The 57,458-nt window shown below is 57.6% G+C and carries 48 protein-coding genes and 1 riboswitch (1 of these 49 running past the window's edge); of the genes, 18 read left to right on the plus strand and 30 right to left on the minus strand.

The features are described from left to right. The 4 genes in view from ileS to ispH are tightly spaced (at most 1 nt apart) and all read left to right on the plus strand, a layout consistent with a single transcriptional unit that may run on beyond the window. A protein-coding gene (ileS, locus tag ACGS9J_RS18145) for an isoleucine--tRNA ligase (RefSeq protein ID WP_442232212.1) crosses the window boundary here: on the plus strand, positions 1-1,778 show its 3' portion. The gene continues 1,039 nt to the left of window position 1, outside the view; only the last 1,778 of its 2,817 coding nucleotides appear in the window; the start codon falls outside the window, past its left edge; the stop codon is at positions 1,776-1,778. Further along, positions 1,778-2,287 carry a signal peptidase II gene (gene lspA, locus ACGS9J_RS18150; protein WP_442232213.1) on the plus strand — a complete coding sequence of 170 codons (510 nt, stop codon included), beginning with the start codon at positions 1,778-1,780 and terminating at the stop codon, positions 2,285-2,287. The genes ileS and lspA overlap by 1 nt, the downstream gene beginning before the upstream one ends. A gap of 1 nt (position 2,288) precedes the next feature. Continuing rightward, positions 2,289-2,759 (plus strand): FKBP-type peptidyl-prolyl cis-trans isomerase, encoded by a 471-nt coding sequence (gene fkpB, locus ACGS9J_RS18155; protein WP_442232214.1) that lies wholly within the window; start codon positions 2,289-2,291, stop codon positions 2,757-2,759. Beyond that, entirely contained in the window at positions 2,740-3,693 is a 954-nt protein-coding gene (gene ispH / locus ACGS9J_RS18160) for a 4-hydroxy-3-methylbut-2-enyl diphosphate reductase (RefSeq protein ID WP_442232215.1), read from the plus strand. Before fkpB ends, ispH begins: the two co-directional genes overlap by 20 nt. A 53-nt stretch (positions 3,694-3,746) precedes the next feature. On the opposite strand, the gene ACGS9J_RS18165 is transcribed toward ispH, so the two are convergent. From ACGS9J_RS18165 to ACGS9J_RS18200, 8 genes are all read right to left on the minus strand, one after another. Further along, on the minus strand, positions 3,747-4,529 hold the full coding sequence (locus ACGS9J_RS18165; RefSeq protein WP_442232216.1) for an SDR family NAD(P)-dependent oxidoreductase: 783 nt from the start codon (positions 4,527-4,529) through the stop codon (positions 3,747-3,749). 39 nt (positions 4,530-4,568) lie between these two features. After that, a complete protein-coding gene (locus tag ACGS9J_RS18170; RefSeq protein WP_442232217.1) occupies positions 4,569-5,471 on the minus strand; it encodes a dihydrodipicolinate synthase family protein in 903 nt (300 codons plus the stop codon). Then, positions 5,471-7,183 carry a dihydroxy-acid dehydratase gene (gene ilvD, locus ACGS9J_RS18175; RefSeq protein ID WP_442232218.1) on the minus strand — a complete coding sequence of 571 codons (1,713 nt, stop codon included), beginning with the start codon at positions 7,181-7,183 and terminating at the stop codon, positions 5,471-5,473. Before ilvD ends, ACGS9J_RS18170 begins: the two co-directional genes overlap by 1 nt. A gap of 2 nt (positions 7,184-7,185) precedes the next feature. Further along, entirely contained in the window at positions 7,186-8,586 is a 1,401-nt protein-coding gene (locus ACGS9J_RS18180; RefSeq protein WP_442232219.1) for an MFS transporter, read from the minus strand. Positions 8,587-8,620: 34 nt separating this feature from the next. After that, positions 8,621-10,051 carry a sugar porter family MFS transporter gene (locus ACGS9J_RS18185; protein ID WP_442232220.1) on the minus strand — a complete coding sequence of 477 codons (1,431 nt, stop codon included), beginning with the start codon at positions 10,049-10,051 and terminating at the stop codon, positions 8,621-8,623. Between the two features lie 73 nt (positions 10,052-10,124). After that, complete coding sequence (locus tag ACGS9J_RS18190) at positions 10,125-10,772, minus strand: 2-dehydro-3-deoxy-6-phosphogalactonate aldolase (RefSeq protein WP_442232221.1); 648 nt, start codon at positions 10,770-10,772, stop codon at positions 10,125-10,127. Beyond that, positions 10,769-11,671, minus strand: a complete 903-nt coding sequence (locus ACGS9J_RS18195; RefSeq protein WP_442232222.1) for a 2-dehydro-3-deoxygalactonokinase — start codon at positions 11,669-11,671, stop codon at positions 10,769-10,771. The genes ACGS9J_RS18190 and ACGS9J_RS18195 overlap by 4 nt, the downstream gene beginning before the upstream one ends. A gap of 100 nt (positions 11,672-11,771) precedes the next feature. Continuing rightward, a complete protein-coding gene (locus ACGS9J_RS18200; RefSeq protein WP_442232223.1) occupies positions 11,772-12,503 on the minus strand; it encodes a FadR/GntR family transcriptional regulator in 732 nt (243 codons plus the stop codon). 388 nt (positions 12,504-12,891) lie between these two features. Between ACGS9J_RS18200 and dapB the strand changes: the two genes are divergently transcribed. The 5 genes from dapB (at position 12,892) to kefC (ending at position 21,157) form a co-directional block, all read left to right on the plus strand. Then, a complete protein-coding gene (dapB, locus tag ACGS9J_RS18205) occupies positions 12,892-13,713 on the plus strand; it encodes a 4-hydroxy-tetrahydrodipicolinate reductase (protein ID WP_442232224.1) in 822 nt (273 codons plus the stop codon). Positions 13,714-14,183: 470 nt separating this feature from the next. After that, positions 14,184-15,332 carry a glutamine-hydrolyzing carbamoyl-phosphate synthase small subunit gene (gene carA, locus ACGS9J_RS18210; protein WP_442232225.1) on the plus strand — a complete coding sequence of 383 codons (1,149 nt, stop codon included), beginning with the start codon at positions 14,184-14,186 and terminating at the stop codon, positions 15,330-15,332. 16 nt (positions 15,333-15,348) lie between these two features. Further along, a complete protein-coding gene (gene carB, locus ACGS9J_RS18215) occupies positions 15,349-18,573 on the plus strand; it encodes a carbamoyl-phosphate synthase large subunit (protein WP_442232226.1) in 3,225 nt (1,074 codons plus the stop codon). Positions 18,574-18,753: 180 nt separating this feature from the next. After that, complete coding sequence (gene kefF, locus ACGS9J_RS18220; protein WP_442232227.1) at positions 18,754-19,311, plus strand: glutathione-regulated potassium-efflux system oxidoreductase KefF; 558 nt, start codon at positions 18,754-18,756, stop codon at positions 19,309-19,311. Then, positions 19,304-21,157, plus strand: a complete 1,854-nt coding sequence (gene kefC, locus ACGS9J_RS18225) for a glutathione-regulated potassium-efflux system protein KefC (RefSeq protein WP_442232228.1) — start codon at positions 19,304-19,306, stop codon at positions 21,155-21,157. Before kefF ends, kefC begins: the two co-directional genes overlap by 8 nt. Positions 21,158-21,200: 43 nt before the next feature. Here kefC and ACGS9J_RS18230 read toward each other — a convergent pair whose 3' ends face one another. Beyond that, positions 21,201-21,815 carry a LysE family translocator gene (locus ACGS9J_RS18230; protein ID WP_261427618.1) on the minus strand — a complete coding sequence of 205 codons (615 nt, stop codon included), beginning with the start codon at positions 21,813-21,815 and terminating at the stop codon, positions 21,201-21,203. A gap of 129 nt (positions 21,816-21,944) precedes the next feature. On the opposite strand from ACGS9J_RS18230, the gene ACGS9J_RS18235 reads away from it, so the two are divergent. The 4 genes from ACGS9J_RS18235 (at position 21,945) to ACGS9J_RS18250 (ending at position 25,916) form a co-directional block, all read left to right on the plus strand. Then, positions 21,945-22,745, plus strand: a complete 801-nt coding sequence (locus ACGS9J_RS18235) for a threonine/serine ThrE exporter family protein (protein ID WP_442232229.1) — start codon at positions 21,945-21,947, stop codon at positions 22,743-22,745. Beyond that, entirely contained in the window at positions 22,742-23,206 is a 465-nt protein-coding gene (locus ACGS9J_RS18240; RefSeq protein ID WP_020825172.1) for a threonine/serine exporter, read from the plus strand. Before ACGS9J_RS18235 ends, ACGS9J_RS18240 begins: the two co-directional genes overlap by 4 nt. A 142-nt stretch (positions 23,207-23,348) precedes the next feature. Continuing rightward, complete coding sequence (gene folA, locus ACGS9J_RS18245; protein WP_442232230.1) at positions 23,349-23,831, plus strand: type 3 dihydrofolate reductase; 483 nt, start codon at positions 23,349-23,351, stop codon at positions 23,829-23,831. A 195-nt stretch (positions 23,832-24,026) separates the two neighbouring features. Then, positions 24,027-25,916: a PhoX family protein gene (locus ACGS9J_RS18250; protein ID WP_442232231.1), complete on the plus strand. Its 1,890-nt coding sequence runs from the start codon at positions 24,027-24,029 to the stop codon at positions 25,914-25,916. Positions 25,917-25,956: 40 nt separating this feature from the next. Here the strand turns inward: ACGS9J_RS18250 and apaH are convergent, their stop codons facing one another. From apaH to lptD, 6 genes are all read right to left on the minus strand, one after another. After that, positions 25,957-26,808 (minus strand): bis(5'-nucleosyl)-tetraphosphatase (symmetrical) ApaH, encoded by an 852-nt coding sequence (apaH, locus tag ACGS9J_RS18255; RefSeq protein ID WP_442232232.1) that lies wholly within the window; start codon positions 26,806-26,808, stop codon positions 25,957-25,959. A gap of 2 nt (positions 26,809-26,810) precedes the next feature. Further along, positions 26,811-27,188: a Co2+/Mg2+ efflux protein ApaG gene (apaG, locus tag ACGS9J_RS18260; RefSeq protein ID WP_012005174.1), complete on the minus strand. Its 378-nt coding sequence runs from the start codon at positions 27,186-27,188 to the stop codon at positions 26,811-26,813. A gap of 10 nt (positions 27,189-27,198) precedes the next feature. Next, complete coding sequence (gene rsmA, locus ACGS9J_RS18265; RefSeq protein WP_262240587.1) at positions 27,199-28,017, minus strand: 16S rRNA (adenine(1518)-N(6)/adenine(1519)-N(6))-dimethyltransferase RsmA; 819 nt, start codon at positions 28,015-28,017, stop codon at positions 27,199-27,201. Then, positions 28,010-29,002, minus strand: coding sequence for a 4-hydroxythreonine-4-phosphate dehydrogenase PdxA (pdxA, locus tag ACGS9J_RS18270; RefSeq protein WP_442232233.1), 993 nt, complete (start codon positions 29,000-29,002; stop codon positions 28,010-28,012). Before pdxA ends, rsmA begins: the two co-directional genes overlap by 8 nt. Further along, positions 28,989-30,287 (minus strand): peptidylprolyl isomerase SurA, encoded by a 1,299-nt coding sequence (surA, locus tag ACGS9J_RS18275; protein WP_442232234.1) that lies wholly within the window; start codon positions 30,285-30,287, stop codon positions 28,989-28,991. The genes pdxA and surA overlap by 14 nt, the downstream gene beginning before the upstream one ends. A 65-nt stretch (positions 30,288-30,352) precedes the next feature. Continuing rightward, positions 30,353-32,716: an LPS assembly protein LptD gene (gene lptD / locus ACGS9J_RS18280; RefSeq protein ID WP_442232235.1), complete on the minus strand. Its 2,364-nt coding sequence runs from the start codon at positions 32,714-32,716 to the stop codon at positions 30,353-30,355. A 228-nt stretch (positions 32,717-32,944) separates the two neighbouring features. On the opposite strand from lptD, the gene djlA reads away from it, so the two are divergent. After that, the gene (gene djlA / locus ACGS9J_RS18285) at positions 32,945-33,766 is read left to right on the plus strand and encodes a co-chaperone DjlA (RefSeq protein ID WP_442232236.1); all 822 of its coding nucleotides are present in this window, start codon (positions 32,945-32,947) and stop codon (positions 33,764-33,766) included. A 57-nt stretch (positions 33,767-33,823) separates the two neighbouring features. On the opposite strand, the gene rluA is transcribed toward djlA, so the two are convergent. From rluA to ACGS9J_RS18300, 3 genes are all read right to left on the minus strand, one after another. After that, positions 33,824-34,474, minus strand: a complete 651-nt coding sequence (rluA, locus tag ACGS9J_RS18290; RefSeq protein WP_442232237.1) for a bifunctional tRNA pseudouridine(32) synthase/23S rRNA pseudouridine(746) synthase RluA — start codon at positions 34,472-34,474, stop codon at positions 33,824-33,826. Between the two features lie 56 nt (positions 34,475-34,530). Further along, on the minus strand, positions 34,531-37,437 hold the full coding sequence (gene rapA, locus ACGS9J_RS18295) for an RNA polymerase-associated protein RapA (RefSeq protein WP_442232238.1): 2,907 nt from the start codon (positions 37,435-37,437) through the stop codon (positions 34,531-34,533). A gap of 268 nt (positions 37,438-37,705) precedes the next feature. Then, positions 37,706-40,069 (minus strand): DNA polymerase II, encoded by a 2,364-nt coding sequence (locus ACGS9J_RS18300; RefSeq protein WP_442232239.1) that lies wholly within the window; start codon positions 40,067-40,069, stop codon positions 37,706-37,708. 184 nt (positions 40,070-40,253) lie between these two features. Here ACGS9J_RS18300 and ACGS9J_RS18305 point away from each other — a divergent pair, with 184 nt between their 5' ends. Continuing rightward, positions 40,254-41,024 (plus strand): DedA family protein, encoded by a 771-nt coding sequence (locus ACGS9J_RS18305; protein WP_442232240.1) that lies wholly within the window; start codon positions 40,254-40,256, stop codon positions 41,022-41,024. A 26-nt stretch (positions 41,025-41,050) separates the two neighbouring features. Here ACGS9J_RS18305 and ilvN read toward each other — a convergent pair whose 3' ends face one another. From ilvN to sgrR, 7 genes are all read right to left on the minus strand, one after another. Then, complete coding sequence (gene ilvN, locus ACGS9J_RS18310) at positions 41,051-41,344, minus strand: acetolactate synthase small subunit (protein WP_442232241.1); 294 nt, start codon at positions 41,342-41,344, stop codon at positions 41,051-41,053. 3 nt (positions 41,345-41,347) lie between these two features. Then, the gene (gene ilvB, locus ACGS9J_RS18315; RefSeq protein ID WP_442232242.1) at positions 41,348-43,042 is read right to left on the minus strand and encodes an acetolactate synthase large subunit; all 1,695 of its coding nucleotides are present in this window, start codon (positions 43,040-43,042) and stop codon (positions 41,348-41,350) included. 111 nt (positions 43,043-43,153) lie between these two features. Next, positions 43,154-43,267, minus strand: coding sequence for an ilvB operon leader peptide IvbL (gene ivbL, locus ACGS9J_RS18320; protein ID WP_301286184.1), 114 nt, complete (start codon positions 43,265-43,267; stop codon positions 43,154-43,156). A gap of 87 nt (positions 43,268-43,354) precedes the next feature. After that, positions 43,355-44,059, minus strand: coding sequence for a thiamine ABC transporter ATP-binding protein ThiQ (gene thiQ / locus ACGS9J_RS18325; RefSeq protein ID WP_442232243.1), 705 nt, complete (start codon positions 44,057-44,059; stop codon positions 43,355-43,357). Further along, a complete protein-coding gene (gene thiP, locus ACGS9J_RS18330; RefSeq protein WP_442232244.1) occupies positions 44,046-45,653 on the minus strand; it encodes a thiamine/thiamine pyrophosphate ABC transporter permease ThiP in 1,608 nt (535 codons plus the stop codon). Before thiP ends, thiQ begins: the two co-directional genes overlap by 14 nt. Continuing rightward, on the minus strand, positions 45,629-46,615 hold the full coding sequence (thiB, locus tag ACGS9J_RS18335) for a thiamine ABC transporter substrate binding subunit (RefSeq protein WP_442232245.1): 987 nt from the start codon (positions 46,613-46,615) through the stop codon (positions 45,629-45,631). The genes thiP and thiB overlap by 25 nt, the downstream gene beginning before the upstream one ends. A 58-nt stretch (positions 46,616-46,673) precedes the next feature. After that, a riboswitch (TPP riboswitch) is annotated at positions 46,674-46,799 on the minus strand. Positions 46,800-46,836: 37 nt separating this feature from the next. Next, positions 46,837-48,498, minus strand: a complete 1,662-nt coding sequence (gene sgrR, locus ACGS9J_RS18340) for an HTH-type transcriptional regulator SgrR (RefSeq protein WP_442232246.1) — start codon at positions 48,496-48,498, stop codon at positions 46,837-46,839. Positions 48,499-48,588: 90 nt separating this feature from the next. Here sgrR and sgrT point away from each other — a divergent pair, with 90 nt between their 5' ends. The 3 genes from sgrT to ACGS9J_RS18355 all read left to right on the plus strand — a co-directional run bounded on the left by sgrT (position 48,589) and on the right by ACGS9J_RS18355 (position 51,740). Further along, complete coding sequence (gene sgrT / locus ACGS9J_RS18345; protein WP_442232247.1) at positions 48,589-48,762, plus strand: glucose uptake inhibitor SgrT; 174 nt, start codon at positions 48,589-48,591, stop codon at positions 48,760-48,762. Between the two features lie 159 nt (positions 48,763-48,921). Beyond that, positions 48,922-50,127, plus strand: coding sequence for a sugar efflux transporter (locus ACGS9J_RS18350; RefSeq protein ID WP_442232248.1), 1,206 nt, complete (start codon positions 48,922-48,924; stop codon positions 50,125-50,127). A 140-nt stretch (positions 50,128-50,267) separates the two neighbouring features. Continuing rightward, complete coding sequence (locus tag ACGS9J_RS18355) at positions 50,268-51,740, plus strand: DASS family sodium-coupled anion symporter (RefSeq protein ID WP_442232249.1); 1,473 nt, start codon at positions 50,268-50,270, stop codon at positions 51,738-51,740. A 276-nt stretch (positions 51,741-52,016) separates the two neighbouring features. Here ACGS9J_RS18355 and leuD read toward each other — a convergent pair whose 3' ends face one another. From leuD to leuL, 5 genes are all read right to left on the minus strand, one after another. After that, on the minus strand, positions 52,017-52,619 hold the full coding sequence (gene leuD / locus ACGS9J_RS18360; protein WP_442232250.1) for a 3-isopropylmalate dehydratase small subunit: 603 nt from the start codon (positions 52,617-52,619) through the stop codon (positions 52,017-52,019). A 9-nt stretch (positions 52,620-52,628) separates the two neighbouring features. Further along, positions 52,629-54,029, minus strand: a complete 1,401-nt coding sequence (gene leuC, locus ACGS9J_RS18365) for a 3-isopropylmalate dehydratase large subunit (RefSeq protein WP_442232251.1) — start codon at positions 54,027-54,029, stop codon at positions 52,629-52,631. Positions 54,030-54,032: 3 nt separating this feature from the next. Further along, positions 54,033-55,124, minus strand: coding sequence for a 3-isopropylmalate dehydrogenase (gene leuB, locus ACGS9J_RS18370; RefSeq protein WP_442232252.1), 1,092 nt, complete (start codon positions 55,122-55,124; stop codon positions 54,033-54,035). Between the two features lie 2 nt (positions 55,125-55,126). After that, positions 55,127-56,701, minus strand: a complete 1,575-nt coding sequence (leuA, locus tag ACGS9J_RS18375) for a 2-isopropylmalate synthase (protein WP_442232253.1) — start codon at positions 56,699-56,701, stop codon at positions 55,127-55,129. 89 nt (positions 56,702-56,790) lie between these two features. Then, complete coding sequence (gene leuL, locus ACGS9J_RS18380; RefSeq protein ID WP_156033875.1) at positions 56,791-56,874, minus strand: leu operon leader peptide; 84 nt, start codon at positions 56,872-56,874, stop codon at positions 56,791-56,793. Positions 56,875-57,458: the final 584 nt, after the last annotated feature.

A 57,458-nucleotide genomic window follows, 5' to 3' on the forward strand; every position in this document is an offset into this window, starting at 1 on the left:
AGAAATACGGTCTGGAAATTGCCAACCCGGTGGGGCCGAATGGCTGCTACCTGACCGGCACCCATCCGCTGCTGGACGGTAAATTTGTCTTCAAGGCCAACGATCTGATCGTTGAGCTGCTGCGTGAGAAAGGCGCACTGCTGCACGTGGAAAAACTGGTTCACAGCTACCCATGTTGCTGGCGTCACAAAACGCCAATCATCTTCCGCGCGACGCCACAGTGGTTCATCAGCATGGATCAGAAAGGCCTGCGTCAGCAGTCGCTGGAAGAGATCAAAGGCGTGCAGTGGATCCCTGAATGGGGTCAGGCACGTATCGAAACCATGGTGGCCAACCGCCCTGACTGGTGTATTTCTCGCCAGCGTACCTGGGGCGTGCCGATGGCGCTGTTCGTGCACAAAGACACCGAACAACTGCATCCGCGCAGCGTTGAGCTGATGGAAGAAGTGGCGAAACGCGTTGAACAAGACGGCATTCAAGCCTGGTGGGATCTGGACGCGGCCGATATTCTCGGCGCGGATGCCGCCGACTACGTCAAAGTGCCAGACACCCTGGACGTGTGGTTCGACTCCGGTTCTACCCACTCTTCCGTGGTCGACGTGCGTCCTGAGTTCCAGGGCCACGGCGCCGACATGTATCTGGAAGGTTCCGATCAGCACCGCGGCTGGTTCATGTCATCGCTGATGATTTCCACTGCGATGAAAGGCAAGGCACCGTACAAGGAAGTGCTGACTCACGGCTTCACCGTTGATGGTCAGGGCCGCAAGATGTCCAAGTCCATCGGCAACACCATCAGTCCACAAGACGTGATGAACAAGCTGGGTGGCGACATCCTGCGCCTGTGGGTAGCCTCTACGGATTACACCGGTGAGATTGCGGTGTCCGACGAGATCCTCAAACGCTCCGCCGATTCGTACCGCCGCATCCGTAATACCGCGCGCTTCCTGCTGGCCAACCTGAACGGGTTTGAGCCGAGCACCGATTGCGTGGCACCGGAAGATATGGTGGTGCTGGATCGCTGGGCCGTGGGTCGTGCGCTGGCGGCGCAGAAGGATATCGAACAGGCTTACGCCAATTACGATTTCCATGAAGTAGTGCAGCGCCTGATGCAGTTCTGTTCGGTCGAGATGGGCTCCTTCTATCTGGATATCATCAAGGATCGCCAGTACACCGCGAAAAGCGACAGCGTCGCCCGCCGCAGCTGCCAGACCGCATTGTTCCACATTGCAGAAGCGCTGGTGCGCTGGATGGCGCCGATCATGTCGTTCACTGCCGATGAAATCTGGGGCTTCCTGCCGGGCAAACGCGCGCAGTACGTGTTCACTGAAGAGTGGTACGACGGCCTGTTCGGTCTGGCTGAAGGCGAAGGCATGAACGACGCCTTCTGGGCCGAGCTGCTGAAAGTGCGTGGCGAAGTGAATAAGGTGTTGGAACAGGCCCGTGCCGACAAACGCCTTGGCGGCTCCCTGGAAGCGGCGGTCACGCTGTATGCCGACAGTGAACTGGCTGAACGCCTCAACAGCCTGCAGGATGAACTGCGCTTTGTGCTTCTGACGTCAGCGGCGCGCGTTGCTCCTCTGGCCGATGCGCCGGCAGATGCACAAACGTCAGAATTGGTGAAAGGTCTGAAAATTGCCTTCAGCACCGCAGAAGGTGAGAAGTGCCCGCGCTGCTGGCATTACACCACCGATATCGGCCTGGTGGCGGAGCATGCAGATCTTTGCGGCCGCTGTGTGATCAACGTAGCCGGCGACGGCGAAAAGCGTAAGTTTGCCTAATGAGTAAACCCATTTGTTCGACCGGTCTGCGCTGGCTGTGGCTGGTGGTGGTAGTGCTGGTGCTGGATTTTGCCAGCAAGCAGTGGATCCTCGGTAACTTTGTGCTGGGCCAGTCCCAGCCACTGATCCCGTCGTTCAATCTGTTTTATGCGCGTAACTACGGTGCCGCGTTCAGCTTCCTCGCCGACCACGGCGGCTGGCAGCGCTGGTTCTTTGCCGGCATCGCCGTCGCTATCGTGGCGGTGCTGCTGGTGATGATGTACCGCGGCCAGGCGCAGCAAAAGCTGAACAATATCGCCTATGCTTTTATCATCGGCGGCGCGCTCGGCAATCTGTTCGATCGCCTGTGGCACGGTTTTGTGGTCGATTTTATCGACTTTTACGTAGGTGACTGGCACTACCCGACCTTCAACCTGGCGGATAGCTTTATCTGCGTAGGGGCGGCGATGATCGTGCTGGAAGGCTTCTTGTCACCGGCGAGCAAAAGCGCAAAGAGTAAAGGTGAGTAATATGACGGCTCAGGTTAAGGGTAACAGCGCAGTGCTGGTTCACTTCACGCTGAAACTGGAAGACGGTTCGACCGCTGAATCGACCCGCAGCAGCGGCAAACCGGCGTTGTTCCGTCTGGGTGACGGCAGCCTTTCGGCGCCGCTGGAAGCTCAGTTGGTTGGGCTGCGTGCGGGCGACAAGTGCGCCTTTACTTTGCAGCCGGAAGCGGCCTTCGGCGCAGAGAACCCGGACTTGGTCCAGTACTTCTCGCGCCGTGACTTCGCAGAAACCGGGGTGCCGGATGTGGGCACCATCATGCTGTTTACCGCCGTCGACGGCAGTGAAATGCCGGGCGTGGTACGTGAAGTGGCGGAAGATTCGATTACCGTTGATTTCAACCATCCGCTGGCGGGTCATCCGGTGACCTTCGATATCGAAGTGCTGGAGATCGACCCCGTGCAGGAGGAGACGCATGCAAATATTGCTGGCTAACCCACGTGGCTTCTGTGCCGGGGTTGATCGTGCGATCAGTATCGTAGAGCGCGCGCTGGAAATTTACGGCGCGCCGATCTACGTGCGCCACGAAGTGGTGCATAACCGCTATGTGGTCGACAGCCTGCGTGAACGCGGGGCGGTGTTTATTGAGGAAATCGCTGAAGTGCCGGATGGCTCGATTCTGATCTTCTCGGCCCACGGCGTTTCCCAAGCGGTACGGGCTGAAGCCAAAGCGCGCGATTTGACCATGCTGTTTGACGCCACCTGCCCGCTGGTCACCAAGGTGCATATGGAGGTGGCGCGAGCCAGCCGCCGTGGCACCGAGGCGATCCTGATTGGTCATGCGGGTCATCCGGAAGTGGAAGGCACCATGGGCCAGTACAGCAATCCGAAAGGGGGCATGTACCTGGTCGAGTCGCCGGACGATGTGTGGAAGCTGCAGGTGAAGGATGAAAGCAACCTGTGCTTTATGACGCAGACCACGCTGTCGGTGGATGACACCTCTGACGTGATTGATGCCCTGCGCAAGCGTTTCCCGAGCATTATCGGGCCGCGTAAGGACGACATCTGCTACGCCACCACCAACCGTCAGGAAGCGGTACGTAACCTGGCCGGGGATGCGGACGTCGTGCTAGTGGTGGGATCGAAGAACTCCTCCAACTCCAACCGTTTGGCAGAATTGGCTCAGCGTGTCGGCAAGCCGGCTTACCTGATCGATTCCGCTGCGGATATTCAGGAGGCCTGGCTGAAGAACGCGAGCAACATCGGCGTTACCGCCGGTGCGTCGGCCCCTGATGTGCTGGTGCAGGATGTGATTGCTCGTCTGAAAGCCCTGGGCGGCCTTAACGTCCATGAAGTCAGCGGCCGTGAAGAGAATATCGTGTTCGAAGTGCCGAAAGAGCTGCGGGTAGATATCCGGCAGGTTGAATAAGCTGCAGGGTGAATAAGAAAACGGGGAGCCTGGGCTCCCCGTTTTGCATTCGACTATTCTTCGTCGCCATCTTGCATAATGGCGCTGCGTCCTCCGTCCATCACAATGGTGGTGCCGGCGATAAACCCGGCGCGATCGCTGGCAAGAAACAGGCATAAATCACCGATTTCCTCGGGGCGTCCGAGGCGACCGACCGGGTGTTTTTTGACGGTCTTCTCCCGCGCCCGTTGGGCATCGGCATGGGTGTCGAACCAGGCCTGATTGCCTTCGGTATCGATAAAGCCAGGGGCAATGCCCACTGTGCGGATCGTCGGCCCCCACTCGATAGCCAGACTTTGCACCAGCGACAACAGTGCCCGCTTGCTGATGTTGTAGGGCGCACAACCCGGCATAGTGGAGAACGCATGGTTGGAGGTGATCACCAGGATCACGCCATGGCTTTTGGTCAGTGCCGGGCGGGCGCATTTCGCCAGATACCAGTGCGAGCGCAGGTTGAGATCGAAATTATGAGCCCAGTCTTCTTCATCGCAATCAATGCCTTTGAAGACGTTTTTACCGGCGTTGGACACCAGAACGTCGATGCGCCCGCACTGCTGTTCAGCATCGGTGACAAAGCGTTTAATCTCGGCGGTCTGGGTGACGTCGACCGAAGAATAGAAAAAATGCTGTGGGTAGTCGGTCAACAATTGTCGGGCCTGCGGCGCGTTCTCCAGGCTGGGATAGGCACATCCCATCACGGTATCGCCGTTCGCGAGAAAGGATTTGGTGATGGCCAACCCGATACCCTGGCTAGCACCGGTGACGATCGCTACGCGTGTCGATTTGTGGGTTAGCATATCAACCTCCAAAAGGCCGCGATGAGGCGGCCATCCTGGTTACAGAGAGAACTGGCTTAAAAAGCGATCGATCATCTGGTGATCTTCAGCGGTCAGTTGCCAACCGGGGTGGCGGCAGTGATCGGTGGCTATAATGTTGCGTCGATGCAGGATCGTCTTTTCGACCTGAATAATGTATTCGCAGTGGCTCATCCAGCGTTGAATGTAAGGCAATAATGCCTGGTGCAGCTCGTGCGCCTGTTCCGTTTCCCCGGCTTGCCAGTGACGATAAATGCGCAGGTAAACCTCGCTGAACGAGCAACCCGGCATCACGCCTTTGCCGCCCGCCGCCAACATCTGCAACATGTAAAGCCCGGCATAGCCGTTCAGCACGTTGGCCCGGGGGACCAGTTGCAGAAATTCTTTGGTGTAATCCACCGGCGGATTGCATTCAATCTTGAATACCGCATGGGGATAGCGGGCTGCCACGTCAGCCAACTGTTGCGGGGTGATCGGCAACCCGGTTTCCCCCGGCGCGTATTGCACCATCACCGGGATGTCTACGGCTTCCAGAACGGCGAAAATGTGCTGCTGGATCGCCTGCGCACTGGGTTGCAGGAAAAACGGCGGCAGTAGCATCAACGCGTCTGCGCCCAGTTCCTGATAATAACGGGCGCGCTTTACGGCGACTTCGCTACTGTGGTCGGTGACCGAGATAGCACGATACAGCGGGGCACCCGCCAGCTCGCTGATAAATATTTCCGCCAGATGCTCGCGTTCCCGATCCTCGAGTTTCGGGAATTCGCTGGCGATGCCAAACAGCGTCATTCCCTGAACGCCGGTGGCGGCCAGATGCTTTAGCAACTGCGTAAAACTCGGTGGGTCGATCTCGCCATTGGCCTTGAACGGCATGGCGACGATAGGGTTGACCCCTTCAATGTCTATGGCTTGGTAACGGCCCATTATTCCTCCTCCTGATCGGCCAATACGGCACCCTGCGCGGCGGGCAAAGCCCAACGGCGATATAAACGCAGGAAACCACGCGGCACTTCTTTGTCCACTGGCTGCCAGTTTTGACGCCGTTGCGCCAAAAGCGTCTCGCTGACGTGCAGCGTCAGGGTACGTGCGGGAATATCGATCGAGATTTCATCGCCATCCTGCACTAACGCCAGTTCGCCGCCGTCCACTGCCTCAGGCGAGATATGGCCGACAAACAGCCCGCGGTTGGAGCCGGAAAATCGGCCGTCGGTAATCAGGGCGCAGCTGTCGGCCAACCCCATCCCCTCCAGCGATTTCATCGGCTTATACATTTCCGGCATGCCGGGGCCGCCTTTGGGCCCTTCATAGCGCAGGACCAAGGCGCTACCCGGCTTAATTTGACCGGACATGATCGCCTCGACCGACTCCTGCTCGCTGTTGAACACCACGGCAGGGCCCCGAAAGCGCATCAAATTTTCCGGCACGGCCGCAGGCTTCACGACGCAGCCGAGCGGCGACAGATTACCGTGCAGCACGGCGACACCGGCTTCATTGCGCACCGGGATGGCCAGGGTGTGGATGACTTCCGGACGGCGGCTTGGCGGGGTGGTCGCCAGCAGTTCCGCTTTGGTTTTACCGGTGACGGTTAACGCGTTGAGATCGAGCAGTTTGGCAATCTCGACTTCGACTGCCGGTACGCCCCCCGCTTCCCAAAAATCGATCATGTCATGTTCACTGGCCGGGTAGAGTGAGGCGACCAGCGGTACCTGATGGCTCAGCTCATCGAAGACGGACAGCGGCAGGTGACCCAATTCCGCTTCGTAATGAATGGCTTGCAGATGCAGGATGGCATTGGTGGATCCACCGGTTGCCAGCAGGTAGATCACCGCATTGCGGATCGACTCGGCGGTGATGATCTGGCGGGCATTGACGCCGTTCAATACCAGTTCGACTGCGGTGCGCCCGGTTTCAATCGCGCATTCACGCCGCTCGGCTGAAACCGCCGGCAACGTGCTGCTGCCCGGCAGGCTCATGCCGAGCACTTCGCCGATACAGCACATGGTGTTGGCCGTGCCGTACATGGTGCATGAGCCCGGGCCGGGTTCGGCGATATTTTCGATATGGGCAAATTCCGCTTCATCGATTTCGCCGCGCATCTTCCAGCCGATGGCCTCGGTGACGATGTTGCCGTCCCAGTGTTTACCTTTATATTCAGCCGGATACATCGGCCCACCGTTGACCATGATGGCCGGAATATCCAGCCGTGCCGCCGCCATCAGCATGGCGGGAACAATTTTGTCGCAAGAGCCAAGCAACACCATGCCGTCGAAACGATGGGCGCGCATCATGACTTCGATGGAGGCGGTGATCACTTCGCGAGCGGCCAGAATGTAGCGCATGCCGAGATGCCCCTCGGCGATCCCGTCGCAGGGGGCAATGGTGCCGAACACCATGCCGACGCCGCCGGCCTCTTCAATGCCTTGCAATACCTTGGCCGTCAGTTCGTTCAGATTGGCGTGCCCGGCGGTGGCATTGGTATAGCTGTTGACCACGGCGATCACCGGGCGGCGCAGCTGTTCGTCACTGTGCCCCATGGATTTGTATAACGCCCGTTTCAGTGCGCCGTCATCGCCTTCCAGAATAGGGTTGAAATGCGAGCCGCAACCGCCGCTGCCACAGGTTCCACATCCGCTCATAATCAAAATCTCTCAGTGATATTTAAAGGGTCGTCAGCGTCTGGCCGATCAACGTGATGGTGTTGCGTTTCATCGGTCTTTTTAGGGGAGACCAGTTTGGCCGGCAGCATGAAAATCAACGGCGCGCAGAGCAGCAGGAAGCCCGCCAGTATGTACAGGCCGCTGTCGGTTTGGCCGGTTTGGTCTTTCAGCCAGCCGAGCACCGTGGGGCCGAAGAAGCCCGCGAGGTTGCCGAATGAGTTCACCAGCGCGATGCCCGCAGCGGCGGCGGTGCCGGAAAGCAGGGTGCCGGGCAGGCTGATGTAAGTGGGGATCAGCGCCAGGGTGCCGGACATCGCCACGCAAATCCATGTCATCATCCAGAAAGTGGAGCCGCTGCAGTAGGCGCTCAACGTCAGACCGATACAGCCAATCACCGCCGGAATGGCGATGTGCCAGCGACGTTCCTGCTTCAAATCGGAATGGCGGCTGTTCCAGATCATAAAGAGAGCGCCAAAGACGTAAGGCAGGGCTGCCAGCAGGCCGATTTGAACATCGTCGCTGATGCCCGAGGTTTTGATGATGGAAGGCAGCCAGAAACTGACGCCGTAATAACCGACGTTGAAACTGAAGAAAATCAGCGCCAGCAACCAGACATAGCGGTTAGCCAGCATCTCTTTCAGGCTGTGGGCCGCTTTGCCGTTTGCTGCGCTATCCCGGTTGGCACGGTCTTTGGCCAGATCGGTCTGCACGATCTTTTTCTCTTCGGCGGTGAGCCATTTGGCTTCGGCCACGTTGTTATCCAGGTAACGCAGTACCACAAAGGCCAATACGAAAGAGGGGATTGCCTCGACCAGGAACAGCCACTGCCAGTTATGCAAACCGCCGACATTTTCAAACAGCTTGAGGATCAAACCTGACAGCGGGCTGCCGATAATCACCGACAGCGGCGTGACCAGAATAAACAGGCCCAGCGTGCGGGCGGAGCGCCATGAAGGGAACCACAGCGTTAAATAGAACACGATGCCGGGGAAGAAACCGGCTTCGGCCACGCCGAGCAGAAAGCGCAGTACATAGAAGGTGGTTGGCGTGGTGACAAACATCATGGCCGCGGACAGCACCGCCCAGGTGGCCATGATGCGGGCAATCCAAAAGCGCGGCCCGAAGCGTTGCATCAGCAGGTTGCTGGGCAGCTCGAAAATAAAATAGCCAATGAAGAAAATGCCGGCGCCCAGGCCATAGACGGTGTCGCTGAAGCTCAGGGCATCTTGCATATGCAGCTTGGCGAATCCGACGTTAACGCGGTCCAGATAAGCGAAGAAATAGCACAAAATCAGGAAAGGGATCAGACGGCGCGTAATTTTGCCGTACACCCGTGATTCAGCCGCTTGCTCCGCCGTGGGGGTTTCCGTGGTCAGCTTCATGATAGTTTCCTCTGATTTGTTTTTATTCGCCGGGTTATACCGGCGTATTCAAGGAAGGGTTGGCCGTCTTGGGTTGCGGCGGCCTGCCGATGTGGCGCAGGGCAGCACCCTGCATCAGGTTTTTTTCGATGCGTTCAAGGGAGATGTTTTTGGTTTCCGGTACGAAACAGAGCGTCAGAATGATGCAGAGCAGATTGAGCCCCGCGTAAAGCCAGAAGGTACCGGCACTGCCGAGGGTGTCGATCAGCGTCAGGAAGGTGGCGCCGATGATCATGTTGGCAATCCAGTTGGCCATGGTGGAGCAGGTGACGCCAAAATCTCGTCCGGCCAGCGGTTGGATCTCGGAGCACAGCACCCAAATCAGGGGGCCGGCGCTCATGGCAAAACCTATGATAAAGATCAGCAGCACCGTCACTGCGGCGTATTGTTCCGTGGGGTTGCTGATGCCGATATAAAACATATAACCGAGCGTCGCCATGCAGATTGCCATCAGGCTGAAACCGAGTTTCAGGATCGGTTTGCGGCCCCAGCGATCGACCAGCGCGATAGCGATAAAGGTGGCCAGCACGTTGGTCAGGCCGGCCATCACGGTGCACCACATTTGCTCGCGGGTGGTGGCGAAACCGGCGATTTCAAAGATTTTGGGGGCGTAGTACATGATGATCGTCATGCCGGTGAACTGCTGCATAAATTGCAGCAGAACGCCCAGGTAGGTGGAGCGGCGGAAGTGGGGGTTGTGGCGAAACAGCTGCCAGCCGCGTTGCTTCATTTGCAGGCTTTCACGGATTTGGTTGAGTTCGTCGCGAGCCTCGTCATCCGTATTGCGCAACAGTTGCAAGACTTTGCCGGCCAGTTCGCCGCGGCCTTTCATCGCCAGCCAGCGCGGGCTTTCCGGCAGTGTCAGTACGCCGATAAACAACACCAGTGCCGGGAAGGTGATGATACCCAGCATCCAGCGCCAGTGGCCGCCGGCGCTAAAAGCGGTATCGGACAGGAAGGCCGCCAAAATACCGATGGTGATCATCAACTGATAAAGAGAGATCATGCTGCCGCGAATGCGTTCCGGGGCGATTTCCGACAGATACAGAGGCGCCGTGAACGAGGCAATGCCCACGGCCAACCCCAGGATAAAGCGGGAAATCACCAGCACTTCCAGGTTATGGGCCACGGCGCAGCCGACAGAGCCGACGACGAACAATACTGCGCCCAGCAATAAGCTTTTCTTGCGGCCCAGGTGAGAGGACATGGGGCCGCTGCTCAGTGCGCCCAGTGCGGCACCGAACATCATGATGCTGACGACGATTTCTTGCTGCTGGCTGGACAGGCTGAATTCGTGTGCCAGGAACGGCAACGCACCGGCGATCACCCCCATATCCAGGCCGAACAGCAACCCCGCCAACGCGGCAAGGAAGCAAACCTGCAGGGTTTGGCGGTTCGTTTTTGCGGGAATAGATGAATTTTTCATAGCAACACCTTTTTATTCAATGTGTTACATCTATGCTGCGACAGGCGATGGTAAAGTCGCCGTGGGCGAACGGCTATTCCACGCAGTGCTGCCAGGCGGCCTGATAGGCCAGCGCCCGTTGGCGTAACACCGTCAGGCTGATGCCGGGGTGATAGAGCCCACCCCCCAACCCAAAACCGTTGCTGCCCGCCTGGATATAGGCGCGCATCTGCAGGGGATCCGGTTGTATTCCCCCTACCGGCAAGCAAACCAGCTTTTGGGGAAGGACGGCGCGCAGTGCTTTGATGACGGCGGGAGGGATGTTTTCTGCGGGGAAGAATTTCAATCCGCTGGCCCCGGCCGCAAGGGCACTGAAGGCTTCGGTGGGCGTCGCCACACCGGGCAGACTGATCAGATTCAAATAACGAGAATGGCCGATCACTGCGGCGTCGGCATTGGGCGAAATAATCAGTTGCCCACCGGCTTTGGCCACCTCTTCAACCTGCTGGACGTTCAGTACGGTGCCGGCGCCGACATAACCCCTGTCGCCGACCGTTGTTCTGATCAAGCGGATGGAGTCGTAAGGAGTAGGGCTGTTAAGCGGCACTTCCAGGTAGCGGAAGCCGCAGTCGAGCAGGATTTCGGCGACGGGCTGCGCCTCATCAGGGGTGATGCCACGTAAAATGGCCACCAGGGGGAGCGGCTGTTGCTGCCATTGCTGGATGAAAATCTCTGGGCTCATTGTGCGGTTCCTTGCAGTAGGGGATAAAGTTGACTTAATCCGTTGATAAAGCAGCTATCGCCATCCGTGGCGTTCAATGACAGGCCCAACCGCTTCGCCGCCATTTGGTAGCGGGCCACCAGGGCCGGGTTGGCGACCACCCAGAGGGGCTGGTGCGTGGGCAGCGCCTGCAGCTCATAGCCGATGAGCAGGCCGGAAAGGTAGCTGTGTATATTCGCCGGTGCTATTTCACCGCTCAGGCGGCGGGTACGTGCCGAGAAGATCAGATGGCTGAAGGGGGCTCCGGTGCCTGCCGTATCGACCCCGAGCATGAACACCTGAGGGGCCTCCTGTTGCTCCGGCAGAGCGTTACCCAAAATTGAATGTTGGCTGAGCAACGAGAACAGTTCACCGGTCATAAAGGTGGAGAAGTGGCCGATTTCCCCATGATTCAACTGAACGTGCTTGCTGTGGGTGCCGGGCAGGATCGCGAGGCACTGCGCGGCCGGATGTAACCTGGCCAAACCGAGCAATTGCACTTCCTCTCCCCGCATCACTTCGGGCTGCTGGGCCAGCCCCACACCCCGAACGCCGGGAATAATCCACGCGGGGCTACCCCAGGCGGTGGTGAACTTCAGCGCACCGGCCGCCAGCCCATTCGGGCCGCACGGCGGGGTGATATAGGCCACCTCGTGCCAGCCTTGCTGCGAACCCACCATGCCGGCCATGACCAGAGGCAAGGCACCCTGTTCGGCTAACCAGGGTTGCAATAAGGCTTGCAGGGTTTCGGCAAACCGGTTTTTTTCCACCGCAAGCAGCCCGCAGGGTTGGCTGACGCAGGCCAGGCGTTGCTCCCCGCACATTAAAAAAGCGCGGAAGTTAGTGGTGCCCCAATCAATAGCAATCCAGTTATTATTCATTCAAGTAATACAAATCATTCAATCTTGTAATACAAGAATGCTAGAGCGAAAATCGCTCAGGATCTGTGAGGGCGATCGAAATTACAGCAAAGAGGGGTTTTTAGAGGATGTGGTCGAACATTTCCGGCTGCTGGTGCCAGTTGTTCTTTTTGGCCGCGTTGAGCAGAATGACACGCATACGCTGACGCGCATTTTCTACCTGTTTGAAGCGAATGGCCTCCAGTAATTGTTGGTGCTCTTCTACCGCACTCTTGGTCAGCTGGATATCCTTCTCCAGTGTTTGCTGAAACGAGAGCGCCATGGCGGCGGAAAGCGCACTGCCTAATGAATGCAAAAAGGGATTGTGGCTGGCGCCCAGCAACGCGAGATGGAACGCCATATCGCCCTGTTCGAACAGTGTGCGGCTGGCTTGCTGCTGTCCTTGCGACATGAGTTTGCAGGCATCTTCCAGCGCCGCCAGGTCATGGCCGGTGGCGTTAACGGCAGCCAATGCGGCGATATTCGGTTCAAAGATCAGGCGGGTGACCATTAATTGCTCCACCAGTTGTGGGTCGAGACTGCCTTCCGCCAACCAACTCAATACGTCGGGATCCAAAAAGCTCCACTGCTCGCGCGTATTGACCGTGCTGCGTTTCTTGGCCTGAATGGAGATCAGCCCTTTTGCCGCCAGCACTTGCAACGCATTGCGTACCGAAGTGCGTGAAACCGCATACTGCAGCGCCAGTTCGTTTTCCCCCGGTAGCGATAGCCCGGGTGGCAGATCGCCATTGATGATGCGGCGGGCCAAATCTTGCGTCAGGGTTTCCGATATGGTGGTTTGCGCGGTTTTCATCAGTGACTCTCAGGCAATTAAAGCGGCAGTTGCGCCCTATACTAAGCTAAGCCGCGGGTTGGCGGTACCTGCGCCGGTTTGAATGCGGGAAATGCGTGCTTTTTCATGCAAATTTTACCGGTTGAAATTGCATGATTATGTACAATCGCCAATCGGCCCTGATCGGCCTGAATGTTAACCCATTGACAGCATTACTGATGAAAAGTGGGGGATATCATAATTTTCTAATTATGAAATGAATCCTCTGGCGATGATAGGGCGAGCCAGTTACCCTGAACCGATATACCCGTCATACTTGAAGCTGTATCTGTGTTGACTGCGTTCCCTTGCCGCCTTGATACAGCTCCAATTATTTAGGGTAATGAAATCAATTAACAAGAGAGCAAGTATGACTGATTCACCCATCCGCATTGCGATTGCGGGTTCCGGCGGCCGTATGGGCCGTCAATTGATCCAGGCGGTACATCAGGCGCAGGGCGTGGTTTTGGGGGCGGCAGTCTCGCGCCCCGGCTCAAGCCTGATCGGGACCGATGCCGGTGAACTGGCGGGCATTGGCGCGCTGGGCGTGACCGTCAGCGACAGCCTGGAAAAAGTGGCCGGCGATTTCGATATTCTGATCGACTTCACCCGCCCGGAAAGCACTCTGGCATACCTGGCTTTCTGCGTTGAGCATAAAAAAGCCCTGGTGATCGGCACCACCGGTTTTGACGATGCGGGCAAAGACGCGATCCGCGCTGCCGCCCAGCAGATTGGCATCGTCTTCGCCGCTAACTTCAGCGTGGGCGTTAATCTGGTGCTGAAACTGTTGGAAAAGGCCGCGCAGGTGATGGGCGACTATACCGATATTGAGATTGTTGAAGCGCATCATCGGCACAAAGTCGATGCCCCTTCGGGCACGGCTCTGGCGATGGGCGAGGCGATTGCCAGCGCGCTGGGACGCGATCTGAAAGAGTGCGCGGTGTATGCGCGTGAAGGTTATACCGGCGAACGCGATCCGAAGAGCATTGGCTTTGCCACTATTCGCGCCGGCGATATCGTCGGTGAGCACACCGCCATGTTTGCCGACATCGGTGAGCGAGTGGAAATTACGCATAAGGCTTCCAGCCGCATGACTTTTGCCAATGGCGCGGTTAAGGCTGTATTGTGGCTTGTTGGGCACGATAAAGGCCTGTTTGATATGCGTGATGTGCTCAGTCTGGACCAGTTATAATTGATTTATATACCATCGTGATGTGGTTGTATTAATCATAATGCTATGATTAACGGACAATAATTTTATTGTCCTTTTTTTTAACATTGAAAACGTGGTTCTGGTTAGATTATTCCTGTGTAACTGATGTTTGTTGTGGTTAATGCCCGATTATTTGCCCTTTATTCCTGCCAAAGGCAATACCCGCCCTGAAAAACACCTGCACAATTGCGATTTTTTGTCTTTCTGGCTCGCAACCGTTTACTCACCCGAGTTTAGGCATGTTTTTATGGTTGCTGACCCTATTAAACGCCGAGAAGTGCAAAAATAAGAGAAAAAATGGCGCTTTGGGTAGACAAGCGGAGCACTCATCATTAAAATGCGCCCAATTTGCCAAAAATTGACCCTGAGGGCGGTTTTTGCATTGATTTAGATCGCGATATCTGAATTAATATGCAAATATTGTGATTGATTATTCCTTGGAGGGTGTTTTGATTAAGTCAGCGCTATTGGTTCTCGAAGACGGAACCCAATTCCACGGTCGGGCCATCGGGGCAGAGGGTACGGCAGTGGGGGAAGTGGTCTTCAATACGTCGATGACCGGTTATCAAGAAATCCTCACTGATCCTTCCTACTCCCGCCAGATCGTTACTCTTACTTATCCTCATATCGGCAATGTCGGCACCAATGCTTCCGACGAAGAATCCTCCGCTGTACACGCCCAAGGCCTCGTCATTCGCGACCTCCCACTGATTGCCAGCAACTACCGCAACGAAGAAGGCCTGTCTGACTACCTGAAGCGTCACAACATCGTGGCGATTGCCGATATCGATACCCGCAAGCTGACCCGTCTGCTGCGCGAGAAGGGTGCACAGAACGGCTGCATCATCGCCGCCGATACGCCGGACGCCGCATTGGCGTTAGCGAAGGCCAAAGCCTTCCCGGGCCTGAAAGGCATGGATCTGGCGAAAGAAGTCACCACCCAAGAGGCCTACAGCTGGCAGCAGGGCAGTTGGACGCTTGAAGGCGAGATGCCGGAAGCCAAACCGGCCTCTGAGCTGCCGTTCCACGTGGTGGCTTACGACTACGGCGCCAAGCGCAACATCCTGCGCATGCTGGTGGATCGCGGCTGCCGCCTGACGGTAGTGCCGGCACAGACCCCGGCGGACGAAGTGTTGAAGATGGATCCGGACGGCATTTTCCTGTCCAACGGCCCGGGTGACCCGGAGCCATGCGATTACGCCATCACCGCCATCAAGCAATTCCTGGAAACCGACATTCCGGTGTTCGGCATCTGCCTCGGCCACCAGTTGTTGGCTCTGGCCAGCGGCGCGAAAACCGTGAAGATGAAGCTTGGCCACCACGGCGGCAACCACCCGGTAAAAGATCTGGATAACGACTGCGTAATGATCACCGCGCAGAACCACGGTTTTGCGGTGGACGAAAATAACCTGCCGGCCGAACTGCGCGTCACGCACAAATCCTTGTTCGACCACACGGTGCAGGGCATTCACCGTACCGACAAAGCCGCGTTCAGCTTCCAGGGCCACCCGGAAGCCAGCCCGGGTCCACACGACGCCGCGCCGCTGTTCGATCACTTTATCGAACTGATCGAGACTTACCGTTCTAACGCCAAATAATCAGGAGCAGTAAAAAATGCCAAAACGTACAGACATAAAAAGCATCCTGATCCTCGGCGCTGGCCCGATTGTTATCGGCCAGGCGTGTGAGTTCGACTACTCGGGTGCTCAGGCGTGTAAAGCGCTGCGCGAGGAGGGTTACCGCGTCATTCTGGTGAACTCCAACCCGGCGACCATCATGACCGACCCGGAAATGGCGGATGCGACCTACATCGAGCCGATCCACTGGGAAGTGGTGCGCAAAATCATCGAAAAAGAGCGCCCGGATGCCGTACTGCCGACCATGGGCGGCCAGACCGCACTGAACTGCGCGCTGGAGCTGGAACGTCAGGGCGTGCTGGCCGAGTTCGGCGTGACCATGATTGGTGCCACCGCTGACGCGATCGACAAAGCAGAAGACCGTCGTCGCTTCGACGTGGCGATGAAGAAAATCGGCCTGGACACCGCGCGCTCCGGTATTGCACACAATATGGAAGAAGCGCTGGCGGTGGCCGCTGACGTTGGCTTCCCTTGCATCATCCGCCCTTCCTTTACCATGGGCGGCACCGGCGGCGGTATCGCCTATAACCGCGAAGAGTTTGAAGAGATCTGCGAGCGTGGTCTGGACCTGTCTCCAACCAAAGAGCTGCTGATTGACGAGTCGCTGATCGGCTGGAAAGAGTACGAAATGGAGGTGGTGCGCGATAAGAACGATAACTGCATCATCGTCTGCTCGATCGAAAACTTCGACGCCATGGGCATTCATACCGGTGACTCCATCACCGTGGCACCGGCGCAAACCCTGACCGACAAAGAATACCAAATCATGCGTAATGCCTCGATGGCGGTACTGCGTGAAATCGGCGTGGAAACCGGCGGTTCCAACGTGCAGTTCTCGGTCAACCCGAAAACCGGCCGTTTGATCGTTATCGAAATGAACCCACGCGTATCCCGCTCCTCGGCGCTGGCGTCAAAAGCCACCGGTTTCCCGATTGCCAAAATCGCCGCCAAGCTGGCCGTGGGTTATACCCTCGACGAGCTGATGAACGACATCACCGGCGGCCGCACTCCGGCTTCGTTTGAACCGTCCATCGACTACGTAGTGACTAAAATTCCTCGTTTCAACTTCGAGAAATTTGCCGGTGCCAACGACCGTTTGACCACCCAAATGAAATCCGTCGGCGAAGTGATGGCGATTGGCCGCACCCAGCAAGAGTCGCTGCAGAAAGCCTTGCGCGGTCTGGAAGTGGGCGCCACCGGTTTCGACCCTAAAGTGAGCCTGGACGATCCGGAAGCGCTGACCAAAATTCGCCGCGAGCTGAAAGACGCCGGTTCTGACCGTATCTGGTACATCGCTGACGCCTTCCGCGCCGGTCTGTCGGTTGACGGCGTCTTCAATCTGACCAACGTGGACCGCTGGTTCCTGGTGCAGATTGAAGAGCTGGTGCGTCTGGAAGAGCAGGTTGCCGAAACTGGCATCAACGGCCTGACGCAAGAGTTCCTGCGTACCCTGAAACGCAAAGGTTTTGCCGATGCGCGCCTGGCTATCCTGGCCGGTGTTGCCGAGAGCGAAATTCGCAAGCTGCGCCACGGCTATGGCCTGCACCCGGTGTACAAGCGCGTGGATACCTGTGCGGCGGAATTCGCCACCGACACCGCTTACATGTACTCCACCTATGAAGAAGAGTGCGAGTCCAACCCGACCAACGACCGTCCGAAAGTGATGGTGTTGGGCGGCGGGCCGAACCGTATCGGCCAGGGCATCGAGTTCGACTACTGCTGCGTGCACGCCTCGCTGGCGCTGCGTGAAGACGGTTACGAAACCATCATGGTTAACTGTAACCCGGAAACCGTGTCTACCGACTATGACACCTCCGACCGTCTGTACTTCGAGCCGGTGACCTTGGAAGACGTGCTGGAAATCGTGCGCATCGAGAAGCCGAAAGGCGTGATCGTGCAGTACGGCGGCCAGACCCCGCTGAAGCTGGCGCGCGAGCTGGAAGCCGCAGGCGTGCCGATTATCGGTACCAGCCCGGATGCGATTGACCGCGCCGAAGACCGTGAGCGTTTCCAACAGGCGGTACACCGTCTGGGCCTGAAACAACCGGCCAACGCCACCGTGGCAACCATTGAACAGGCGGTAGAGAAAGCGGCCGGTATCGGCTACCCGCTGGTGGTGCGTCCTTCCTACGTGTTGGGCGGCCGGGCAATGGAGATCGTTTACGACGAAATCGACCTGCGCCGTTACTTCCAGAACGCGGTCAGCGTATCTAACGACGCACCGGTGCTGCTGGATCGCTTCCTGGATGACGCGGTAGAAGTCGACGTCGACGCCATTTGCGACGGCGAGCGGGTGCTGATTGGCGGCATCATGGAACACATCGAACAGGCTGGCGTGCACTCCGGTGACTCCGCTTGCTCGCTGCCGGCGTACACCCTGAGCAAAGAAATTCAGGACGTGATGCGTCAGCAGGTTGAGAAACTGGCGTTTGAACTGCAGGTTCGCGGCCTGATGAACGTACAGTTCGCCGTGAAGAACAACGAAGTTTACCTGATTGAAGTCAACCCACGCGCCGCGCGTACGGTGCCTTTCGTCTCCAAGGCGACCGGCGTACCGCTGGCCAAGGTGGCTGCGCGCGTGATGGCAGGCAAAACGCTGGCTGAGCAGGGCGTAACGGAAGAAGTTATCCCGCCTTACTACTCGGTTAAAGAAGTGGTGCTGCCGTTCAACAAATTCCCAGGCGTCGACCCGATTTTGGGGCCGGAAATGCGCTCTACCGGGGAAGTGATGGGCGTGGGGCGTACCTTCGCGGAAGCCTTCTCCAAGGCGATGCTCGGCAGCCAGTCAGGCATGAAAAAGCAGGGCCGTGCGCTGCTGTCGGTGCGTGAAGGCGATAAAGCCCGGGTAGTGGATCTGGCGGCGAGCCTGTTGAAACAGGGCTTTGAACTGGATGCCACCCACGGTACCGCGGTGGTACTGGGCGAAGCGGGGATTAACCCGCGCCTGGTCAACAAGGTGCATGAAGGCCGTCCGCACATTCAGGACCGTATCAAGAATGGCGAATACACCTACATCGTCAACACCACGGCCGGTCGCCAGGCGATTGAGGACTCCAAGCTGATTCGTCGTAGCGCGCTGCAGTACAAGGTGCATTACGATACGACCCTGAACGGCGGCTTTGCCACCGCGATGGCGCTGAAGGCGGATCCGACCGAGCAGGTTACCTCGGTGCAGGAGTTGCACGCACGCATCACCAAGTAATTTGATGACGTCGTAATCCCCAGGGCGCTGCCATTGCAGCGCCCTTATTTTTTTAACTTGTTCAGTGAATTTGTTGTCTTGAATTAGAAATTTCCGCTATCAATCATTCAGCAAACTGTCACCCTGTGTGATTGGTATATGCTTCATGTATTGGCATGGAACGAAGGAACGACAACAACAATGATTCTGATTATTTACGCCCATCCGTATCCCCGGCATTCGCATGCCAATCACCGTCTGTTGCAGGCGGTAAAGGATATTCCCGAGGTGGAAGTCCGCTCGCTGTATGAGCTATACCCCGACTTTAATATCGATATCAACGCCGAGCAGCGTGCGCTGGAGCGTGCCGATTTGGTGGTGCTGCAGCATCCAATGCAGTGGTACAGCCAACCGCCGTTGCTGAAATTGTGGATCGACAAGGTGCTGGAGCACGGCTGGGCCTATGGCCACGGCGGAGATGCCCTGGTGGGCAAAGATGTGCTGTGGGCGGTGACCAGCGGTGGCGATGAGCACCATTTCGAGCTGGGCGATTACCCTGATTTTGCCGCTCTGGGGCAGCCGCTGCAGGCGACAGCACTGTATTGCGGCATGAACTGGCAGCCGTATTTTGCCGTGCATAACACCTTTACCTGCAATGAACCGGCGCTGATTGCCGCCGGGGAAGCCTACCGCCAACGGCTGGTGGCCTATCTGATGGAACACAGCGAACCCGCGGGTCAGGGAGTCGAGCATGGATAATCACCAGATGATGATTGAGGGGCTGATCTATTTGGGATCGGCCGCGTTGTTCGTGCCGCTTGCGGTGCGGCTCGGCCTGGGTTCGGTATTGGGCTACCTGATTGCCGGCTGCATTATTGGCCCCTGGGGGCTGAAATTGGTCTCCGATGCTGAGTCGATCCTCACCTTTGCCGAGATTGGCGTGGTGCTGATGCTGTTTATCATCGGCCTGGAGTTGGATCCGAAACGGCTGTGGACGCTACGCGCCTCGGTGTTTGGCGGCGGTATTATTCAGATGGCGGCGTGCGGACTGGCGCTGAGCGCCTTTTGCTATTTCCTGGGATTGAACTGGAAGGTGGCGCTGCTGATTGGCCTGACGCTGGCGCTGTCCTCCACCGCCATCGCCATGCAGGCGATGAGCGAGCGTAACCTGACGCCGTCGCCGATTGGCCGCAGCGCGTTCGCCGCATTGTTGTTTCAGGATATCGCGGCGATCCCGCTGGTAGCGATGATCCCCTTGTTGGCCAGCAGTGGTGCCACCACCACGTTGGCGGCGTTTTCCCTGTCAGCGGCCAAGGTGGTGGGCGCGCTGGCGATAGTGGTACTGCTCGGGCGCTATGTGACCCGACCGCTGCTGCACTTTGTCGCCCGCTCCGGCATGCGTGAGGTTTTCAGCGCCGTGGCGCTGTTCCTGGTGTTCGGTTTTGGCATCCTGCTGGAAATGGCCGGGCTGTCGATGGCGATGGGCGCCTTCCTGGCCGGGGTACTGCTGGCAAGCTCCGAATATCGCCACGCCCTGGAAAGCGATATTCAGCCGTTCAAAGGGCTGTTGCTCGGGTTGTTCTTTATCGGTGTCGGCATGTCGATCGACTTTGGCACCCTGTTCCATCATCCGCTGCTGATCGCCTCGTTACTGCTGGGCTTTATGCTGATCAAGGCGGCGCTGCTGTGGCTGATTGGACCCTGGCTTGGGGTGCCGAAACGCCAGCGCGGGATGTTCGCGATTTTACTGGGGCAAGGCAGTGAGTTTGCCTTTGTGATTTTCGGCGCGGCGCAACTGGCCGGGGTATTGCCGCCGGACTGGGCCAAATCGCTGACACTGGCGGTTGCCCTGTCGATGGCAGCGACGCCGTTGCTGCTGGTGGTGGCGACACGGCTTGAGAAAAACGCGCCGAAAGATGAGCGTCCGGCGGATGTGATTGATGAAGAGAATGCCAGCGTGATCATTGCCGGGTTTGGCCGCTTCGGCCAGATAGCCGGCCGTTTACTGCTGGCCAACGGCGTGCATACCGTGGTGTTGGATCATGATCCGGACCATATTGAAACGCTGCGCAAGTTCGATACCAAGGTATTTTACGGTGATGCCACGCGGGCCGATCTGCTGGAGGCCGCAGGCGCTGAACATGCCAAGGTGTTGATTAACGCCATCGACGATGTAGAGGCCAGCTTGCAATTGACCGAGTTGGCCAAGCGGCATTTCCCGCATCTGAAAGTGGTGGCGCGAGCGCGCGATGTCGATCACTGGTATCAGTTACGTCAGTTGGGCGTGGAAAAGCCTGAGCGCGAAACCTTTGAAAGCTCGCTGCGGATTGGCCGCGAAACGCTGGAGTTGCTGGGGCTGGACGCCTATGAGGCCCGGGAGAAAGCGGATACCTTCCGCCGCTACAACCTGAAAATGCTGGAGGACACGTTGGAGAATTATCAGGATACCGAATTCCGCGTTGCCAGCCTGCAGCGGAACAAAGAAATGCTCAGTGCCGCCATCGAGCAGGATCAAGATCGGTTGGCTCGGGTGCCGCAGAGTGGTTGGCGTGGCAGTATCGATGGCAAAGCGCCGGAAGAGGAAGTGGTGGAAGCCAAGGGATAACTTTAACGGGCGCAGCGCCAGGCTGTGCCCGTTATGACCTGAGTTAACTCAACGCCACCTTGATACCCAGGGCAATCAGCATGCCGCCCAGCAGTTTGTCGACGACCTTTTGCGTCTTCTCCAACCCACGACGTACCGGTCCACTTTGGATCAGGAACACCAGCACCGGCCACCAGAGTGCGGACAGGCCAAGAATGATCCCCGCGTACCACAGTTTTTCGCCCAAACCGGAGTTGATCTGCAACACCTGAGTGAACACCGCCAGGAAGAACAGCGTGGCTTTCGGATTGAGCAGATTACACAGATAGCCCTGCACAAAGGCGCTTTTCAGGCTCACTTGCTGCTGCGGCAGGTTGCTGACGTTCATCTTGCTGCCGCTGCGCGATAACAGCGCCTGAATACCGACCCAAATCAGATAGACCGCACCGGCATATTTCAACACGTTGAACAGCCATGGCGTGGTGGTGATCACCACCGCCAACCCGGCGACGCAGTAAGACATGTGGGTGGCGACGCCGCAGATCACGCCGAAGGCGGTCATCATGGCGGCCAGGCGCGGGTAGCGTGCGGCGTTCTTGATCACCAGGAAAAAATCCGGGCCGGGTGACAGCATACCCAGTGTGGCGATGCCGGCAACAAACAGCGAAGTTTCAAGCATGATTTGACTCTCTGCACAAAAGGCGTAATAGGGGCGATAATAACGCCACGTCCCCTGATGCGCATCAACCAAATGAGGTAATGTTTGGCAATATGATGAACATTCACTCAGGGATCACGACGGAGCATCATGCATCAGACAACCCGCACAGACCTGCCGGAACCGCAGCGGCAGCAGCGTGAAATTACCCGCCTGTGCATTCAGTGCGCTTTGCTGCTGTTACAGCACGGCGCCGAGAGCACGGTAGTGGAGCAGTTATCGACCCGGCTGGGCATGGCGCTGGGGATGGACAGCGTTGAAAGTTCGATCTCGGCCAATGCGGTAGTGCTGACGACCCTCAGCCACGGCGAGTGTCTGACCACCACGCGCAAGAACGTCGATCGCGGCATCAATATGCAGATGGTGACGGAGGTGCAGCATATCGTGATTTTGGCGGAGCACCGGCTGGCGGATGTGCACGACGTGGCCCGGCGTTTCGAGAAAATCCGCCCGTTGCGCTATCCACGCTGGCTGGTCGTGCTGATGGTGGCGCTGTCATGTGGCTGTTTCAGCGTGTTGAACGGGGGTGATCATAAGGCCTTCGCCGTGACCTGCATTGCCAGCGGTCTGGCGATGTCGGTACGCCAGGTGCTGACGGCGCGCCACATGAACCCCTTGATCAACTTTTGCCTGACGGCCTTTGTCGCAACTTCGGTTTCCGGCCTGTTGCTGCGGCTGCCGATGTTCAGCCAAACCTCTACCGTGGCGATGGCCGCCAGTGTGTTGCTGCTGGTGCCTGGTTTCCCGCTGATTAACGCAGTGGCCGACATGTTCAAAGGCCACGTCAATACCGGGCTGGCGCGTTGGGCGATGGCCAGCCTGCTGACGCTGGCGACCTGTATCGGGGTAGTGATGGCGATGTCGCTGTGGGATCTGCGGGGGTGGTCATGAGTCTGCTCTGGGCTTTATTACAGGATATGCTGCTGGCGGCGGTGCCGGCATTGGGCTTCGCCATGGTATTCAACGTGCCGCTGCGCGCACTGCGCTACTGTGCGCTGTTGGGGGCGATCGGCCACGGCTCGCGCATGCTGATGATGCATGTGGGAATGAACATTGAATGGTCATCGCTGCTGGCCGCGATCCTGATTGGTATCATTGGCATTTATTGGTCGCGCTGGTTGCTGGCGCATCCTAAGGTGTTTACCGTGGCCGCGGTGATCCCGATGTTCCCTGGTATCTCCGCTTATACCGCGATGATCTCCGTGGTGGAGATTTCGCACTTGGGTTACAGCGAGGCGTTGATGGCCACCATGATGACCAACTTCCTCAAGGCCTGTTTTATCGTCGGTGCATTATCGATCGGGCTGTCGTTACCCGGGCTGTGGTTATACCGCAAACGTCCCGGCGTTTAAGGGTTATCGACCGCGAATTTTGGACATTAGATATACTGATAAGAGCTATCTTATATATTCATATTGCTTGATTAGGCTATCGACGGCCGTTAGGGCTTTACGTATAGTGTGAGCAATTTTGCTGCCTACACAGGGTTTAACAATGATTATCAGCCTGATCGCTGCCTTGGCGGCGGATCGCGTTATTGGCATGGAAAACGCCATGCCCTGGCACCTGCCGGCGGATCTCGCGTGGTTTAAACGTAACACGCTGAATAAACCGGTTATTATGGGCCGTAAAACTTTTGAGTCCATTGGTCGTCCGTTACCGGGCCGACATAATATCGTGTTAAGCAGCCGTGCCGGCGGTGAAGCCGGGGTGACCTGGGCGACCTCACTGGACGACGCGCTGGCCGCAGCCGGTGATGTGGAAGAAGTGATGGTGATGGGCGGTGGGCGTATTTATACCCAGTTCCTGGCGCGTGCCGATCGCATGTACCTGACGCATATCGATGCCGAAGTCGGTGGCGATACCCATTTCCCAGACTATGAGCCGGACGAATGGGAAACCTCGTTCAGCGAGTTCCACGATGCCGACGAATTGAATTCTCACAGCTATTGCTTCGAGATCCTGGAACGCCGTTGATGGTCGGGCGTTAGTGATAGTCTTCTGAGGGCGCAAGAGATTGCGCCCTTTGTCTTTTTGCAGCCACCTCCCCCCTGACTTTTTGCTGTAACATTTTCGTCACACTTCCTGATTAATATGAAGCCCAACTCTGAGCGCCCCGGCAACTCTGGTGAATCTCGATCGCGGCGCCATATTAAAAAAGGAAATAAACCCATGACGACCAAAATTGAGCAATTAGATGCCGACCGCCTGACCGATCCCGCCCGTCGTAAGCTGCTGCTGGGCAGCGCCGGTGCCGTTGGCCTGGCCGGTTTCCTGGGGGGCGGTATCTGGACGGTGTCTGCCCAGGCGCTGGCAGAGGACTTGCCGCCGAACAAGCTGCTGGGCTTTAAAGGCATTGCGGCCTCAACCGCCGATGAGGTGGTGATAGCGCCGGGGTATCGCGCCGAGGTGTTGATCTCCTGGGGGGAGCCTCTGGTTGAGGGGGCCGCCGCTTTCGACCCACAAGGCAATAACAGCGCAGCCGATCAGGAAAAGCAGTTTGGCGATAACAACGATGGCATGAGCTTCTTCCCGATCGATGACAACCACGGCGTAATGGCCATCAACAACGAATACGTCAACGAGCAGTATTTGTTTGCACACGGCGGCAGCAAGGCCACCAGTCTGGAAGATGTGCGCAAGTCGCAGGCCGCACACGGTGTTTCTATCGTGGCCGTGCGTCGCGCGGGCGACAGCCAGCGTTGGGAAGTGGAGCGCCCGTCGCGCTATAACCGCCGGATCACCGCCAACACCGAAATGCAGTTCAGCGGCCCGGCCGCCGGGCATGCGCTGCTGCAAACGGTGGCGGATCCTACCGGCCGCAAGGTGCTGGGCACCTTCGGTAACTGCGCTAACGGGAAAACTCCTTGGGGCACTTATCTGACCTGCGAAGAGAATTTCGATACTTATTTCGGCACGCACCAGGCCGACTATAAAACCACGGCGGAGCAAAAGCGCTATACGCTGAAAGTCAACGAACCGGAGCGTAACTGGCCGGATTACGACGAACGTTTTGACGTGGCGAAGAACCCGAATGAATTCAACCGTCACGGCTGGATCGTCGAAATCGACCCGATGAACCCGACTTCGACGCCGATCAAACACACCGCGCTGGGCCGCTTCAAACATGAAAATGCCGCCGTGACCGTGGCCAAAGATGGTCGTCTGGTGGTTTATATGGGAGACGACGAGCGTGGTGAGCACATCTATAAATACGTTTCCAAAGGCGTGGTTGACGTGGCAAACCCAGCCAACAACCGCAGTCTGTTGGACGAAGGCACCTTGTATGTCGCTCAGTTTGAAGGTGACGCCGGCGGTACACCGCTGAAAGGCACCGGGCGCTGGATAGCGCTGGAGTTCGGTAAAAACGGTCTGACACCGGAAAACGGCTTTCGCGACGAAGCGGAAGTGTTGATCTTCGCCCGTAAGGCGGCGGCGCAGGTGGGGGCTACCAAGATGGATCGACCGGAATGGATCGCCGTCAACCCGCATGATGGGCGCGCCTACTGCACGCTGACCAATAACAGCAAACGCGGTGAAGAAGGCATGCCGTTGAATGCGGCAAACCCGCGACCGAATAACGTCTACGGCCAGATTATCCGTTGGGATGAAGGCGGCGATGCCACGGCGGCGGCGTTCACCTGGGATATTTACGCGCTTTGCGGTAACCCGATTGCTCATCCGGAAGGGGTGAATCGCGGCACGCCCAATATCACGGCAGACAACACTTTCAACAGCCCGGACGGGCTGGGGTTCGATAAATCCGGCCGCCTGTGGATCCTGACCGACGGCAAATACAGTAACAAAGGCGACTATGCCGGGCAGGGGAACAACCAGATGCTGGTGGGCGACCCGCAGAGCGGCGAGATCCGCCGTTTTATGGTCGGGCCGAAGTCGTGTGAACTGACGGGCATAACCTTCACCCCGGATTACAAGACGATGTTCGTCAACGTCCAGCACCCGGGCGAAGAAGGCGATTCCCATTTCCCGAACAATAGCCCACGCCCGCGCTCGTCAGTGCTGATGATTACGCGTGAAGACGGTGGGGTGATCGGGGCTTAAGAAGAAAACAGCGGGGGCGATATTGATCGCCCCGACTGGATTATGACGCGACCTGTCGGTGCACGCTGTCTGGCAGGTCACTGCGGTGGGCCGGCTGGGTAAAGTATTGCCGGTCTTCCCAGCGCAACAGGGTCAGATCGCCTCCCCAGCAACAGCCGGTATCGAGGCCAATAATACCTGCCGGTGTACCTTTGCCTTCCAACGAAGCCCAATGGCCAAAGACAATGCTGTAATCGGCATCGACCAATCGCGGCAAATCAAACCAGGGTTTCAGTGGCGCAGGCGCGGTGCCTGGCGCATCTTTGCAGATCATGTCGAGTTGACCGTTCGGGAAGCAGTAACGCATGCGCGTCAGGGCGTTGGTGCTGAAACGCAAGCGTGCCAGCCCGCTCAGTTCCGGGCTCCAGTTGTTCGGCATGTCACCGTACATGGCGTCGAGGAACAGAGGGTAGCTGTCGCTGCTCAGTACGGCTTCCACTTCACGGGCGCAAATTTGTGCGGTTTCGATGTCCCACTGCGGCGTGATGCCGGCGTGCGCCATCACCAGTTTGAGTTGGTCATCCACCTGCAGCACCGGTTGGCGGCGCAGCCAGTTGATCAGCTCATCGGCGTCCGGGGCTTCCAGCAGCGGCGTAATGCGATCTTTCGGTTTGTTGCGACTGATGCCGGCATAAACGGCCAGCAGATGCAGATCGTGATTGCCCAGCACCATGCGTACCGCCGGACCGAGCGAACGCACATAGCGCAGCACGTCCAACGAACCGGGGCCGCGAGCCACCAGATCGCCGGTCAGCCACAGTTGGTCATGCTGAGGATCGAAAGCGACCTGAGCCAATAGCGACTTCAGTTCATCAAAACAGCCATGAACGTCGCCGATAAGATATGTCGACATAATCAGTGGATCAGCGTTGGAATAGCTAAGCGGAACACGGGAATAGCGGTCTGGAACGGTTGACCCTGATGATCAACCATTTCGTAATGGCCTTCCATGGTGCCCAGCGGCGTTTCAAGAATGGCGCCGCTGGTGTATTGGAATTCGCCCCCGGGCGGAATGAGCGGCTGTTCGCCGACTACGCCTTCGCCCTGAACTTCGGTCTGGCGGCCATTGCTGTTGGTGATCAGCCAGTAACGGCCGAGCAGTTGCACGTTGAAACGCCCCAAATTGCGGATGGTGATGGTATAAGCGAAGACGTAACGTTCTTCCTCAGGTATCGACTGTGATTCCACATAGACACTTTGCACCTGAATACATACGCGAGGCGAATCAATCATGACCTACTCCTTATTGCTGCGGCGCGGGATTGGCTGAAAGCCAGTTAGCCAGCTTACAGTACTGCGCCACAGAAATATTTTCTGCTCTAAGTATCGGATCGATACCCAATTCCGTCAGTTGCTCTGGCGTGAACAGGTCACCCAGGCTATTGCGGACTGTTTTCCGGCGCTGGTTGAACGCCTGAGTCGTAATGCGGCTCAGCATGCGCACGTCACCCACCGGGTTTGGGTTCACCTTGTGCGGGACCAAACGTACCACGGCGGAATCCACTTTCGGCGCCGGAGTGAACGAAGTGGGTGGCACTTCCAGCACCGGGATCACGTTGCAGTAGTACTGCGCCATCACGGTTAAACGCCCGTAGGCTTTGCTGTTCGGGCCGGCAACCAGACGGTTGACCACCTCTTTTTGCAACATAAAGTGCATGTCGCGAATGGCCTGAGTATAGCTGAAAAGGTGGAACATCAGCGGCGTAGAAATGTTGTACGGCAGGTTACCAAACACGCGCAGCGGTTGGCCAGCCTGTTCAGCCATTTCGGCAAAGTTCACCGTCATGGCATCTTGCTGGTGAATGGTCAGTTTATCTTTCAGCTGCGGGTGATTCGCCAGGCGGGCCGCCAGATCGCGGTCCAGCTCAATCACCGTCATGCGGTCCATGCGTGCGCCGACCGGCTCGGTCAGTGCGCCCAGGCCGGGGCCGATTTCAACCACCGCTTCACCCGGCATAGGGTGAATGGCGGAAACAATGCTATCGATGACAAACTGATCGGTTAAAAAGTTCTGTCCAAAGCGTTTGCGGGCAAAGTGCCCTTGGTGGACTTTATTATTCATTACAATTAATTATCATTTTAATGGCGAGATTCAAGGCCGTTGTGAAACTGCCCGCATCGGCGGTGCCGGTGCCGGCCAGTTCCAGAGCGGTACCGTGGTCGACCGAGGTACGGATAAAAGGCAAACCGAGGGTAATATTTACCGCTCGGCCGAACCCTTGGTATTTTAGCACCGGCAGACCCTGATCGTGATACATCGCCAGCACCGCATCCGCATGTTGCAGATACTTGGGCTGGAACAGGGTGTCCGCCGGCAGCGGGCCGATCAGATGGATGCCTTCAGTCCGCAGCGCGTCGAGCGCCGGGATAATGGTATCTATCTCTTCGCGCCCCATATGGCCGCCTTCTCCCGCGTGCGGGTTCAGGCCACAGACATATATCTGCGGCTGGGCGATGCCAAATTTGGTTTTCAGATCATGGTCGAGAATGCGGATGACTTCGAACAGGCTTTGACGGGTGATGGCACCAGGCACCGCCAGTAAAGGCAGGTGAGTGGTCGCCAGCGCCACGCGCAGCTCTTCGGTTGCCAACATCATCACCACGCGATCGCAACCGCTGCGATCGGCAAAAAATTCGGTATGGCCGATAAAAGGCACACCGGCGTCGTTGATCACGCCCTTGTTCACCGGGCCGGTGATCAACGCAGCGAATTCGCCGTTTAGGCAACCGTCGCAGGCTCGCGCCAGGGTTTCCACCACGTAAGCGCTGTTGCCCACGTTCAGCTCACCCGCCACCACGGCATGTGCCGTCGTGACCGGCAATACCGTCAGCGTACCCGCACGCTGTGGCTGAGCGGGTTGCTGCGGCTGATAGGTGCGCAGCTGCAGCGGCAGGTTCAACTGCCGGGCGCGCTCAAGCAACAAGGCCGGATCCGCGCACACCACCAGTTCAACAGGCCAATCCTGTTGCGCCAGCGCTGCCACTAAATCCGGCCCAACCCCGGCAGGCTCGCCGGGGGTGATTACGATACGATTATTGTTGTGCATTACCGTCAAGGATCTTCACGTAAGCCTGAGCACGTTGTTCCTGCATCCAGGTCTGCGCTTCTTCGGCAAACTTGCGGTTGAACAGCATGCGGTAAGCGCGATCTTTCTGCGCCGCATCGGTTTTGTCCACCTGACGCGTATCCAGCAACTGGATCAGGTGCCAGCCGAAGGAAGAGTGTACCGGTTGGCTGACTTCGCCTTTACTCAGCTTCATCAATGCGTCGCGGAAGGCCGGATCGTAGATGTCTGGAGAAGCCCAGCCCAGATCGCCGCCCTGCAGCGCTGAGCCCGGATCCTGAGAAAGCTGTTTGGCTTCATCAGCAAACTTGGCGCGGCCGCTCTTGATGGCTTCGGCTACCTCTTGCAGCTTGGCGCGTGCCTGGTCATCGGTTAGCACGACAGAAGGTTTCAGCAGAATGTGGCGAGCATGAACCTCGGTGACCGACACCGACTGGTTGGCGCCACGAATATCATTCACTTTCAGAATGTGGAAGCCTACGCCGGAACGGATCGGCCCAACCACGTCGCCTTTTTTGGCGTTAACCAGTCTTTCGGCAAACAGGGTAGGGATTTCCTGCAGCTTGCCCCAGCCCATGTTGCCGCCTTTCAGCGCCTGGGAATCGGCAGAGTAGGAGATCGCCAGCTTGCCGAAGTCGGCGCCGCCGTTGATTTCGCCCATCAGCTGTTTAGCCAGGGCTTCAGCATCGTCAACCTGCGCCTGCGACGGGTTTTCCGGCAGCGGGATCAGGATGTGGCTGATGTTCATTTCGGTATCGCTGCCGTTTTGAGCGCCAACCTGAGTCGCCAGTGAGTCCACTTCCTGAGGCAGGATAGTGACGCGGCGGCGAACTTCATTGTTACGCACTTCACTGATCAGCATTTCTTTGCGGATCTGTGCACGGTAAGTGTTGTAGTTCAGGCCTTCATACGCCAGACGGCTGCGCATCTGATCGATGCTCATTTTGTTCTGCGCGGCGATGTTGCCGATGGCTTTGTCCAGATCGGCGTCGGAAACGTTGATCCCCATTTTCTTGGCCATCTGCAGTTGGATGTTATCCATAATCAGACGTTCCAGGATCTGGTGACGCAGGGTTTTGTCATCCGGTAACTGCTGGCCGGCCTGTTGGGCATTGAGCTTCACCGACTGCAACAGGGTGCTTACGTCGCTCTCAAGTACCACACCGTTATCCACGACGGCGGCGACTTTATCCACTTCTTGGGGTGCTGCGAACGCGGTATTGGCGCAAACCACCAATCCGAGAATAAGCGTTCTCCAGTTCTTCATACATTTCCCATTCTGTAATCCGCAAATGCGGGTGAAAGTTCTCGTTTTCAAAGTGTTACAAAGCATCAAAATGCACGCTGGTAAGGCAGTATGCCGGAACGCAACATTTCCGCGGAGCCCAGACTGTGATCGCTGCTCAGGCCACGCAGTTCGATGTTGAATGAAACTTTGTTGTCATAAACGCTGGTATTGCTGCTGTTGTTCCAGTCGGTGATCTTGCGCTCGTAACCCAAGGTCACTGCCCAGCAGCAGGTGTTGTACTTCAGACCGAGCAACTGATCGGCGGATTGTTTTGCGCGGGTGTCGTAGTAATAAGCGCCTACGACGGACCAGCGATCGGCAATTGGCCAACTGCCGGTGACGCCTACCTGCGAAATACCGTCCTGATAGGCCGGAACTTGCGTGGTGTTCAGTGCCGTCTCAATATACTCCGGCGTGGCGTAACGGTAGTTCAACTGCAGCACGCGTTCGGAATCCTGACGGTATTCCAGCACGCCGTTGCCCAATGAGACGCTATTGAGACGCGTATCATACTGCAGGCCGCCACGCAGGCCCCAACGATCGTCAATCTTCCAATAGGTGTCGCCGGCCCAGGCCAGGCTGCCGGTGTCATCATTGTTATCGTAATTCGTCGTTTTATCACCGGTACGGGAACGGCTGAAGTAGTAGATTTGACCCACAGAAACGTTAAAACGTTCAACCAGGGCGTCATCATAAATACGCGAGGTCAAACCGGTCGATACGCGGTTCTGCGAGGCAATGCGATCCAGGCCGCTGTAGGTGCGGTCGCGGAACAGACCGGAATAGTCGGTTTGCAACAGCGTGGTGTCGTAGGTGTAGATATTGCTTTGATCGCGATACGGCACGTACAGGTACTGCACGCGCGGCTCAAGGGTCTGGGTATACCCCTCGGACCAGTTCATTGGACGATCGAACACCATCTTGCCGTCGACCTTGAACTGCGGCAACACGCGGTTGACCGAATCTTCGAGATCGGGTGCGTTACTGCCAGTACGGCTCTTGTAGTTGTTGGCGAAACCGTCAGGAATATCCTGCTGATAGTGGGTCGCCAGCAGCTTGGCTTCGGTGTTGATACTGCCCCAGCCGTTGGTCAACGGCAGGCTCAGCGTCGGTTCCATATGCAGACGGGTGGCGTCCGGGCTATAAGGGTTGACGCTGACGAACTTGGCTGCCTGACCATAAATGCGGAAATCGAACGGACCGAGATCCTCTTTATAATAGTTCAGGTCGAGCTGCGGCTGAACTTTGTAGGAGTCCGACTGACTGCGATCGGTACCGTCGTAGATCTGGAACTGTTTGGAGCTTAAGGTCGCGTCCCAGTTATCAATGGCGTAGCCGACGCTGAATTTCTGCGTCGCATAACCGTCGGTGGTCGAACCGTATTTGGAGTCCAGATCGGTAAAGTATTTGGAATCGCTGACCTTGGTGTAGTCGACGTTGAAACGCCACACCTGATCCATCACGCCGTTGTGGTTCCAGTAGAACAACCAACGCTTACTGTCGTCAGGATTGTCCTTGCTGTATTCCTTGTCGTCCGGCAACCAGTCGAATTCCATCAGGCCCAAGCCAGGCTGCACCAGGTAGCGGAATTCGTTCTGCAACTGCAGACCACGTTTGGACATGTAATGCGGGGTGATAGTGGCGTCGAAGTTCGGCGCAATATTCCAGTAATACGGCAGCATGAACTCAAAGCCATTGTTGCTGCCATATTTTGCGTTCGGGATCAGGAAACCGGAACGACGCTTATCACCGACCGGCAATTGCAGGTACGGGCTGTAGAACACCGGTACGCCGCCAATTTTGAAGCGGGCGTTCCAGATTTCCGCTACCTGCTCTTCGCGGTCATGGATCACTTCGGAACCGACTACGCTCCAGCTGTTATCGCCAGGCAAACAGGAGGTAAAGGTCCCGTTTTCCAGAATGGTGTAACGGTTGGCGCCGCGCATCTTCATCTTGTCGGCGTCGCCACGCCCCTGACGGCCTACCATTTGGTAGTCGCCTTCATAGACGTCGGTATCTTTGTTATTCAGGTTCGACCAGGCTTTCGGGCCTTTCAGCTTGATTTGGTTGTCGCTGTAGTGCACGTCACCGGTGGCGGTCACCGTGCGAACCGGGTCGGTTTGCCCCGGATCTTGCGTCTGGTTCAGCTCCACCTGCTTGGCGGTCAGGGTGCTGTTGCCTTGTTCAATATTCACGTTGCCAGTGAACAGCGCGCTTTTCGGATAGTCCGCGCGGGAGTCATCGGCGTGAATGGTGACAGGCAGGCTGTTAGGATCGCCGCTGACCAGCGGTTTGTCATAAACAGGAACGCCAAGCATACATTGCTCGGCCAGGTCAGCCAGCGCGTGCTGACTGTAGAGTGCCGTCCAAATCAGTGTGGCCAGCAGTGTTGGGAAACTTTTTTTCATACGCGGTTTTGGTGTTCCGTCATCAGAGGCGTCATGTCCGGCAAACGGTCAGAGACTATATCACTCATCTGCGTTGCGCTAGTGTTAAATCCGGCCGTTTACTTGCGTCGTCGATAGGCGCAAAGATAAATGACAGGTATGATAATCCAAATCCTGAGAAAAATCGCCTTAACCCTTACCTAAGACGGAAGGGAGCAGTCGGCTTTCGGCATGATAATTGAGGAGTATATGCAGTATTGGGGAAAACTGCTCGGGGTCATCGTGGCCATTTGGGCTGGCGCGGGATTCTGGGGTGTAGTTTTGGGGCTGATTGTCGGTCATATGATCGACTCTGCGCGTAGCAATAAGCGCAGCCGGGGCTTTTTCGCCGACCAGCAAACGCGGCAAACGCTGTTTTTCCGCACCACTTTTCAGGTGATGGGTCACCTGACCAAATCAAAAGGACGCGTTACCGAGGCGGATATTCAGATCGCCAGCCTGTTTATGGATCGTCTGCAACTGCATGGGGAAGCCCGTACCGCGGCACAGCAGGCGTTTCGTGAAGGCAAACAGAGTCAGTTCCCGCTGAGAGAAACGCTGCAGCAGTTCCGCAGCATCTGCTTTGGCCGTTTCGACCTGATTCGGATGTTTCTGGAAATTCAGATCCAGGCGGCGTTTGCCGACGGATCACTTCACCCGAACGAGCGTCAGGTGCTGTATGTGATCGCCGAAGAGCTGGGCATTTCGCGTGCGCAGTTCGATCAGTTCCTCAGCATGATGGAGGGCGGACGTCAGTTCGGCGGCGGTCAGCAGGGCGGCTATTCGCAGGGCGGCTACCAACAGGCGCAACGCGGACCCACGCTGGAGGATGCTTGCAAAGTGTTGGGTGTCAGCAGCAGCGACGACGCGACGACCATCAAGCGTGCTTATCGTAAGCTGATGAGCGAGCACCATCCGGATAAGTTGGTGGCGAAAGGTTTACCGCCGCAAATGATGGAAATGGCCAAGCAGAAAGCGCAGGAAATTCAGGCGGCGTATGACCTGATCAAGCGCGAGAAAGGCTTCAAATAACGATACCCGTCATACTGCGTAACGGGCCCAGCATGCCGGGCCCGTTTTAAAGGCGATTCAGAAGTCCGGTTCGGCGCGAAAATGCATCGGGGTTTGAAAAGTCGGGTGGGTAATGCGCAGCTCTTGCGCGTGCAGCTGTAAACGCGGCGCCATGGCTTTGGCTTCTGGCGGGGCGTAGAAACCGTCACCGAGGATCGGGTGGCCCAGCGCCAGCATATGGACACGTAACTGGTGCGAACGGCCGGTGATCGGCATGAGTTTTACCCGCGTGCTGCCGTCGGCGTCGCGCGACAATACCAGATACTCTGTTTGCGCCGCTTTGCCGGTGTCGAAACAGACTTTTTGCAGCGGCCGGTTCGGCCAGTCGCAAATCAGCGGCAAATCCACCAGACCTTCATCCTGTTCCAGATGGCCCCAGACGCGGGCGATGTAGGACTTCTTCGGTTCGCGTTCGCGAAACTGGCGCTTCAGTTCACGTTCAGCCGCCTTGTTCAGCGCCACCACAATCACTCCGCTGGTCGCCATATCCAGACGATGCACCGATTCGGCCGCCGGGAAATCCGCCTGGATGCGCGTCATCAGACTGTCTTTGTTTTCCGGCGCACGGCCGGGTACCGACAGCAGACCGCTCGGCTTGTTGACCACGATAATGTGCTCATCCTGATACAGAACATGCATCGGGTCCTGCGGGGGATTGTAGGGTTCCATTTTGTTGGCTCCGCTGAGTGTGACGGTACGGGGAACTGCCGTTCCCCGTGCGCGGGTTACTGGTGAGTAACGACCACCAGACGGATGGCATCCAGACGCCATCCCGCTTCATTCAGGTTGACCAGCACCTGTTTGCGGTTGAACTCCAGCGCTTCGACTTCGTCATCACGAATGTTCGGGTTGACCGCCTTCAGGGCTTCCAGACGTGCCAACTCGGTGCTCAGCTTGTCATCCGCTTCCTGTTTGGCCTGTTCGATCAGGGCGCGAGCCTGATCTTCAACCAGACTTTCCGCCTGTTGCAACATGGCGTGCACATCCTGCTGCACGGCGTTGACCAACTTGCTGGACGTGTGGCGGTTGACCGCATTCAACTGGCGGTTGAAGCTTTCGAATTCAACCTGAGCCGCCAGATTGGTGCCTTTGCGGTCCATCAGCATACGAATTGGCGTTGGCGGCAGGAAGCGAGTCAGTTGCAGGTGCTTCGGCGCTTGCGCCTCAACCACATAAATCAGTTCGACCAGCAGGGTACCGACCGGCAGAGCTTTGTTTTTCAACAGGGAAACTGCGCAGCTACCGGTATCGCCGGACAGGATCAAATCCAGGCCGTTGCGGATGATCGGGTGTTCCCAACTGACGAACTGCGCGTCTTCACGCGACAGTGCCTGTTCGCGATCGAAGGTGACGGTGCAGCCATCCTGCGGCAGCCCCGGGAAGTCCGGCACCAGCATGTGGTCGGACGGCGTCAGAACAATCAGGTTGTCGCTGCGATCGTCCTGGTTGATACCGACGATATCGAACAGGTTCAGCGCAAAGCCCACCAGGTTGACGTCGTTGTCCTGATTGGCGATGGCTTCCGCCAGCGCCTGTGCTTTCTCGCCGCCGTTGGAGTGCATTTCCAGCAGGCGGTCACGGCCCTGTTCCAGTTGCACTTTCAGGTGGTCATGCTGCTGGCGGCAGGCATGAATGAATTCCTCCAGCCCTTCTTGCTCGGTCGGCGATGCCAGGAAAGCGATCAATTGCTCGTAGCCGCTGTCGTAAATGGTACGGCCGGTCGGGCAGGTGTGCTCGAAGGCATCCAGCCCTTCGTGGAACCAGCGGCCCAGAACCGCCTGAGCGGTGTTTTCCAGGTACGGCACCATGATTTGAATGTCATGCATCTGGCCGATACGGTCCAGACGGCCGATACGCTGCTCGAGCAGATCCGGGTTGAATGGCAGATCGAACATCACCAGATGGCTGGCGAACTGGAAGTTACGGCCTTCGGAACCGATCTCCGAGCACAACAACACCTGGGCACCGTCTTCTTCGGAGGCGAAGTAAGCCGCGGCGCGGTCACGTTCGATAATCGACAGCCCTTCGTGGAAGACGGCAGCGCGGATGGCTTCACGTTCGCGCAGCACTTGTTCCAGCTGCAGTGCGGTGGCGGCTTTGGCGCAGATCACCAGCACTTTCTCGTGGCGGTTGGCCACCAGATAATTCAGTAACCATTCGACGCGTGGATCGAAGTTCCACCAGGTGGCGTTCTCGCCTTCAAATTCCTGATAGATTTGCTCTGGGTAGAGCATGTCGCGCGCGCGGGCTTCAACGGTTTTCTTCGCGCCCATGATACCGGACACTTTAATGGCGGTCTGGTACTGGGTCGGCAACGGCAGCTTAATCTGGTGCAAGTTGCGGTGTGGGAAGCCTTTGACACCGTTACGGGTGTTGCGGAACAGCACGCGGCTGGTGCCGTGGCGGTCCATCAGCATGGTGACCAGTTCCTGACGTGCCTGCTCGCTGTTTTCGCCATCGCTGTTGGCGGCTTTCAGCAGCGGTTCAATGTCTTGCTCGTCAATCAGCTCACCCAGCAGGTTCAGCTTGTCATCGGCCAGGCGTTCACCGCTCAGCAGCAGGGTGACGGCGTCGGCCACCGGGCGATACTTTTGCTGTTCGGCGACAAAATCGTGGTAGTCGTGGAAACGGTTCGGATCCAGCAGGCGCAAACGGGCGAAGTGACTTTGCTGCCCTAGTTGCTCTGGCGTTGCGGTCAGCAGCAGTACACCGGGAATATGCTCTGCCAGTTGCTCGATCACCTGGTATTCACGGCTTGGCGCGTCTTCGCTCCAGGCCAGGTGGTGCGCTTCATCCACCACCAGCAGGTCCCACTGGGCATCGGCCAGCTCTTCCAGACGCTGTTTGTTGCGGCGGACGAAGTCCAGCGAGCAGATCACCAGTTGTTCGGTTTCAAACGGGTTGCTGCTGTCGAGTTTCGCTTCCGAGTAACGGCTATCGTCAAACAGGGAGAAATACAGGTTGAAGCGGCGCATCATTTCGACCAGCCACTGATGCTGCAGGGTTTCCGGTACCACAATCAATACGCGCTCGGCACGGCCTGCCAGCAGTTGCTGGTGGATGATCATGCCGGCTTCGATGGTTTTACCCAACCCCACTTCATCCGCCAACAGAACGCGCGGCGCATGGCGCTGGCCGACTTCGTAGGCGATATGCAGCTGGTGCGGGATCAGGCTGGCGCGCATGCCACGCAGGCCGGCAAACGGCAGACGATACTGCTCGCTTTGGTATTTACGCGCACGGAAACGCAGGGCGAAACGGTCCATACGGTCGATCTGGCCGGCAAACAGACGGTCCTGTGGCTTGCTGAAGGTCAATTTGCTGTCCAGCAGCACTTCACGCATCGCCACACCGCTTTCCTGAGTGTCCAGGCGGGTACCGATATAGGTCAGCAGACCGTTCTCCTCTTTCACCTCTTCCACCTGCAGCTCCCATCCTTCGTGGTTGCTGATGGTATCGCCCGGGTTGAACATCACGCGGGTGATCGGGGAATCATTTCTGGCATAGAGGCGGTTTTCACCGGTTGCGGGGAAAAGCAGGGTAATCATGCGCGTATCCAGCGCCACGACGGTTCCCAGTCCTAATTCGCTTTCCGTATCGCTGATCCAGCGTTGACCAAGTGTAAAAGGCATATATTGTCGGCTCGATTCTTTTAAGTAAGTCTTGTTACCGGGCGGAAAGGGCCGCGGCACCCGTATCAAACGTCTGCTAATCCCGATTTATTTTAATATGGCGGGCAATAGCTATTCATCCCATGCATACATCGTTAGACGGCATGGGGGAAGTGTGGTCCAGAATTTGGGAAGGGCGCTATGGTAATGGAAGGCGACGCGTTCGTCACCTGCAAAACCCGATGATTTTTCTTAACCCTTCACCAAAGCCTGTCGGGCGGGCTGAAGGTTAAAACAGCCCCATCTGCCCGGTCACCAGCGTCGTGAAATCGTCATGCAAAAATGGCAGTATCGCGTCAGCCACCGGCTGCAACTGGCGTTCCAGATAATGCGGGTAATCAATCGCAGACTGCTGGGTCTCCAGCGGCTCCGGCCCGGCGACGGTCATGACATAGCTGATCCAACCGCCATTCTGGTATTGCAAGGGACGCCCCTGCTGACGATTATAGTCGTCGGCGATACGCGCTGCGCGGACATGCGGCGGAACGTTGCGCTGATAATCGTCCAGCTTCCTGCGCAGGCGTTTGCGGTAAACCAGCCGATCGTCGAAATCGCCGTTAAGCGTTTGGCTAACATATTCACGCACAAAATCCTGATAAGGCTGCCGCTTGAAAATGCGTTGGTACAGCAGGCGCTGGAACTGTTGCGCCAGCGGCGTCCAGTCGGTGCGCACCGTTTCCAGCCCCTTGTACACCATCTCTTCGCTGCCGTCAGGCTTGGCGATCAGCCCGGCGTAACGTTTTTTACTGCCCTGTTCGGCGCCGCGAATGGTGGGCATCAGGAAGCGTGAATAATGGGTTTCAAACTCCAGTTCCAGCGCATTCTCCAGCCCATACTGCTGCTGCAAATGCTGTTGCCACCATTGGTTCACCTGTTGCACCAGCGTTCGACCTATTTGCGCCGCCTGCTGTTCGTCATGCGGTTGTTTGAGCCAAACGAAAGTCGAATCGGTATCGCCGTAGATCACCTGATAACCCTGTGCCTCGATCAGTTCGCGTGTCTGACGCATGATCTCATGGCCGCGCAGGGTGATCGACGAGGCCAATCGGGGATCGAAAAAGCGGCAGCCGCTTGACCCCAACACGCCGTACAGTGCGTTCATGATGATCTTTAATGCCTGGGACAACGCTTTGTTCTGCTGCCGTTTTGCCGCTTCACGGCCTTGCCAGATCTGCTCGACGATCGCCGGCAGGCAGTGTTTGTCGCGTGAGAAACGCGCGTGGCGAAAGCCGGACACCGAGTCGGCATCATCTGGATGCTGCATGCCTTCCACCAGCCCGACCGGATCGATCAGGAAGGTACGAATAATCGATGGGTACAGGCTCTTGTAATCCAGCACCAATACCGAGTCATACAGGCCGGGTTGCGAATCCATCACAAACCCGCCGGGGCTGTGCTCCTCCGGTTGTTCGCCCAGGTTGGGGGCGACAAAACCCAGCCGGTGCATGCGTGGCATGTACAGATTGCTGAAAGCGGCTACCGAACCGCCGCTGCGGTCGGCCGCCAGCCCGGTGACCGTGGCGCGTTCCAGCAGAAAGGTCAGCAACTCGGTTTTGGCAAAAATCCGCGTGACCAGCTCGCAGTCCTTCAGGTTGTAGCGCGCCAACGCCGGCTTGTCTTCGGCAAAGCGACGGTCGATTTCCGCCATTCGCTGGTAAGGGTTATCGATCGACTTACCTTCCCCGAGTAGCGTCTGCGACACGTGCTCCAGGCTGAACGAAGGGAAGTTCCAGGTGGCGGATTTCAGCGCTTCGATACCGTCGATAATCAGCCTTCCGGCGGCGGAAGCGAAAAAGTGATTCTGTTTGAAACCGTGTTCGCGCCACTCCAGCAGGTTGCCGCCACGGCCCAGCCGCAACGGGATCTGATAGCGTTCGGCGTGTTTTTGCAGCACGCGCAAATCAAATTGCACCAGGTTCCAGCCAATGATGGCGTCGGGATCGTGCCGTTCGAGCCATTGATTCAGCCGCTCCAGTATTTGCGGGCGGCTGACGCAGTATTCCAGCTCAAAATCCAGCGGCTCATCGCCGCCGTTGGCCGGCCCGAGCATGTAAACCTGGCGCTGGCCACAGCCTTCCAGGGCAATCGAGTACAGCTCGCCGTGGGCCGTGGTTTCAATGTCCAGCGAAACCAGTTTTAACCTTGGGCGGTATTCGGGCGCCGGTTTCATCTGGCCGTTGAGTAGCGGGCCATTGCCGTTGGTTTGGCCGCTGAACCACACCGGCGCGGTGATAAAACGCTCCATCAGGTAGCGTTCCGGCGGACGGATATCGGCCTCGTAGACATTGACGCCGCCGTCTTTCAGCAGCTTTTCCAGTTTGATCAACTGACGGTGTTGGCGACAGTACAGCCCCACGACCGGACGATGGTGAAAGTCGGTCAGCGGCAGGGCTTTCAGCTCCAGTTGCCGCTCTTCACGCAGCAACAGTTCGGCACGCTGACGCTGTTCGGCCGGGATAAAAGCAACGGAGGTCTGCGGCGCCAGGCGAAGTTGCTGTGGCCCGCTATCGGTCGCCAGCCAAAACTCGACCTCGGTGCCGGCGGGCGTATCACGCCAGTGGCGGGTGAGCAGGAAACCCTGTTGGAGTGACATCGCGCTGTTCCTGAGAAGCTAAACTGAAAGGGGAGAGAGATAAATTATAGTATGGGTTTTTATACAGTGATTGTCCATTGCCGCACGGCTCTGCCAAAAACGCATACAATTCACCGGTTGACTCGCTCCCGGCCGCACCGGACAATCCCACGCCCACGCGCTTTGGATAACGAACAGAGGTTTAATGGAAGCCTATTTGCAGCATTTGATCACCCAGTCATTGGCTTTCACTCTGATGGTCGTCATGTTTGTCGCGTTTCTGGAATCGCTGGCGCTGGTGGGGCTGTTGCTGCCCGGTACGGTAATGATGGCCAGCATCGGCGCGTTGATCGGCAGCGGCCAGGTGGATTTTTATTACGCCTGGGCGGCGGGGATCGTCGGCTGCCTGTTGGGGGACTGGATCTCTTACTTTATCGGTCGGGCTTTCAAGGGGCCGTTGCACCGCTGGTCATTCTTGAAGAAGAACAAGGCGATGCTGGACAAAACCGAGCACGCGCTGCACCAACACAGTATGGCGACCATTTTGATTGGGCGTTTTGTCGGCCCGACGCGCCCGTTGGTGCCAATGGTTGCCGGCATGCTCGATCTGCCGCCATATAAGTTCGCGTTGCCTAACATTATCGGCTGTATTGCCTGGCCACCGGTCTATTTCTTCCCGGGTATTCTGGCCGGTGTGGCGATCGACATTCCTGCCAGCGCCAACAGCGCGTTATTTAAATGGTTGCTGTTTGCGGTGGTGGTGTTGATTTGGCTGGCCGCCTGGCTGAGCTGGCGCTGGTGGCGCGAAGGCAAACGCAGCGCCGACCGACTCAGCAAGTGGCTGTCGCCGTTACGCCTGCGAATGGCCTGCGTGCTGAGCTGGGCGCTGGCGTGCGGCACCTTTTATTACCTGCACCAGCAACCGCTGATGCCGGTCTATCGTCACCTGCTGTGGAAGGTGCTGGCCGGTCAATGACAAGGGGCGTGACGCCCCTTTGCATCTTACTGGAAGAAGGCTTCCAGCTGTTCAAACACCCGCACGTCTTCGCTGTGGCGTTTTACCTGCAGCACATCTTCGAGTTTTTCCACCTGGCTGATCATCTGCACCAGCCGTTGATCGTCCGCCACCAATAGCCAGATACGGCTTTGTTGGCCGTCTTTCAACGGCAGACACAGAATGCCCTCCACGTTGAAGGCGCGGCGGGCGAACAGGCCACACACGTGCGACATCACGCCAGGATGGTTACGTACCGCCAGTTCCAGGATCACCTGTGGGTTATTGCGTTGTTCTGACATGGCTTATTCTCCAATCATGTCGATGTTGGCAGCGCCCGGCGGCACCATCGGGAAAACTTTTTCATTAATATCAATCAGCGCGTGGATCAGGCAAGGGCCTGGGCGTTGGATCGCTTCGGCCAGTGCGGCTTGCGGATCTTCTGCGGCGTTCAGATCGCAGGTATCCAGCCCGAAACCGGCGGCAATCTTGATAAAGTCGGTGCGCTTGGGATAGGCGGCGGCGAAGATGCGCTGCTGGTAGAACAGCGTTTGCTGTTGATGCACCAGCCCCAGCGCCTGGTTGTTCATCAGAATGATTTTTACGTCCAAATCATGCTCGACGGCGGTCGCCATTTCCTGAATGTTCATCATCAGGCTGCCGTCACCGGAGAAGCACAGCACCTTGCGCTGGGGTTCGGCCAGCGCGGCACCGATCGCCGCCGGCAAGCCGAAGCCCATGGTGCCCAGCCCGCCGGAAGTCAGCCACTGGCGCGGCCGGCTCAGCGGATAGGCTTGCGCCACCCACATTTGATGCTGGCCCACGTCGGTAGTGATGATGGCGCTTTCGTCCACGCAGCGTGCGGCAGCCAACACCAGCCCGTAGTGACTCAGAGGATCCTCGGCGCCCGGCATGCTGAACGGGAATTCGCGCTTCAGGTCATTGACGGTGTTCAGCCATTCGCTGCGGGGCTGTGCTTCGATTTGAGGCAGCAGCTGTTGCAGCACCTGGCCTACGTCGGCGTGAATGGCAATATTGGCCTGTTTCACCTTACCCAGTTCGGCGCGATCGATATCCACGTGGATGATGCTGGCGTTCGGGCAGAACTGTTCGGTTTTGCCAATCGCCCGATCGTCAAAGCGTGCGCCCAGTACGATCAGCAGGTCAGCCTCTTGCAGAATAAAGTTGGTGCTGCGAGCCGCATGCATGCCCAGCATGCCCAACGACAGCGGATGCTGCACCGGCATGGCGCCCAATGCCATCAGCGTCATGGTGGTGGGCAGATTGGCGCGTTCGGCCAGCTCAATGGCCTGCTGATAGGCGTTGGCGCAGATGATGCCGCCGCCCAGGTACAGCACCGGGCGTTTGGCCTGATTGATCATTGCAGCGGCCTGGGCCACGGCGGCAGGTTCGAAGGCCGGTGCCGCATCGGGAACGGCGATCGGCGGCAGTTCATCCAGACTGATAACCGCAGTTTGCACGTCTTTCGGCACGTCGATCCACACCGGGCCAGGGCGGCCGGATTCGGCGATGCGGAACGCGTCGCAGATCACCTGCGGCAGTTCGCGGATATCGCGGACCAAATGGTTGTGCTTGGTAATAGGAATTGAGATGCCGTAGGTATCCACTTCCTGGAAGGCGTCGGTGCCGATCATCGAAGAGGGTACCTGACCGGTGATGCACACCAGCGGGATAGAGTCGAGTTTGGCGTCGGCGATGGCGGTGACCAGGTTGGTGGCGCCCGGCCCGCTGGAGGCGATGCAAACCGCTGCCTTGCCGTTGGCGCGCGCCATGCCCTGAGCCATAAAACCTGCGCCCTGTTCGTGGCGTGCCAGTACGTGATGAATGCGGGTGCTTTGGCTCAGTGCGTCATACAGCGGCAGCGCCGCGCCGCCGGGAATACCGGCGACGGTGGTGATGCCCTGGCGCTCCAGCAGATGAACGATCAACTCTGCGCCGGTGAAACGGTTACCTTGATGTGGCGTGCCCGAAATTGCCATGTTCCTATCCTTTCTCAAGGCCGGTTCGCTGTTCTGGGCAGGGGGCTAAAACTGAAAACCCCGCCCGGTTTGCGCCGGCGGGGTTTGGGAATCGATGCGTTGATTCGGACCCTACGGCGCATTGCCGACGACCACCACCACACGCACGACGACCACCGCGGCTGGTAGCGCGGTCATTAGTAGGGTCGAAGTCAGCGAGGATGCGATCACAGGGAACCTTATCATCAGTAAAAAAGTCAGGTTTTTATAAAACCACAGGCGAAAAATTCGCACAACAGGTTTATTTGCGCAGCATAAAAAACGCGCTGCAGATCACGGTTTGTGTGAAATGCCCAACACCTTGGCTTCGGGCGCACTGCCGTCCAGCAGGGCCTGAGTCGGGCCGTCGTAATAAATGCGGCCGTCGACCACCAACAGGGTGCGTGGCGCGATGCGCGCGGCGTCATCCAGGTTATGCGATACCATCAGCAGCGTCAGGTTTCGTTGTTCGCACACGTCCTCGAGCAGTTGCAGCATTTCATTGCGCAAAGCCGGATCGAGCGCTGAAAAAGGTTCGTCGAGTAGCAGGACAGGACGCTGGCGGATCAGGCAACGCGCCAGGGCGGCACGCTGGCGTTGGCCGCCGGAAAGCTGTGACGGCAGACGCGGCAGATGCTCTTCCAACCCAACTTGCCGGGCAATTTGCGCCAACTGCAGCTTCTGCTCTTCATTCAGCCGCAGGCCGGGATCCAGCCCTAAGCCGATGTTCTGCGCCACCGTCAGGTGGGCGAACAGGTTGTTTTCCTGGAACAGCATCGAGACCGGCCGTTCGGCCGGCGGCGTGCCGGTATGGTCGCTGCCGTTGAGCAGCAGCTTGCCGCTGGCGGCCGGCAGAAAACCGGCGATCAGGCTGAGCAGGGTGCTTTTCCCCGCTCCGCTGGGGCCCAGCACCGCGACACGTTCGCCCGGTTGAATACGCAGGTCAAAGCGCATTGGCAGGTGTTCATACAGATAGGTCAGTTTTTCAAGCTCTAGCATGGCGGCCCGGTAAGCGTTCGATCAGGGTAAACAGCAGGAAGCATAGCAGCAGCAACAACAGAGCGGTGACTGCGCCGTCATTGCTGCGATAGGCACCGATCTGCTGGTACAGGTAAAAAGGCAGGGTGCGGAAATGCTCGTTGCCAAACAGCGCCACCACGCCGAAATCGCCGATCGACAGTACGCAGGCGAAGGCCAGCGCCTGAGCCAGCGGGCGACGCAGCGCTTTCAGCTCGATCCAGCGTAGCCGCTGCCAGCCGTGGATATCCAGCGACAGGCACAGCGGATTATAGCGTTCGGCCAGGTCGCGCATGGGGTTTTCCAACACTTTTAGCGCATAGGGCACCGCCATCAACGCATTGGTGAGGATCACCAGCGCATACGGCGACTGCGGCAGCCCGACGGTGTCGCTCAACAGCAGGAAGAAACCGGTGGCCAGCACAATGCCCGGCATCGCCAGGATCACCATGCCGCTTAGCTCCAGGGTATGACCCCAACGCAGTCTTTGTTGCAGCTTCAGCTCACGGCTGCTCCACAGCAGCATCATGGTCAGCACGACACAAAGTACGCCCGCCCCCAGAGCGATGCGCAACGAAGTGAACAATGCCTGCCACAACACCTGTTGCTGCAGGACGCTGACCAGCGTTTGATTGGCGCCGTCGGCAATCACTGCCAGCAGCGGGGGCAATAGCAGCAGCAGGGCGGCGGTAATCAGTAAAAAGTCGCTGACACGACGCCACAGGCTGTCTTGCGGATTACGCCAGCTATGGGCGTGGGTGTTGCCGACCGGCAGCGTCTGGCTCAGCCGCTGGCTGAATACCACCAGCCCGAGGCAGCATGCGAGTTGGATCAGTGCCAGCAGAGCGGCGCGGCTGAGATCGTAGTCATAGCTGAGCGCCTGGTAGATCGCCAGTTCGATGGTGGTCGCCTGCGGCCCGCCGCCCAGTGACAGCACGGTGGCGAAGCTGGCGAAGCACAGCATAAAGATCAGCGCTCCGCTCGGCAGGATTTGGCGGCGCAGCGCCGGCCATTCGACAAAGCGAAACTGCTGCCAGCCGTTCATGCCAAGCTGGGCCGCTAACTGGCGCTGTTCAACCGGGATATTTTCCAGTGCTTGCAGCAGCAGACGGGTCGCCAACGGCAGGTTGAAAAACAGGTGCGCCAGCAGGATGCCCTGCAGGCCATAAGGCGTGAAACTGTAGTTAATGCCTAGCCAGCCGCACAGCAATGCCAGCCAGCCCTGACGGCCATACACACTGAGCAGGCCGAATACCGCCACCAGCACCGGCAGTACCAGCGTCATGGCGCAGAGCCGCAGCAGTAATTGGCGACCGGGGAAACGGCGACGATACAGCGCACGCGCCAGCAGGATGGCGGGCAGCACCGAGATCAGTGCGGACAGCAGCGCCTGCCAGAAGGTAAAGCGCACCACGTGCCACAGGTAGCTGTCCTGCCACAGGCCACGCCAGTCGCTGTCCGGCGCGTGCCGCCACAACGATCCCATCGCCAGCGCGGCGATGGTCAGGATCAGACCGGCGGCCAATAGCCCCGGCCATAGCCAGCGGGGGATCAGTGGCTGACGGCGGTTTGCCATGCCCGGATCCAGTTGCTGCGTTGCTTGGCTACGTCTTCTGCGCTGTATTGCAGCGCGGTCTGCGGTACGGTCATTTGGTCAAAGCCGGCCGGCAGCGGGGTCTTGATCACCGGGTACATCCAGTTGCCGGTGGGAATGGCATTCTGGAACGCCGGGGTCACCATAAATTGCATAAAGCGCTCCGCCAGTTCCGGTTGCTTGCCGGCCTTGAGTTTGCCTGCCACTTCCACCTGCAGATAATGGCCTTCGCTGAAATTGGCGGCCGCGTAGCTGTCTTTCTTCTCTTCGATCAGGTGATAGGCCGGGGAGGTGGTGTAGCTGAGCACCAAATCACCTTCGCCTTTCAGGAACAGGCCATAGGCTTCACTCCAGCCCTTGGTGACGGTGACGGTTTTCTTCGCCAGCTTCTGCCAGGCCGCCGGCGCCTGATCGCCATAAACTTTTTGCATCCACAACAGCAGCCCCAACCCCGGCGTGCTGGTGCGCGGATCTTCGTAGATCACTTTCCAGTTCTGACTGCTGTCGATCAGCTCATGCAGGCTTTTGGGTGGGTTCTTCAGTTTTTCTTTGTTGTAAACGAAGGCAAAGTAGCCGTAGTCATAAGGCACGAAGGTTTTATCCTGCCAGCCACCCGGCAGGTTCAATTTACGGGTGTCGACGTCGCTGGGCGCGAATAAGCCGGTTTGTTGCGCGGCTTGCAGCAGGTTGTTGTCCAGCCCCAGCACCACGTCGGCGGCGCTGTTTTTCCCTTCCATGCGCAGACGGTTAAGCAGTGAAACGCCGTCTTCCAGCGCGACGAATTTCAGCTCGCACTCGCACTCGGCCTCAAAGGCTTTTTTGATCGCCGGGCCAGGGCCCCAGTCCGCAGCGAAGGAATCATAGGTGTAGACCGTCAGCGTGGGCTTGGCGAACACCGGTGCGGCGCACAGCAACAGTAATAAGGGCAGGCTTTGTTTGACCACTTTGCACTCCTGAAAATTTAGGGGGGCAAGGGTATCTGAGGGGGCAAGCGGCTGATGCCGGATCGCTGGGCTCAAATCCCTCCGCCGGTATTGACCGGATCAGGTTCGACGGGTTTGTTCTCAGCAAAACCTGCACGCCGCGTTTTCATCACGTTGCCGCCGTTTTGCACCCCGTTGAGACGGCGTTATTGTAAAGACTAACGGGCGCAGGTGAAAGGTGCTTATGCTTCCGGCGGCGCAAACCAGGCGGATTTAAAATCGAACCAACCCAGAGTGTTCATTCGTACGCCGCGCATGCTGCGCTGGCCATGCAGTTGCAGCCAGTGGTGGAATAACGGGTGTAACTGATGACCGCTGACCAGACGTTGGCAAAAATCTGCCAGCGGCAGGGCATTGGCGCGCCACAGCGCCGCATCTTCGGACATGTTTTCACTCATGCAGTGCTGCATCAGAGGCAGTTCATACAGGGTAGCGAACAGCGAAAATTCCAGCGGCAGGTAAAAGTTGGCGCTGCCGAGCCACAAATCGCTGCTCGCGTCACCTTTATGCCAGGTGGCGTAATCGACGATCTGGATAATCAGTTTAATACCGTGCTGCGCCAGCAAGGGTTCGATTGCCTGCTGAATGGCGTGGAACTCCGAGTGTTCGCTGTAGAAGGTCAGCGTCAGTTCGGTTAATCCAGGCGGCTTGGGTTGTACCGCCAGCGCGCGGTTGTGGTGCCAGCGCGGTAAAATGCCGTAGGCCGGTGACCAATAGCGTTGATAGATCGGACCGGCGTTGCTCAACAGTGAAATGGGGTTGATCAGCTCGCATAGCCAACGGCGGATGGCCGGATCGGCTGCCAGCGTTGAGCGCTGATCGAACAGCAGAAAATAGCAGCCTTCTTCCAGTCGGCTTTCCAGTTCATTTTTACCGGTGTCATCCGCCTGCAGTTGCACGCCGGAGTGCACCAGTTCTTCGGTCACCTCTGGCAGCACCCAGATATTGACCTCGTCGATCAGGGCACGATAGCCAAAGTAATCGTCGAAAGCGTGGATCTTCATCTGGCTACGGTGGTTGCGCACCACGCTGTAGGGGCCGGTGCCGACCGGATGGCGCGAGAACTCCGGCAGGCTCTGCCACTCGCGCGGCAATATCATGGCGTGCACACTGCCCAGCAGCCAGGGCAGCCAGTAATCGGGGCTGTGCAGATGCACGTCGATCACATAAGGGGTCGGCGAGGTGACGCGCTCGATATGGGAAAACAGCGGTTGCGGCATCAGGCGACTGAGCGAACTGATGACATCTTCCATTTCCAGCTCGCGGCCATGGTGAAAATGAATCGCCGGGCGCAGGTAAAAGCGCCAATGCAGCGGCGTTAAAGGTTGCCAGTGGTGCGAAAGGTCGGATTCCAGTTCCCCATTTTCCTCATTTATCCGCGTCAGACCACTGAAAATCTGCCGCGCCAAATGGGTTTCTGATCGTCGCAGTGCCGAACCGGGCAACAGGTTGTATAACTGGCGGTAGTAGAGCACGCGCAGAATGTGTTTACCCTGACGAAAGCTGCGACCCAGTTGAGACAGCAGCATTTGCCGCACCACGTTTTTATCGCCGACCAGTTGCACCAGCTGATCGATGCGATCTTGCTCCAGCAATTCCTCCGCACGCTGCTGCTGCAGCGCCAGGCCGGTATAGTGGAAGGTCAGGCGCGAACGCTTGCCGCGCCCCGACTCCGCCTGCCAGGTCAGCCAGCCTTGCTGCTGCATGGCCCCCAGCAACGAACGCACGTGGCGGCGCGAGCAGGTGAGCACTTCGGCCAGCTCCTGCAGCGTGGTTTCGGTCGGCTCGCCGTGGCAGCGCTGCCACAGGCGAATGAACTGCTGTTGCAATCTGGAGGTGGACATAAAAGAGGAACGCTCCGGCAGTAACCCATCAATTTATCTTTCCCTATATTACGCCGATAATTTTCCTCAATGAAAGGGGGAGGGCGACAGATGAAAATTTTCTTGTCGAAACAGTTCTATCAGCGCTATTTCAGCGCGGTGCGCCGCCAGCACGCCGACTGGTTGGGATGGGTGCCCGAACAGACACGGCTGGCGATGCTGGCTCACCTGACCCAGTGGGATATCAAGAGTATGACGGACAAGCAATACCGCGAGCACCTCTGAGGCTTCGGTAGCGAAAGTGTTTCTGAGTAATGGTGTTGTTCACCAGCCAGTGGGGTCATACCCACTGGTTTTTTTATTGTGGATCGCGGCGAGGCTCTTGCAATTTTCCCACCCTGGCCTAAGGTTCTGTCTTCCGCATTAAGGGCCTGAGACGAAGATATGAAACGACTGCATTGGCTGCCACGCCGCTTTAATCCCGTCTTTGCCGCTTTTTTGTTGATTGCTTTTCTTTCCGGTATTGCCGGCGCGTTATTGGCACCGACGCTGAGCCTGTTCCTGACCACTGAGGTGAAGGTGCGGCCGCTGTGGGTGGGGCTGTTCTATACCGTTAACGCCATTGTCGGCATTGCGGTCAGTTTTCTGCTGGCTAAACGTTCGGATACGCGTGGCGATCGACGCAAGCTGATCCTGGTGTGCTGCCTGATGGCCGTCGGCAATTGCCTGCTTTTTGCTTTTAACCGTGACTATCTGACACTGATCACGGCCGGGGTGCTGCTGTCGGCGATCGCCAATACCGCGATGCCGCAGATTTTCGCGCTGGCACGGGAATATGCCGACAGCTCGGCACGCGAAGTGGTGATGTTCAGTTCGGTGATGCGTGCGCAATTGTCGCTGGCCTGGGTTATTGGTCCCCCGCTGTCGTTTACGCTGGCGCTGACCTACGGTTTTACGGTGATGTTCGTCATTGCCGCTGTGACCTTCGCGGTTTGCGCTTTGCTGGTGTGGTTTACCCTGCCTTCGGTGCCGCGTGTCATTCAGCCAGAGCAGGCCGATGCGCAGGTCGCAGCCCCTTCGGCACCGATAGCGCCAGCCAGTGCCTGGCGGAACCGGGATGTAAGGCGGCTGTTTATCGCCTCGGTACTGATGTGGACCTGCAATACCATGTACATCATCGATATACCGCTGTACATCACCGCCGATCTGGGCCTGTCGGAGAACCTGGCCGGCCTGCTGATGGGTACGGCGGCCGGGCTGGAGATCCCGGCGATGCTGCTGGCCGGTTATTACGTCAAACGCTTCGGCAAACGCAATATGATGCTGTTCGCCGTAGCGGCCGGTATCCTGTTTTATGCCGGACTGGTGGTGTTTAAATTCAAGCTGGCGCTGATGGCGTTACAGCTGTTCAACGCTATCTTTATCGGCATTATCGCCGGTATCGGCATGCTCTATTTCCAGGACCTGATGCCGGGGCGACCCGGTGCGGCGACTACGTTGTTTACCAACAGCATTTCTACCGGGGTGATCCTAGCCGGGGTGCTGCAGGGGGCATTGGTGGAAAACCTGGGCCATTACGCGGTGTACTGGTTGGCGGTGCTCCTGGCGTTGGCGGCGTTGTGGATGAGCGCTCGCGTGCGGGAAGTGTGAGCTTAAACGACAGCAACATTGACGCATGTCATTGAGAACATTACGCCAAACCCCCAAGCTAAACGGACCCGGAGCCTGATCGCAGGCTCCCACCCATCTTGCTGCTGAGATGCCGTTCCGTTTAGAAAAGTGGGTATGTTATGGATAAACTAACACCGCTCAAACCTGTCCCTTCTCTGTGTGCTGTCGTCGCTGCTTTGCTTATCTGGTTTGTGATCCCGGTTCCCGAAGGGGTTGCTCCCAATGCCTGGCATCTGCTGGCGCTGTTTATCGGCACCATCATCGCCATCATCGGTAAGGCAATGCCAATCGGTGCCGTTTCGATTGTGGCCATTGCGCTGGTGGCCGTCACCGGCGTCACCAACCCCGGCAAGCCGGGTGCGGCGCTGAATGATGCGCTCAGCGGATTTTCCAACCAGTTGATTTGGCTGATTGGTTTTTCGATCATGATTTCCCTCAGCCTGAACAAAACCGGGCTGGGTGCGCGCATTGGCTACTACTTTATTTCGTTGTTCGGTAAAAAGACGCTGGGGATCGCCTATGCATTGACGCTGGCGGAAACCACCCTGGCGCCGGTCACCCCAAGCAATACCGCCCGCGGCGGCGGGATTATTCATCCGATCATGAAATCAATCGCCGACAGCTTCGGCTCCCGGCCCGATCTGAATACCTCCGGCAAGATTGGCCGTTATCTGTCGCTGGTCAATTACAACATTAACCCCATCACGTCGGCGATGTTTATCACCGCCACGGCACCCAACCCGTTGATCGTCAGCCTGATTGCCAAGGGGACGCACGGCAATTTCGAACTCTCCTGGTCAATGTGGGCGATTGCGGCACTGGTGCCGGGCGTGTGTTCGTTGATCGTCATGCCGCTGGTGATTTACCTGCTGTATCCACCGGAGGTGAAAAGCACCCCGGACGCGCCGCGTTTTGCTCGCGACAAGTTACAGGCTTTGGGGCCGGTCACGTTACCGGAGAAAATTACCCTGGCGGTGTTTGCCCTGCTGCTGGTGTTGTGGGCCGGTATCCCGGTGATGATCTTCGGCCCGGCGTTGGCGGTTAACCCCACCACGGCGGCACTGATTGGCCTGGCGGTGCTGTTGGCGAGCGGCGTGCTGAGCTGGGAAGACGTGCTGAAGCACAAAGGCGCCTGGGATACGGTGGTATGGTTCTCCGCACTGGTGATGATGGCCAGCTTCCTCGGCAAGTTGGGGCTGATCAGTTGGCTGTCGCAGACCGTGGGCAGCGGCATTGATCATATGGGCATGAGCTGGGTGGGCGGCACCGTGCTCCTGACCATCATCTATCTGTATTCGCATTACTTCTTCGCCAGTACCACGGCGCATGTTACCGCCATGTTCGCCGCCTTCTTTGCCGCTGGGGTTGCGCTGGGTGCGCCACCGGCGCTGCTGGGCCTGATTCTGGCGTTTTCTTCTTCGCTGATGATGTCACTGACTCACTATGGCACAGGTACGGCACCGATCATCTTCGGTTCCGGCTATGTCACTTTAGGGGAATGGTGGAAAACCGGCTTTGTGATGAGCGTGATTAACCTGCTGATTTGGATGTTGATTGGCGGGGCCTGGTGGAAGTGGCTGGGTTACTGGTGATACCCGGTTACCGCGAGGGTATAAAAAACACCCGCCAGACGGCGGGTGTTTGAGTTTTATGAAAAAGTTGTCTTTGAACCCGAGATACTCGGGCCTAGCGCACCGAGGGGCCATTATGGGACACGTCCGTGTGTCCCACCCTGCGGGCCGACTGGAAGTCGTTCCCATTTGCTCCCGGCAAATGGGTCGGCAGCTAAAGCTGCTACGACCCCTTCGGCACGCTCTCCCTAATAACGGGCTTTGTCAGCTGTCTGCAATACCCGCCAGACGGCGTGTTCAATTCAGGAAGGCCGGCTGCTGCGCCTCGTAGCGAGAAATATCCGCTTTGTGCTGCAGCGTCAGGCCGATGCTGTCCAATCCGTTAATCATGCAGTGGCGACGGAAGCTGTCGATCTCGAACGGGTAGCTTTTGCCCCCGGCGTTGACCGTCTGATTCTCCAGATCGACCACGAATTCGACCCCTTCGTTGTCTGCAACCAGCTTGAACAGTTCGTCGACCTGCTCTTCGTTCAGCGTGACCGGCAGCAGCTGGTTGTTGAACGAGTTGCCATAGAAGATATCGGCGAAGCTGGGGGCAATCACCACTTTGAAACCGTAATCGGTCAGCGCCCACGGTGCGTGCTCACGTGAGGAGCCGCAGCCGAAGTTCTCACGCGCCAAGAGGATGCTGGCGCCTTTATAACGCGGTTTGTTCAGCACGAACTCCGGGTTCGGCTGCTGACCGGCATCGTCGAGAAAGCGCCAGTCGTTGAACAGGTGCTGGCCAAAGCCGGTACGCGTCACTTTCTGTAAAAACTGCTTTGGAATGATGGCGTCGGTGTCGACGTTAGCCGCGTCCAGAGGCACGACTAAACCAATATGTTGAGTAAATTTAGACACGTTAGCCCCTTAGTGAATATCACGGATATCGGCGAAATGACCGGCAACGGCGGCCGCAGCGGCCATCGCAGGGCTGACCAGGTGAGTACGCCCACCGCGGCCCTGACGCCCTTCGAAGTTACGGTTGCTGGTGGATGCGCAGCGCTCGCCGGGGTTCAGACGGTCGTTGTTCATTGCCAGGCACATTGAGCAGCCCGGCAGACGCCATTCAAAACCGGCTTCAATAAAGATTTTATCCAGGCCTTCGGCTTCCGCCTGCGCCTTCACCGGGCCGGAGCCTGGCACCACGATAGCCTGTACGCCGTTGGCAACTTTGCGACCTTTGGCGATGGCTGCCGCAGCGCGCAAATCTTCGATGCGCGAGTTGGTGCAAGAGCCAATAAACACTTTGTCGATCGGCACTTCTGTCAGTTTGATGCCGGGTTTGAGATCCATATAGGCCAAGGCTTTCTCGGCGGAGGCGCGTTCAACCGGATCGCTGAACGATTCCGGTGCCGGGATCACCTGATTGACGGCGATCACCTGGCCTGGGTTGGTGCCCCAGGTGACCTGCGGCGCGATATCTTCGGCACGCAGGGTGATCAGGGTATCGAATTTGGCGTCATCGTCGGACTTCATGGTGCGCCAGTAGGCGACAGCCTGCTCCCAGTTGCTGCCGGTTGGCGCAAACTGACGGCCCTTCAGGTATGCAAAAGTGGTGTCATCCGGTGCGACCAACCCGGCCTTGGCGCCCATTTCGATCGCCATGTTGCACAGGGTCATACGGCCTTCCATGCTCAGCGCTTCAATCGCTTTGCCGCAGAATTCCACTACGTGGCCGGTACCGCCGGCGCTGCCGGTTTTGCCGATGATCGCCAGCACGATATCCTTGGCGGTAATGCCTTCGGCGGCGTCGCCGGTGACTTCAATCTTCATGGTCTTGGCGCGACCCTGTTTCAGGGTCTGGGTAGCCAACACATGTTCCACTTCCGAGGTGCCGATGCCGAATGCCAGCGAACCGAAGGCACCGTGGGTCGCGGTGTGGGAGTCGCCGCAGACGATGGTCATGCCTGGCAGCGTCATGCCCTGCTCAGGGCCGATGACGTGCACAATGCCCTGGAACGGGTGGTTCAGGTCGTACAGCGAGACGCCGAATTCAGCACAGTTCTTGATCAACTCCTGCATCTGAATGCGCGCCATCTCGCCGCTGGCGTTGATGTCTTTGGTTTGGGTCGATACGTTGTGGTCCATGGTCGCGAAGGTCTTGCCCGGTTGGCGTACCTTGCGGCCCATGGCGCGCAGGCCGTCAAACGCCTGCGGCGAAGTGACTTCGTGCACCAGATGGCGGTCGATATACAACAGCGGCGTTTCGTTCGGCGCTTCGTACACCACGTGGGCATCGTACAGCTTCTGATATAAGGTCTTGGCCATGTGTTATGCCCCCTGAGCGACGAAGCGGGCGATGATGTCACCCATTTCATCGGTGCTGATGGCTTTACCGGTACCGGCCAGATCGGCGGTGCGGTAACCCTGTTCCAGTGCCTGGTTGATGGCACGTTCAACGGCGTCGGCCGCTTCGGTAGCGCCCAGGCTGTAACGCAGCAGCAGGGTGGCGGACAGGATCTGGGCGATCGGGTTGGCGATACCTTTACCCGCGATGTCCGGCGCAGAGCCACCGGCCGGCTCATACAAACCAAAGCCCTGTTCGTTCAGGCTGGCAGACGGCAGCATGCCCATCGAACCGGTGATCATTGCACACTCGTCGGACAGGATGTCGCCGAACAGGTTGGAACACAGCAACACGTCGAATTGCGACGGGTCTTTGATCAACTGCATGGTGGCGTTGTCGATATACATATGCGACAGCGACACGTCTGGGTAATCCTTGGCGACCTGATTGACCACTTCGCGCCACAGAATGGAGCTCTGCAAGACGTTGGCTTTATCAATGGAGGTCACAGTGTTGCGGCGCTTACGGGCGGACTCGAAGGCGATGCGCGCAATGCGTTCGATCTCGAAGCGATGATAAACCTCGGTGTCGAAGGCACGCTCCTGCATGCCCTGACCTTCGCGGCCTTTCGGCTGGCCGAAGTAGATGCCGCCGGTCAGTTCACGCACGCACAGAATATCAAAACCCCGGGCGGCGATGTCGGCGCGCAGCGGACAGAATTCTTCCAGCCCTTGGTACAGACGAGCAGGGCGCAGGTTGCTGAACAGTTTGAAGTGCTTGCGCAATGGCAGCAATGCGCCGCGTTCAGGCTGTTCCGCCGGTGGCAGGTGTTCCCATTTTGGACCACCCACTGAGCCGAACAGGATGGCGTCGGCTTGCTCGCAACCGGCGAGAGTCGCCTGAGGCAGCGGGCTGCCATGACGATCGATGGCGATACCACCGACGTCGTACTCGGCTTCGGTGATGCGGATATCAAAGCGCTGACGCACTGCGTCCAACACTTTACGCGCTTGGGCCATTACTTCCGGGCCGATTCCGTCTCCGGGCAAGACGGCAATGTGGTAAGTCTTCGTCATGTTCACACCGTTTCCTGATTATTTTGATGTTTGCTTTGCTGCAGACGCTGTTTTTCTTTTTCTACCTGCTGGGAGCGCCAAATATTATTCAATACGTGAACCATCGCCTTGGCGGAGGATTCAACGATGTCGGTCGCCAGACCTACGCCATGGAAGCGGCGGCCGTTGTAGGACACCACGATATCGACCTGGCCCAGAGCATCGCGCCCCTGACCCTTGGCGGTTAACTGGTATTTCACCAATTCGATTGAGTAACCGGTAATGCGATTGATCGCCTGATAAACCGCGTCAACCGGGCCATTGCCGGTGGCCGCTTCGGCTTTCTCTTCTTCGCCGCAGACAAGTTTCACCGATGCGGTAGCCATGATGCTGCTGCCTGACTGCACGCTGAAATAATCCAGGCTGAAGTGCTCCGGTTCTTCCTGCTGCTTATTAATGAAGGCCAGGGCTTCCAGATCGTAATCGAACACCTGACCTTTCTTGTCGGCCAGTTTCAGGAAGGCGGCATACAGATTGTCCAGGTTGTAGTCCTGTTCCTTATAGCCCATCTCTTCCATACGGTGCTTCACCGCAGCGCGACCGGAACGGGAGGTCAGGTTTAACTGCACATCTTTCAGGCCTATGGTTTGCGGTGACATGATTTCGTAGTTTTCACGATTTTTCAGCACGCCGTCCTGATGAATGCCGGAGGAGTGGGCGAAAGCATTGGAACCCACGATCGCTTTGTTGGCGGGGATCGGCATGTTGCACAGCTGGCTGACAATCTGGCTGGTACGGAAAATTTCCTGGTGGTTGATGTTGGTGTGCACGTTCATGATGTCCTGGCGCACTTTGATCGCCATGATCACTTCTTCCAGCGAGGTGTTGCCTGCGCGTTCGCCGATACCGTTCAAGGTCCCTTCGACCTGGCGAGCGCCGGCCTGCACTGCGGCGATGGAGTTGCCGACCGCCATGCCCAGATCGTCGTGGCAGTGGACAGAGATAATGGCCTTATCGATATTCGGTACGCGGTCATACAGAGTGGTGATAATGCCGCCAAACTGGTTCGGCGTGGTGTAGCCCACGGTGTCCGGGATATTGATGGTGGTAGCGCCGGCATTGATAGCGGCTTCCACCACGCGACACAGGTTATCGATTGGCGTACGGCCGGCGTCTTCGCAGGAGAATTCTACGTCGTCAGTGTAGTTACGGGCGCGCTTCACCGAGCGAATGGCCATCTCCAGCACTTCGTCGAACGAACGCTTCAGTTTGGATTCAATATGCAGGGTCGAGGTGGCCAGGAACACGTGAATGCGAAACGCTTCGGCGACGCGCAATGCTTCGGCCGCGACGTCGATATCTTTATCTACGCAACGTGCCAAGCCACAGACACGGCTGTTTTTAATCTGACGAGCGATGGTTTGCACGGATTCGAAATCACCCGGTGAGGAGACAGGGAAGCCAACTTCCATGACGTCGACACCCATTCTTTCCAGCGCCATTGCGATCTGAATCTTCTCTTTCACGCTCAGGCTGGCTTGCAGTGCTTGTTCGCCATCACGCAGCGTTGTATCGAAAATAATGACTTGTTGGCTCATCGGGTGGTTCCTTATCGTGTTTATTTCACGCTAAGCGGGTAAAAAAAAACCCGCGCAGTAGCGCGGGTTTGTTATGTAGGTGGGCTGAATCAGCTCTGAACTCCGTCCACCGGCATACCGCGCAAAGAAGATGCGTTAAGTAGTAGGCCTAGTAGACGGTAAGTGCGGTTCATGGCGGTTCAACTCTCTAAAATAATGTCGTTGCCTAATTTGATACGTTATTGGCCTGGCTATGTCAACACCTGATTGAAAATGGGGGGACTCCCCGAACGCCCGATTAACGCACCTGAAACGACAGACGATAGTTCGGTGAAAAATGACATTGTCAGATAAAAAACGAGGGCGGATTTGCGGCCCTGTTAGCATAAACGAAATGAATATATATCCTCGCAATTGCTTCTGAGGGGCATTGCGTTAAAATTAAAGATGCAAAACGAGGAAAGCCATGCTAGCAAAAATTGAAATGGCGAGTTTTGTATTATTGGTGTCAATGCTTTGCTGGCAGATTATGTTTTTTGTGAATTTTTTATAAGACTAAAGGGGACGAAAGATAACGGGGGTGTTATTGGATGGTGTGAGGTTTTGAGTGTTTCCTTTTGGAGGAGGAAAATAACGGGTATTGGATGACGGGAAGTAACGATTTTTGCTGTCGGGTATTAAAAAGGATGTTGCAGGATTTCTACTCGCGGTAAAAATAAATCTGTTGTGAACCGGGCTTTGACTTTTAACCATGTTTATAGACAGGACGATACTTGCC

This window comes from Serratia quinivorans, from assembly GCF_052113645.1.
GTDB classification, from domain to species: domain Bacteria; phylum Pseudomonadota; class Gammaproteobacteria; order Enterobacterales; family Enterobacteriaceae; genus Serratia; species Serratia quinivorans_B.

What these genes read in the sequence shown, in the direction of transcription:
- lspA (WP_442232213.1), top strand. Translation starts at nt 1,778, where the DNA reads ATGAGTAAACCCATTTGTTCGACCGGTCTGCGCTGGCTGTGGCTGGTG.
- fkpB (WP_442232214.1), top strand. Translation starts at nt 2,289, where the DNA reads ATGACGGCTCAGGTTAAGGGTAACAGCGCAGTGCTGGTTCACTTCACG.
- ispH (WP_442232215.1), top strand. Translation starts at nt 2,740, where the DNA reads ATGCAAATATTGCTGGCTAACCCACGTGGCTTCTGTGCCGGGGTTGAT.
- ACGS9J_RS18165 (WP_442232216.1), bottom strand. Translation starts at nt 4,529, where the DNA reads ATGCTAACCCACAAATCGACACGCGTAGCGATCGTCACCGGTGCTAGC.
- ACGS9J_RS18170 (WP_442232217.1), bottom strand. Translation starts at nt 5,471, where the DNA reads ATGGGCCGTTACCAAGCCATAGACATTGAAGGGGTCAACCCTATCGTC.
- ilvD (WP_442232218.1), bottom strand. Translation starts at nt 7,183, where the DNA reads ATGAGCGGATGTGGAACCTGTGGCAGCGGCGGTTGCGGCTCGCATTTC.
- ACGS9J_RS18180 (WP_442232219.1), bottom strand. Translation starts at nt 8,586, where the DNA reads ATGAAGCTGACCACGGAAACCCCCACGGCGGAGCAAGCGGCTGAATCA.
- ACGS9J_RS18185 (WP_442232220.1), bottom strand. Translation starts at nt 10,051, where the DNA reads ATGAAAAATTCATCTATTCCCGCAAAAACGAACCGCCAAACCCTGCAG.
- ACGS9J_RS18190 (WP_442232221.1), bottom strand. Translation starts at nt 10,772, where the DNA reads ATGAGCCCAGAGATTTTCATCCAGCAATGGCAGCAACAGCCGCTCCCC.
- ACGS9J_RS18195 (WP_442232222.1), bottom strand. Translation starts at nt 11,671, where the DNA reads ATGAATAATAACTGGATTGCTATTGATTGGGGCACCACTAACTTCCGC.
- ACGS9J_RS18200 (WP_442232223.1), bottom strand. Translation starts at nt 12,503, where the DNA reads ATGAAAACCGCGCAAACCACCATATCGGAAACCCTGACGCAAGATTTG.
- dapB (WP_442232224.1), top strand. Translation starts at nt 12,892, where the DNA reads ATGACTGATTCACCCATCCGCATTGCGATTGCGGGTTCCGGCGGCCGT.
- carB (WP_442232226.1), top strand. Translation starts at nt 15,349, where the DNA reads ATGCCAAAACGTACAGACATAAAAAGCATCCTGATCCTCGGCGCTGGC.
- kefF (WP_442232227.1), top strand. Translation starts at nt 18,754, where the DNA reads ATGATTCTGATTATTTACGCCCATCCGTATCCCCGGCATTCGCATGCC.
- kefC (WP_442232228.1), top strand. Translation starts at nt 19,304, where the DNA reads ATGGATAATCACCAGATGATGATTGAGGGGCTGATCTATTTGGGATCG.
- ACGS9J_RS18230 (WP_261427618.1), bottom strand. Translation starts at nt 21,815, where the DNA reads ATGCTTGAAACTTCGCTGTTTGTTGCCGGCATCGCCACACTGGGTATG.
- ACGS9J_RS18235 (WP_442232229.1), top strand. Translation starts at nt 21,945, where the DNA reads ATGCATCAGACAACCCGCACAGACCTGCCGGAACCGCAGCGGCAGCAG.
- ACGS9J_RS18240 (WP_020825172.1), top strand. Translation starts at nt 22,742, where the DNA reads ATGAGTCTGCTCTGGGCTTTATTACAGGATATGCTGCTGGCGGCGGTG.
- folA (WP_442232230.1), top strand. Translation starts at nt 23,349, where the DNA reads ATGATTATCAGCCTGATCGCTGCCTTGGCGGCGGATCGCGTTATTGGC.
- ACGS9J_RS18250 (WP_442232231.1), top strand. Translation starts at nt 24,027, where the DNA reads ATGACGACCAAAATTGAGCAATTAGATGCCGACCGCCTGACCGATCCC.
- apaH (WP_442232232.1), bottom strand. Translation starts at nt 26,808, where the DNA reads ATGTCGACATATCTTATCGGCGACGTTCATGGCTGTTTTGATGAACTG.
- apaG (WP_012005174.1), bottom strand. Translation starts at nt 27,188, where the DNA reads ATGATTGATTCGCCTCGCGTATGTATTCAGGTGCAAAGTGTCTATGTG.
- rsmA (WP_262240587.1), bottom strand. Translation starts at nt 28,017, where the DNA reads ATGAATAATAAAGTCCACCAAGGGCACTTTGCCCGCAAACGCTTTGGA.
- pdxA (WP_442232233.1), bottom strand. Translation starts at nt 29,002, where the DNA reads ATGCACAACAATAATCGTATCGTAATCACCCCCGGCGAGCCTGCCGGG.
- surA (WP_442232234.1), bottom strand. Translation starts at nt 30,287, where the DNA reads ATGAAGAACTGGAGAACGCTTATTCTCGGATTGGTGGTTTGCGCCAAT.
- lptD (WP_442232235.1), bottom strand. Translation starts at nt 32,716, where the DNA reads ATGAAAAAAAGTTTCCCAACACTGCTGGCCACACTGATTTGGACGGCA.
- djlA (WP_442232236.1), top strand. Translation starts at nt 32,945, where the DNA reads ATGCAGTATTGGGGAAAACTGCTCGGGGTCATCGTGGCCATTTGGGCT.
- rluA (WP_442232237.1), bottom strand. Translation starts at nt 34,474, where the DNA reads ATGGAACCCTACAATCCCCCGCAGGACCCGATGCATGTTCTGTATCAG.
- rapA (WP_442232238.1), bottom strand. Translation starts at nt 37,437, where the DNA reads ATGCCTTTTACACTTGGTCAACGCTGGATCAGCGATACGGAAAGCGAA.
- ACGS9J_RS18300 (WP_442232239.1), bottom strand. Translation starts at nt 40,069, where the DNA reads ATGTCACTCCAACAGGGTTTCCTGCTCACCCGCCACTGGCGTGATACG.
- ACGS9J_RS18305 (WP_442232240.1), top strand. Translation starts at nt 40,254, where the DNA reads ATGGAAGCCTATTTGCAGCATTTGATCACCCAGTCATTGGCTTTCACT.
- ilvN (WP_442232241.1), bottom strand. Translation starts at nt 41,344, where the DNA reads ATGTCAGAACAACGCAATAACCCACAGGTGATCCTGGAACTGGCGGTA.
- ilvB (WP_442232242.1), bottom strand. Translation starts at nt 43,042, where the DNA reads ATGGCAATTTCGGGCACGCCACATCAAGGTAACCGTTTCACCGGCGCA.
- ivbL (WP_301286184.1), bottom strand. Translation starts at nt 43,267, where the DNA reads ATGATAAGGTTCCCTGTGATCGCATCCTCGCTGACTTCGACCCTACTA.
- thiQ (WP_442232243.1), bottom strand. Translation starts at nt 44,059, where the DNA reads ATGCTAGAGCTTGAAAAACTGACCTATCTGTATGAACACCTGCCAATG.
- thiP (WP_442232244.1), bottom strand. Translation starts at nt 45,653, where the DNA reads ATGGCAAACCGCCGTCAGCCACTGATCCCCCGCTGGCTATGGCCGGGG.
- sgrR (WP_442232246.1), bottom strand. Translation starts at nt 48,498, where the DNA reads ATGTCCACCTCCAGATTGCAACAGCAGTTCATTCGCCTGTGGCAGCGC.
- sgrT (WP_442232247.1), top strand. Translation starts at nt 48,589, where the DNA reads ATGAAAATTTTCTTGTCGAAACAGTTCTATCAGCGCTATTTCAGCGCG.
- ACGS9J_RS18350 (WP_442232248.1), top strand. Translation starts at nt 48,922, where the DNA reads ATGAAACGACTGCATTGGCTGCCACGCCGCTTTAATCCCGTCTTTGCC.
- ACGS9J_RS18355 (WP_442232249.1), top strand. Translation starts at nt 50,268, where the DNA reads ATGGATAAACTAACACCGCTCAAACCTGTCCCTTCTCTGTGTGCTGTC.
- leuC (WP_442232251.1), bottom strand. Translation starts at nt 54,029, where the DNA reads ATGGCCAAGACCTTATATCAGAAGCTGTACGATGCCCACGTGGTGTAC.
- leuB (WP_442232252.1), bottom strand. Translation starts at nt 55,124, where the DNA reads ATGACGAAGACTTACCACATTGCCGTCTTGCCCGGAGACGGAATCGGC.
- leuA (WP_442232253.1), bottom strand. Translation starts at nt 56,701, where the DNA reads ATGAGCCAACAAGTCATTATTTTCGATACAACGCTGCGTGATGGCGAA.
- leuL (WP_156033875.1), bottom strand. Translation starts at nt 56,874, where the DNA reads ATGAACCGCACTTACCGTCTACTAGGCCTACTACTTAACGCATCTTCT.